Below are 56,862 nucleotides of genomic sequence, written 5' to 3'. Positions count from 1 at the left end.
TCAAGCGCGAAGTGGTGGGTTTCCGCGCCAACATCGCCGAGCCAAAAGGTGAGTTCGAAGAAGACGGCGAGAAGCGCTACCGCTACCGCGTCGAGCCCAATGAGATGCCGGCTGGCCTGCATCAACTGCGGCCGAATCATCCGTTGAACCGCAACCTGGACCATAACTGGCAGCAGGCTTTGCTGAAGACTTCCGCCGAGCGCCGTATCGGTGTGTCCTGGGCGGCTCGCCTGCAGGAAGACCGCCTGGAACTGACCGTCACCAGCGAAGAAGGCATCAGCGCCAGCGTCGCCCTGCCCGGCCCGTTTGGCGTGGCCAACAAGCCGGAACAGGCCCTGGAAACCCTGCGCGACCTGCTGGGCCAACTGGGCACCACCCAGTACCACGCCACCGCGATCGAACTGGATGCACCACAGGCGTTCTTCATCCCGAACTCGCAGCTCAAGGCCTTGCGCCGTGAAGTGATCGAGGCGCTGACCGAGGCGCGTATCCAGGCTCACCCACGGGGCGGCCGCAAGGCGGAAACCACGCCGCCGCCGGTGTACCCGGAATCGCACCTGTCGTTCCTGGCCAACGTCTACAACCAGAAGGCCCGCGACTTCTATCACCGCCATGGCGTGCAGTTGATCGACGCGGCGTACGAAGCCCACGAAGAAACCGGCGAAGTGCCGGTGATGATCACCAAGCACTGCCTGCGCTTCTCGTTCAACCTCTGCCCTAAACAGGCCAAGGGTGTGACGGGGGTGAAGACCAAAGTCGCGCCAATGCAGCTGATTCACGGCGATGAAGTGCTGACGCTGAAGTTCGACTGCAAGCCGTGCGAGATGCACGTGATCGGCAAGATCAAGGGCCACATCCTCGGCCTGCCGCAGCCGGGCAGCGTGGTGGGTTATATCAGCCCGGACGACCTGCTCAAGACCATCCCGCGCGGCGCACACTGAGTCGCGGGTGAGCGTCATGCTACGGCGTGACGCTCACCACTGTTTTCGAACGCCACCACCAACCCCGCTGCAACCCTGCCGCCGCCAGCAGAATCGCCGCCACGCCCAGCCATTGCAGCCAGCCCAGGCGATGCCCAAAGGCAATCCAGTCGACGAAGATTGCCGCGATCGGGTAGATAAACGACAGCGCGCCGGTGATTGCCGTCGGTAACTTCTGGATCGCGCCATACAGCAATACGTACATCAAGCCGGTATGCACCACGCCCAGCGTCAACAGTGCCGCCCAAGCATCCATCGAGGCAGACAGGCTGTGCCACTGCATCAGCGGTGCCAGCAGCAAGGCGCCCGTGCTCACCTGGATCAACGCCATTAAATGGGGCGGCACTTCCTTCAGGCGCTTGATGATCAGCGCCGCAATCGCATACAGAAACGCCGCGCCCAGGGCCAATGCCACACCCGCCAGGTAGTCATCCCCAGTGTTTTGCTGACTGCCATGGGCGGTGACAATCGCCAGCATCCCGACGAAAGCCACGCTCAACCAGGCGAGCTTCTGCACGGTGATTTTCTCGCCCAGGAACACCGCCGCCAGCAGCACCAGCATGAACGGCTGGACGTTATACACCGCCGTGCTGATAGAGATTGAAGAACGGGCGTAAGACTCGAACAGCAGCAACCAATTGCCCACAATCGCCACGCCGCTGAGCATCGCCAGCCCGAGCTTGGTGTAGCTCAGCAAGTCCAGGCGCAGATAACCCAGCAACCCGCACACCACCAGCAACGTCAGCGCGCCGATCACACAGCGCCAGAACACCACTTCGACCACCGGCACGCCCGACACCAGCACGAACCAGCCGATGGTGCCGGAGATGAGCATGGCGGCGACCATTTCCCATGAACCGCGACGTATGGATTTGTCCATGATTGAGCTCCTCAAGTGAGGCTCAATTATGGCAATCTGGCCGATAGCGACTCCAGATTCTAAATAAGGCGAACTTTGCATTTCGCCTATTCTTATTAGGCAAACCTGAGCAATCGCTTTCGGAGCGACCATGATTGACAGCATTGACCAGCAACTGATCGCCGCGCTGATGGATGATTCGCGTCTGTCCCTCAAGGCATTGGCGGGCATCACCGGTCTCTCCTCCCCCAGCGTCGGCGAGCGGCTGCGGCGCCTGGAAGAGCGCGGCGTCCTGAAGAACTACACCGTGGACATCGACCCCAAGCATTTTGGCTATCTACTGCAAGCCATCGTGCGCATTCGCCCGCTGCCCGGAAAACTGCAGGAAGTGGAGCGCCAGATCCAGGCAATCCCGGAGTTCACCGAATGCGACAAGGTGACCGGTGATGATTGCTTCATCGCACGTCTGCACGTGCGCACCATGGACCAACTGGACACCCTGCTTGACCGACTCAATGCGTATGCGGAAACCAACACCGCCATCGTCAAGAAAACCCCGGTCAAACGCCGGTTGCCGCCATTGGGGGATTCGTGATTTTGAGTCACTGATGCAGTGACGGGATCGCTATTCTGTCCATACAGTGCGGTGTTTATGCTTGATCCACCCATTGGAACAACAGGCGTAAACACCATGTATGTCATCACCGGAATCACAGGCAAAGTCGGCGGCGCCCTGGCGCGCTTTCTCCTCAACGATCATCAACCCGTACGCGCAGTCATTCGCGATGCCCGCAAAGGCGCCGAATGGGCCGCCCTCGGTTGCGAGGTCGCCATCGCCAATATGGACGATGCCACCGCCCTCACCGAAGCGTTCAAGGGCGCTACCGGCGTGTTCATCCTGCCGCCTTCGGATTTCGACCCGGAGCCCGACTTCCCCGAGGCGCGCAAGGTGATTGACGCCGTTGCCCAAGCCATCGAGGCGGCGGCACCGCTAAAAGTGGTGTGCCTGTCGACCATAGGCGCCCAGGCCGAACACCTTAACCTGCTGACCCAACGCACGCTGATGGAACAGGCGTTAAGCGCGCTGAACGTGCCGGTGACCTTCCTGCGCCCGGGCTGGTTTATGGAAAACGCCGCCTATGACATCGCCACGGCCCGTCAACACGGGGTGATCCACAGCTTCCTGCAACCGCTGGACAAAGCCGTACCGATGATCGCCACCGCCGACGTCGGCCGCCTCGCCGCGCAACTGCTGCTGCAACACTGGACTGGCCGCCGTGTGGTTGAGCTGGAAGGTCAGAGGGTCAGCCCGAACGACATCGCCCGCACCTTGACCGAAGTGCTTGGTCGCGGTGTGACTGCACAGGTGGTGCCTCGCGATGCGTGGGAGCCGATGTTTCGTGAGCAAGGCGCACAGAATCCAATGCCGCGCATGCGCATGATTGATGGGTTTAACGAAGGTTGGATCTGCTTTGAGCAGGCGGACGTGGTCAAGGGTGAGACCACGTTGCTCAAGGTGCTGCGCGAACTGGCTGCCAACGTCTAAACCTGGGCTGGAGGGCTTTTTGTGGCGAGGGAGCTTGCTCCCGCTGGAGTGCGAAGCGCTCCCACGATTTTTGGGGCCGCTGCGCAGCCCAGCGGGAGCAAGCTCCCTCGCCACACGCTGAGTTTTCGATCAGTTACGCCCGGCAGTCACGCCGCGATCGAAGGACAAGGCATCGCGCTGGGCCGCAGCGTCATGGTGCGCGACGACCTGGCATCCGGGCGTCTGATCCGCCCGTTTGGCGAGGTCAAAAGCGCCGTGGCCCTGGCCTACGATATTGTGTTCCGGCCAGAGTCTAGCGGGCTGGCAAAAGTACAGGTGTTCCGCAACTGGTTATTGACCCAGGCTGCTACATAGATCGCAGCGATGCGGCGACCCGACACGCCAGCTCCCACATTTGGACCGTGTCCGCTTCAGCTTTTGATTTTGCTCTTTAACACTCAAGCCGGCCGGTAGGCCGCTGTGCTCTTGCTTTTGATCTTGATCTTAGGCGCCCCGTTAAACCACGCTGGCCGAACGCAGGCTTTGGAGCGTGGGTAACCCGGCAGGACGCCGGGTTAGCCGCGCTGGGCCAAGGATGGCCCATCGCGGCGGCCCACGGTCCAAAGCCGGAGTAAGGGCACACCGAGCCTAGGCGAGGTGCCGAGTGGTGGGGCAAGAGCGTTTTGCTTACTTTTGCGCTCTTCAAAAGTGAGCCGCCGTAAGGGCGGAACCAATAGCAGCCGTTACCCACATAACGGATATACACCCAAAACTTAGCTAATCGTGCAAAGCCTTAGCCGCCCCCAACAACCCCCGAAACTTCAAATAACGCGCCTGCAAAACAGCCTGTTGAGCGCCGTCCGGGAAAAACCGTTGCTTCACCGGCATCCCCGCCTGCAACAACTCCATACCCCGCCCACTCGCCACAAACCCCAACTTCGCCGCACCAATACACGCCCCCAACTCACTGCCCTGCAACGTATAGATCTCCCGCCCAAGAATATTGGCCAGCAACTGCGCCCAATACTCACTGCGCGCCCCACCCCCCACCAACGCACAAGCCCCGACCGAGGCGCCGGCCGAATGCACCGCACTCAGCGCATCCAACAGCCCGAACCCAACCCCTTCCATCACCGCATAACCCAACATGGCCGGCGTGCAGTCATGCCCCAGGTTCATAAACCCACCCCGCAACAACGGGTCGTTATGGGGCGTACGCTCCCCCGCCAAATACGGCAAAAACAGCGGATTGGAAACCGGCACGCCCTGCCCGATCGGCACCTCGGCCTGCACCCGATCCAGCAGCGCCTGCTCATCAACCGACCCCGTCAACCGCGTCACCCAACGCAAGCAACTGGCCCCGGCCAGCATCGCCCCCATGGTGTACCAACGCCCAGGCAACGCATGACAAAAACTATGCACCGCACTCGCCGAATTCCCCGCCGAGTGATCAGTAATCGCAACAATGGCCGCACTCGTCCCCAACGTGATAAACGCGTCACCCGCATTCACCGCCCCAATGCCCACCGCCGCCACCGGGTTGTCCCCGCCACCGCCAGCAATCACCAGCCCCTCAGCCAAGCCCAGTCGCCCCGCCGCCGCCGCATTCAAACAAGCACTGGCCGCGCCGCCTTCCACCAGCCGTGGCATCTGCGCCAATCGCAAACCCGTGGCCTGCAGCATCGGTTCAAACCATTCACGGTTGGCCACATCCAGCCACAACGTCCCCGCACCATCGGACACATCACTCACGCGCTCACCACTCAAGCGCAAGCGCAGATAGTCCTTGGGCGACAGCACGCAATCAATGGCGCTGAACACCGCCGGCTCATGTTCCTGCAACCACAGCAGCTTGGGCGCCGTGAGACCGGCCATCGGCAAGCTGCCGGTGACGTCGGCAAACTCACTGCCCAACGCTTCAGCCTGGGCCATGGCACGGGAGTCATCCCAGAGAATCGCCGGGTACAACACCCGGTCGTCTTGCCCCAGCAATACCGCCCCGTGCATCTGTCCGGACAAACCGATGCAGCCGACACGGTCATAGGCATCCGGCTGATCAATGCGCAGTTGGTCCAGGGCCTTCAGGCAGGCTTGCCACCAATCCTCAGGCGCCTGCTCGGACCAGCCTGGGTGCGGGCGCGAGACCGTCAGCCGTGCCCCCGCATGAGCGAGGACGCGGCCTTGCTCGTCCATCAGGATCGCCTTGAGTTCCGAAGTGCCGAGATCAATGCCAAGGGAAACCGGGTTGTTCATATCAGGGGCAGCCGCATGAATTACGAATCTTCAGGGTGGGCGCGAGCCGCACGCTGTGTGTTTTACGCTTGGGCGACGCCATGCGCTCAAGCAGCAGGTTGACCGCACGGGCGCCCAGTTCCTGGACAGGCTGCGCGATCAGGGTCAGGCGCGGCACGAAGAAGTCCGCCCATTCAAAATCATCGAAACCCACCAGGGCCATTTGCCCGGGCACGTCGATATGGGCATCACGCAAGGCGTGCATCGCCCCCAGGGTCATCAGGTTATTACCCGCCATGATTGCCGTGGGCGGCGTCTCCAGGGCCAATAACTGGGCCGTGGCTTGCCGCGCCGGTTCGCTGCTGGAACCTCCATTGACCAGCAGCTGCGGCTCAAAGGGCAGCCCCGCGGCCTGCAACGCGGCTTGGTAGCCGGCCACGCGCTCATCGGAAGTACCCAGCCCCACACGCCCGGAAATAAAGCCGATGCGCCGGTGGCCATGCTCGATCAAGTGCGCCACCAACGCCTGGGTCGACAAGGTGTTTTCCACCCCGACCTGATCAAAGCGATCGCTCATCATCCGGTCCACCAGCACTGCCGGCACTTCATTGGCCTGCAAGTATTCCAGGGCCAGGGAACCGGTAGACGGCGCCAGCAGAATGCCGTCCACCCGTCGATGGTGCAGCGTCGTGACCACCCGCAACTCCTGCTCGGGATCGTCGTGGGTATCGACAAACAGCATCATGTAGCCGTGTTTGGCGCACTCGGTTTCAATCGCGTGCACCGTTTCACTGAAGTAGTGGTTGGACAGCGCCGAGATCGCCACGCCAATGGTATTGGTGGTGGATCGAGCCAGGGAGCGCGCCAGCGTGTTGGGGATGTAGCCCAACTGCCGGATCGCGCTCTGCACCGCTTGCACCGTGTCCGGGCTGACCTTGCGGGTGCCGTTCAAGACGTGAGAAACCGTCGACGTCGACACCCCTGCAATTCTTGCCACATCCTCCATGGTTGCCACGGTGTTCACTCCTGCGCGTTTTTAATGTTTGCTGGACCAACCGCTGTAGGAACCGACGTTGTCGCGGGTGATCAATTTTGGCGCCAGCAGGGTAACCGCTTTGGCGGGTTGTTTGTCATTGAGAATGTCATTGCCGACGTTAACCGCCGTCTGGGCCATGGCCCATGGGTCCTGGCTGGCAGAGGCCTGGATCAGGGTGTCGGTCTTCAGGGCATTCTCGATGTCCGGCGCGCCGTCCACGGAGGTGATGATGATGCCGCTGCGTTTCAGTTGCTTGGCCGCCAGGTCGCTGCCGATGGCTTGCGGGTCGTTGATCGCGAACAGGCCGTCAATTTTCTGGAAGCGTGTGAGGTAGCCCTGCATCACGTTCAAGCCGCCCTCGCGGGAGCCTTTGCCGTCCTGGTCATCTGACAGCACCTTGATATCCGGCGCACTGGCCAGCGCGGCTTTACAGCCTTTGACACGATCGGTCACGGCGGTGACTTGCGGGCCATTCTGGATAATCACGTTGCCCTTGCCCGACAGCTTGTCGACGATGAACTGGCAGGCGAGCTTGCCGGCTTCGACGTTGTCGGTCTGCACCGTGGCATTCACGCCCTTGGCGTCCACGTCCACCGCCACCACCACGATCCCGGCGTCGCGGGCTTTCTTGATGGCCGAGGCCATGGCCGACGGGTCCACGGCGTTGAGCAAAATCAGGTCGACCTTGGACGAGATGAAGTTGTCGATCTGCGAGAACTGCTTGCTCAGGTCATAGTCAGCCGACACCGAGGTGACCTTGACCGCTGGATTCAGCTCCTTGGCCCGGGCCGTGGCACCGTCGGCCAGGGTCACGAAATACGGGTTGCCCAGGGAACCCATGCTGATGCCAATGGCTTTCAGTTCACGGGCTTCTACGGCTTGGGACATCAACACGGCAACGCCCAGGGAGGCGACAACAGGAAACATGCGTTTGAAGTTCATGATGACTCTCTTGTGATTGTTGTTTGAGTGAAATCAGGTCCGCGCACCGGACTGGCGATAGCGATCCAGCGCCACGGCGCCAATGATCACGATGCCCTTGATGATGTACTGCCAGATATCCGACACCCCCAGCAGCACCAGGCCGTTGGTCAATACCGCGATGATCAGCGCACCAATCAGCGTGCCGCCGATGGTGCCGACGCCGCCGGTAAAACTGGTGCCGCCGAGGATCACCGCGGCAATCGCATCCAGCTCATAGGATTGCCCCAGTTGCAGGCCATTGGCGGCGAACAGGCGTGACGCGCTCATCACCGCGCCCAGCCCGGCCAACGCGCCGGACATGGCATAGACGAACAGCAGGACTTTCCACACCTTGATCCCCGACAGCCGCGCCGCTTCCGGGTTGCCGCCCACGGAGTAGATCTGCACCCCCATCACCGTGCGCCGCAGGATGAACCACGACAATGCGATGACGGCCACGGCGATAATCACCAGCCAGGGCACGCCCAGCACTGAGTCGTTGCCGATAAAGGCGAATGGCAGGTCAGGGTTGAACACGGTTTTGTCGTCGGCCAACAGGCGTGCCAAACCGCGCATGGCCGTCAGCGCACCGAGGGTGACGATAAACGGCGGCAGGCGCATGAAGGCGATCAGGCCGCCGTTGACCAGGCCCAGCAACAGGCCGAAGCCAACCCCGGCGGCAATCCCGAACATGCCGAATTGCGGTGACATCGAGGCTTGCAGCGCGACCACGGCCGAGGCCGCAAGAATCGCCCCCACCGACAGGTCGATGCCCGCCGTGAGGATCACAAAGGTCATGCCCGCCGCCAGCACCACGTTGACCGACGCCTGCTGGGTGATGATCGACAGGTTCTGCACCGTCATGAAGTTTTCGCTGGCCAGGGCAAAGCCCACCAGCAGTAGCACCAGCACCGGCAACATGCCCACCGTGCGCATCAGTTCGCGAATACGCTCAGCCTTGCCGATCGTTGCCACAGTCATGGTGTTGCTCCCGCTTGTTGTTGAATTAGCCATGGGCGGCCACCTGCTCGCTGCCGGTGGCGAGGTCGATGATCGCCTCCTGGGAAATATCCAGCCCTGAGGCCCCGCCCACTTCGGCGACCAATTGCCCTTCGCGCATGATCAGCACGCGGTCGCAGGTGCCGATGATTTCCGGCAGCTCGCTGGAGATCACCACGATGCCTACGCCGGCCTTGGCCAGTTGGTTGATGATGCGGTAGATCTCGGATTTGGAGCCGATGTCCACGCCACGGGTGGGTTCGTCGAGGATCAGTACGTGGGGCTTGACCTCCAGCAGTCGGGCCAGCAGCACCTTCTGCTGATTGCCGCCGGACAAGCTGCCGACATTGACCTTGCCCGAGGCCACGCGGATCGACAGGGACTTGATCGCATCGCGTGAGCGTTGTGCCGCGTGGCCACGGTCGAGCACCCCACCGGCGTGGGCGTCCGGCACACAGGCACAAACGTTGATGTTGTCGGCCACGCTCATGTCGAGAAACAGGCCCTGGGCCTTGCGGTCTTCGGTGAGGTACACCACGCCGGCACGAATCGCATCCGCCGGGTTGCGCAGTTGGGTCACGGTCTTGCCGACCACTTCCAGGGTGCCGGAAGTCCGCGGGTCGGCCGCAAAGATCAGCCGCGCCAGTTCGGTACGGCCAGCGCCCACCAGCCCGGCAATGCCCAGCACTTCACCGGCGTGCAGGTCGAAACTGCAATGGCGCACGCGCTTGCCGTCGGCCATGTCACGCACGCGCATCACCACCTGGCCGGGGTCGTAGGCGGCATGTTCTTTCTTGTAGAAACCGGAAAGGTCGCGGCCCACCATCATCTTCACCAGCACCTCGGCCGACAGCACGTCCCGCGCCAGTTCGCCGACGTACTCGCCGTCCCGCAGCACCGAGACCCGGTCTGACAGTTCGTAGATTTCCGCCATGCGGTGGCTGATGTAAATGATCGCCAGGCCCTGGCTGCGCAGCTGTTTGATCAGCGCAAACAGGCGGTCGGTTTCCCGGGAAGACAGCGGCGTGGTGGGTTCGTCCATCACCAGGATTTTCGCGTGGGCATGCAGCGCCCGGGCGATTTCTACCAGTTGGCGCTCGGCGATGGACAGGCTGGCGACGCGGGTGGTGGGCAGGAACTCCGCGCCGAGCCTTGCCAGCACTTCAGCCACCCCGGCTTCCATGCCCTTGCGGTCGATGGTCCAGCCACGGCGCAGTTCACGGCCCAGGTAGATGTTCTCGGCCACCGTCAGGTTCGGGCACAGGCTGAGTTCCTGGTAGATCACGGCAATGCCGAGGGCTTTGGCGGAGGCTGGGTTGTAGCTGGCGACGGGCTGGCCATCGATGCGGATAGTGCCGCCGTCATCGGCCTGGTAGGCACCGGAGAGGATCTTCATCAAGGTCGATTTGCCGGCGCCGTTCTCACCCATCAGGGCGTGGATTTCACCGGGGTAGACCTTCAGGCTGACGTTTTTGAGCACCCGCAGGCCGTTGAAGGTCTTGCTGATGCCGTGCATTTCGAGGAGGGGCAATGGCTGCGGTACGAGGCTCATGGCTGAGGCCTCACCGATGATGTGACGCCCACGGCGATGCGGACTGACTGGCAAGACAAAGTGTGCATGTGCAACCCCGGCTTTTTTATTTTTTTTACCTGGGTCAACGCCGAAAATGTTTCAGCTGGTGACCTGATTGAAAATGACTCTAATCAGATAAAAAACTTTAAGCAAGCGCTTGCGTAGCGTTTTTTAGGGTTGGTTAAACGTTTCATCAACTCATGTTCCGTCGATTGTGATGATTGAGTGTTGAAACCATGGATGAATGCCAGGGCGGAACCCACCTGGCATTCCGATCACTTCTTCAAGGTTCGAAGCGCTTGGGCAACATGCGTACCAAGGTGTTATCCCGGACCCAGTAATGGTGAAACAGCCCTGCCGCCGCGTGCAGTCCGATCAGCCAGTAACCGGCACTGCCCAGCCATTCGTGCCAGTGTTTGAATTGCCGTGCGAGGTCCGGGTCCGGGTTTACCAGCGGCGGCAAAGGAATCGCAAAATACGGCAGCGGTTTGTCCTGTGCGTTGAGCATCAACCACGCCAGCAGCGGCGTGACGATCATCAACCCGTACAGCGCCAGGTGCATCAGGTGCGACAGCGCCGTTTGCCAGGTCGGTGGGCGTGGCAGGATCGCCGGGCGCGGAGCCAGTCGGCCGAGCAAGCGCAGCCACACCAGCACAAAAATCCCCACGCCGAATAGCGCATGCCCGCCCAGGAGCAGGCCTCTCAGCGCGCTCCCTCGGGGTAGCAGGCCTTTGATTTCGATACAGGCATAGACGCCGACAAACAGCGCAAGCATCAGCCAGTGCAGGGTCATCGACAGTGTTGTGTAGCGCTGGGTGGTTGAGTTTTGGGTCATGGGTGAGGAGCCTCGTGCAAGGGAGTGGCCGGCGGACGATTCATTCATCCCGCCGTGAACAGACAGCGCCACCCTGCCCTTCGTGTCTTAAGGCAATCTGAAGATGGGCAAATCGATCATTTTCAGCACCTTCAGACTCCGTTAAGAATCGCCTCGGATACTCCTCCCAACTCAACGAGGGAGGCGAATTGCCAATGCCCGATATCGACTGGAACATTCCCTTGCCACTGAGGTTCGGCCAAGCCGACACCCCACACATGTCACTGGATCGTGCCTTGGTGCACGACGCGCAACGCCCTTCTTTCGAAGCCTTCATCCAGCAGCGTTTTCGAATTGCCCATGGCGCTGATATCCGGCATTTCATGCCGCAACTGTTTGGCGTCAGCAAGGCTGGCGGCGAGCTGTGCGCGGTGGCCGGCGTGCGGTTGGCCAGCGCCGAGGCGCTGTTTCTGGAGCGCTACCTGGATCACCCGATAGACCCGCTGATCAGCGCTGCCGCCGAGCAAACGGTGGACCGTGGCGCCATCGCTGAAGTCGGCAACCTGGCTGCCAGCGACACCGGCAGTGCGCGGCTGAGCATCATCGCTATTACCTACTTACTGGCCATGGGTGGCCTGGAGTGGGTGGCATTTACCGGCAATACCGGACTGGTCAACAGCTTTCACCGCCTGGGATTGAAGCCCGTCACCCTGTGTGCGGCCGACCCGCAGCGCCTTGGCGACGACCAGCATCACTGGGGCAGTTATTACGAAAGCCAGCCTTGGGTGCATGTCGGGAATATCCGCGCCGGGTTCATTCATTTACGCAACATGGGCCTGTTCACGCGCCTGGGGTTGCCAACGTCTATCGAGGAAGCCAGCCATGTCGCCTGAAACCCGGCGTTTCCAGGAAGCCCTGCGCAGCCATGCCGAGCGCCACGACGGCAGCATCGCCCTGTGGGGCGATCACCTGAAACTGGATTACCCCACCCTGTGTGCCGAGGTGGCGTATCGACAACAACGCCTGCGTGATGAGGGCGCCAAGGTAGTCGCCGTGGCGCTGGACAACGGGGTAGACGCGATGCTCTGGGACTTGGCGTTGCTGTTCGAGGGGTTGACCTGTGTCACCCTGCCGCCGTTTTTCAGCCCGGCCCAGCGCGCTCATTGCCTGGAGCAAAGCCAGGCCGAACGGGTGATCTGCGAGCCGCACCTGGCGCCTGAACTGCACGCCCTTGGCTATCGGAACAACGGCGAGTTCTGGCATCGCGCCTTCAGTGGTGCGAACTCAATGCCAGAAGGTACTGCCAAGCTCACCTTCACCTCGGGCACCACCGGAACGCCCAAGGGCGTATGCCTGAGCGCCGATAGCCTGCTGCGGGTGGCGCGGGAGCTGGAGCACGCCAGCCGACCGGCAGCCCCTCGCCATCATATGGCGCTGTTGCCGCTGGCGATTCTGTTGGAAAACCTGGGCTGCTACGCCGCGCTGTACGCAGGGGCAACCTTGAGCCTGCCGAGTCAGGGCAGCCTCGGTATGCAGGGCGCCAGTGGCGTAAATGCGCCGCAACTGTTGGGCAGCCTGGCGGCGCGTGCGCCACACAGCCTGATCCTGGTGCCGCAGTTGTTGCAGGTGTTGGTCAGTGCCGCCGAGCAACACGTGTTCAACCCTCGGCTCCTGCGCTTTGCGGCAGTGGGCGGTGCCCGGGTATCCGAAGCATTGCTGGCGCGCGCGCAGCAGGTCGGGATGCCGGTCTATGAGGGGTATGGACTGTCGGAATGCGCCTCGGTGGTTTGCCTGAACCGGCCTGGGGCCCATCGCCCCGGCAGTGTTGGCCGGCCATTGCCCCATGTGGAGATTCGCCTGGACGATGACGGCGAGGTACTGATCAAGGGCTCCACCTTGCTCGGTTATCTGGGCCACGACGAGGCGCTGGATGCGTGGTGGCCCAGCGGCGACCTTGGGGTCTTCGATGCTGACGGTTTTCTGTTCCTCAAGGGCCGCAAGAAGCACCAATTCGTCACCAGCTTTGGCCGCAACGTCAACCCGGAATGGGTCGAGGCGGAGATGACCCAGGGCGGTGAAATCGCCCAGGCCTTTGTCTATGGCGAGGCACTGCCGCATAACCATGCGCTGCTGTGGCCCCGTCGCCCGGACTGCACCGACCAACAACTGGCGACCGCCGTGGCCCAGGCCAACGCTGCCCTGCCCGATTACGCCCAGGTGCATTACTGGACGCGCCTGCCTCAACCCTTTACAGCCGCCAACGGATTGCTGACCGCCAATGGCAGGCCACGCCGTGACGCCATCGTCGCGCATTATCAATCCCGCCTGGAAACCCTGTTCCCTGAGGAAACACCGTCATGAATTTCTTCGACACCCTGCAAGAAGCCACCCAGAAGGAACGCCAGGAACTGTTCAGCCTGCCGATCATCCGAGACGCGCTGGAAGGCACTGTCAGCCTGGACAGTTACCGCGCGTTCCTGGCACAGGCCTATTACCACGTTCGCCACACAGTGCCCTTGATGATGGCATGTGGCGCACGCCTGCCTTCGCGCCTGGAATGGCTGCGCAAGGCCGTGTGCGAATACATCGAGGACGAATACGGCCATGAGCAGTGGGTGCTCAACGACATTGCTGCCTGCGGCGGCGACAAAGACGCCGTACGCGATGGACAGCCTTCGTTGCCCATCGAGCTCATGGTGGGTTTTCTCTATGACCTGATTGCCCGGGGCAATCCGGTGGGCCTGTTTGGCATGGTCAATGTGCTGGAAGGCACCAGCATCGCACTGGCCACCCATGCCGCCGGCAATATCCGTGAGCGCCTGGGGCTGCCCGAAACGGCGTTCAGCTACCTCAGTTCCCATGGTTCACTGGACATCGGCCATATGGAGACCTACCGCCGGTTGATGAATAGCCTTGAGGATGCTGATGACCAAGCGGCCGTGATTCACGCCTCAAAAGTGGTGTACACCCTGTACACCGCGATGTTCCGGGGTTTGCCACGCAGTGCGGAGAATACCCATGCGCCTGTCTGACGCGCGGGTGGTGTTGACGGGTGCCAGCGGCGGCATTGGCCTGGCGATTGCCACCGCGCTGTGTGCCGCCGGCGCCAGAGTGCTGGCCGTGGCCCGGCACCGCGAGCCGCTGGACGCGTTGATCGAGCGCTACCCGCAACACCTGTGCTGGGTAGGCGCCGACCTGACCTTCGTCAGCGACCGGCGCAAAGTCCTGGCGGCGGCCGAAGCCATCGGCGGCATCAACCTGCTGATCAATGCGGCCGGTATCAATCACTTCGCGATGCTCGAACAACTGGACGACAGTGAAATCAGCGCCATGCTGGCACTGAACATTGGTGCGCCCATCAGCCTGACGAAAATCCTGCTGCCGGTGCTCAAGCAAGCCGAGAGCGCCATGGTGGTGAATGTGGGTTCCACCTACGGCTCCATCGGTTATCCAGGGTATGCCAGCTATTGCGCCAGCAAGTTTGCCCTGCGGGGATTTTCCGAAGCCTTGCGCCGGGAGCTGGCTGACACCCGGGTGAGTGTCTTGTACGTAGCTCCCCGGGCCACCAGCACCCGCATGAACAGCCCGGCGGCGCAGGCTTTGAACGACGCGCTCAAGGCCAATGTCGACGACCCGCAAACCGTCGCATCGGCGGTGATCCAGGCCATCGCCACCGATCGGCGCGACCTTTACCTGGGTTGGCCAGAGCGCTTCTTCGTACGCCTCAACGGCCTGCTGCCGCACTTGGTAGACCGAGGGCTGCGCAAGCATTTGCCACTGATACGCCGCTTGAGCCACAAGCCTGACCACAAGGACCTTACGCCATGAAAAAAATCTTCGCGGTCTTGCTGCTGATGGGCCTGAGCCAGGGTTCCTGGGCCCTGGACAATGCCGACCAGCAACGTCTGAGCGACATCCAACTGCGCTGGGCGCACATTCAATACAACCTGCCCGCCGAACAACGCACCCATGCCTTTGAAGAGCTGGCCACCCAGGCCACGGGCTTTACCCAGGCGCGGCCTCGGGTCGCCGAAGCCTGGATCTGGTCCGGCATCGTGACCAGCAGTTGGGCCGGTGCCCAGGGCGGGCTGGGCGCGTTGAGCAAAGTCAAGGAGGCGAAAGCCGACTTCGAAAAGGCATTGGCGCTGGACCCTGGCGCCTTGCAAGGTTCGGCCTATACGAGCCTGGCTGCGCTATATGATCGCGTCCCCGGCTGGCCCATCGGCTTTGGTGATGCCGACAAAGCCGAGAAACTGCTCAAGCAGGCCTTGCAACTGAACCCGACCGGCATTGATAGTCTGTATTTCTGGGGCGACCATCTGTACCGGCAAAAACGCTACGCCGACGCCAAGGTCGCCTTGCAGCAAGCCTTGCAGGCCGCCCCCCGCCCTGGCCGCGAAACCGCCGATGCCGGGCGCCGCCAGGAGATCGAAAGCTTGTTGGTGGACGTCAACAAAAAACTGACCTGACAGGAGTCTCTGTGCGCTTATTACTGATCGAAGATGACGTGGCCCTGGGCGAAGGTATCCACCAGGCCCTGGCGCGCGAGGGGTACACCGTTGATTGGTTGCAGGACGGCAGCAGCGCCTTGCATGCGTTGCTCAGCGAAACCTTTGATGTCGTGGTGCTAGACCTGGGCCTGCCGCGCATGGACGGGTTGGAGGTGTTGCGCCGCTTGCGCGACAGCGGCTCCCAGGTGCCTGTGCTGATTCTCACGGCCCGAGATGCCACCGAAGACCGTATCGCCGGGCTGGATGCCGGTGCCGACGATTACTTGATCAAGCCCTTTGATCTGGCCGAGCTCAAGGCCCGTCTGCGCGCATTGCTGCGCCGCAGTGCAGGGCGCGCGCGGGCGCTGATCGAGCACGCGGGCATCGCCCTTGACCCGGGCACCCAACAAGTCAGCTATAACGGCGCACCGGTACTGCTGACGCCCAAGGAGTATCAGTTACTGCACGAACTGCTCTCCCCACCGGGGCGGGTCATGACCCGTGACCAACTGATGCAACTGCTTTATGGCTGGAACGAAGAAGCCGAGAGCAACACCCTGGAAGTGCACATTCATCACCTGCGCAAGAAGTTTTCCAGCGACTTGATCCGGACCATTCGCGGGATAGGCTACCTGGTCGAGGAACGGCGATGACCTCAATCCGGCGGCGCACCCTGACACTGATCATTGGCCTGCTGCTCGCTGGATTGTTGGTGATCAGCATTTTCAACCTGCACGACAGCAATCACGAAATCGCTGAGGTTTATGATGCTCAGCTGGCCCAGAATGCGCGGTTGCTGCAGGGTGTCATGAGCATGCCGCTGGCCAGCAGAGACCAGGCAGACCTGTATCGCGCCTTCAATAAGGCTTTGGGAGAAGCGGTGCCCAAGGTCAATGGCCACCCGTATGAAAGCAAGATTGCCTTTCAGGTCTGGAGCCCTCAAGGCGAGCTTCTGGTGTTCACCAGCAGTGCGCCCGCCTTCGCCAAGCCGCCTGCGCAACCGGGCTTCGGCAATGTCACCGACTTGGCCGGACGTGATTGGCGCGGCTTCGTGCTGAAAGACAAGGACAATGGCCTGCGGATCTGGGTCGGTGAGCGGGACGATGTGCGCTCCGACCTGGTCGACCGCATTGTGCGCCATACACTGTGGCCCAATATCCTGGGCAGCCTGATCCTGGCCGGCATGGTCTGGCTGGCCATCGGCTGGGGGCTCAAACCGCTGGTCAACATGGCCGCTACCTTGCGCGCCCGGCACTCCGGGTCATTGGAACCGATGCAACTGAGTCCCCTGCCCATGGAACTGGAGCCCATGCAGGCCGCACTCAATCGCATGCTGGCGCAGATCCAGGAAGTCCTGGGGCGTGAGCGACGTTTTATTGCCGACGCCGCCCATGAACTGCGTACACCGCTGGCGGTGCTGCGGGTGCATGCACAAAACCTGCTGGAAGCCGGCACAGAACATGAGCGCCGCGAGTCCCTCACGTTCTTGATCGAGGGCGTGGACCGCGCCAGCCGGCTGGTCAACCAACTGCTGACCATGGCTCGGCTGGAGCCAACCTCTGCATGGCCACCGGTTCAGCCGGTGGACCTGGCGACAACCGTGCGTGACGGCCTGATTCAACTGACCCCCTGGCTGCTCAGCAAAGGCCTTGAGCTGGCCTTCGAGATCGACGATGACGACTGCCGCGCCAACGTTGATGCGGCATCCATCCACATTGCCTTGAACAATCTGGTGACCAACGCGGCCAACTTTTCCCCGGAACATGGGGTGATCACGGTGGGCCTGAACAAAACGCCCGGCTATTTCCAACTGACGGTGGAGGATGAGGGGCCCGGTATTGACGAAGCCGAGCATGAGCGGCTGTTCGAGCGGTTTTACAGCCGAGGCAACGCCCATGGCGCTGGCCTGGGGCTGACGATCGTGCAAACCATCGCCCAGCGCCTGGGCGGCCAGGTTCACCTGGAAAATCGCGCCACGGGCGGGCTCAGGGCCACCCTGGAAATCCGCCGCGACCCGGATTAATTGAAGATCGCATACCTGCCTTTGAGAAAAATCACTCCATTTGAGTGATTTTTGTTGAGAGTGCATGCTTTTGACCTTGTTATAGCGGTGTAAACCGTTGCTAATCTGCTATCGTCCAAAGACATCATCTCCTCCTCATCGCGCCTGCGCGATCTTCTGTGAGCATGCTCTGCGGCGCTGCGTTTGCGCAGCGTCTGGCCTCAAGTTCACGGAACACTTCACGATGGACAACTCTTCAGCCGACAGCCCCATCGAGCCGCAATCCCGGGCCGAGAAAATCGTCGAATTCAAACGCCAGAAAGCCCTGCTCAAGACCGGCGCGCTGCAAGACGCGATCTTCAACAGCGCCTACTTCTCCAGCATCGCCACCGACGAAAAAGGCGTGATCCAGATCTTCAACGTCGGCGCTGAACGCATGCTCGGCTATGCCGCCGCCGATGTGCTGAACCGCGTCACACCGGCCGACATTTCCGACCCCGCCGAGCTGATCACCCGCGCCGCCGCCCTCAGCCTGGAACTGGACACACCGATCACGCCCGGCTTCGAAGCCCTGGTGTTCAAGGCCTCCCGGGGCATCGAGGACATCTACGAGCTGACCTATATCCGCAAGGACAACAGTCGCCTGTCGGCGATGGTCTCGGTCACCGCCCTGCGCAACCGCAACGACGCGATCATCGGCTATCTGCTGATCGGCACCGACAACACCGCACGCAAGCAGGAAGAGGCACAACGCAAAGGCTTTGAGCGTGCCCTCGAAGAGAAGAACCTGGAGCTGGAACACGCCAGCCACATGAAGTCCGAATTCCTCGCCACCATGTCCCACGAACTGCGCACGCCGCTGAATGCGGTGATCGGTTTTTCCGAAGCCCTCAAGGATGGCCTGGTGGGCGACATGACCGATATCCAGCGCGAATACATCGGCGACATCTTCACCAGCGGCCAGCACTTGCTGTCGCTGATCAACGACATCCTCGACCTGTCCAAGGTCGAGGCCGGGATGATGGACCTGGAACTGGAAGCCGTGGAGCTGGCGGGGTTGTTGGCCAACAGCCTGCTGATCGTGCGGGAAAAGGCCGCGCTGCAACGCATCCAGTTGAAACTTGAATGCCAGGACGACTTCGGCATCCTGGAACTCGACCTGCGCAAGACCAAGCAGATCATCTACAACCTGCTGGCCAATGCGGTGAAGTTCAGCGAGCACGGCGGCTCCGTGACCCTGTCGGTGCGCGAGGTGAGTCGTGCACAAGTCGGGCAGGTTTCCGGCGACTGGCCCACCTACGGTTTTGCCCTGCAACCCAGCGAGCAGCAACAGTTCCTGGAATTCAGCGTCAGCGACACCGGCATCGGTATCGCCCGGCACGACATGAGCAAGCTGTTCAAGGCTTTCAGCCAGATCGACAGCAGCCTGGCGCGCAAATTCGAAGGCACGGGCCTGGGCCTGGCGATGGTCAAGCAACTGACCGACCTGCACGGCGGCAGTGTCGCCGTGGCCAGCCGCGAAGGTGCCGGCGCGCGATTTGTGGTGTGGCTGCCGCTGCACCGCGCCGCGGAGGCGGAGGCCCCATGGCCGAAATCCTGATCGTCGAAGACAACGAGGCCAACATGCGCCTTGCCCGCTTGCTGCTGGTAAACGCCGGCCACAGCGTGTTGTGGGCGGCTGACGCCGAGACCGGGTTGACCCTGGCCCGGGAAAAACAACCGGCGCTGATCCTCATGGACATCCAGTTGCCCGGCATGGACGGCCTGGCGGCCACGTCACTGCTCAAGCAGGACCCTCACACCGCCCACATCCCGGTGATCGCCCTGACCGCCATGGCCATGAAGGAAGACCGCGACAAAACCCTGCGGGCCGGTTGCGATGCCTACATCATCAAGCCCCTGCGCTACAAAGAGCTGTACCAGGTAATCGATACGCTGCTGCAAAAGAACATTACACCTCCAACTTGAGTCCTCTCCATGGCCAGCCAACCCGCAACGCTCTTGATCGTCGATGATGAAATCCAGGTGCGCAAGCTGCTGGAAACCCTGCTGCGCCACGAGGGTTACCAGACCATGAGTGCCGCCAGTGGTGAAGAAGCCTTGCAGTTGGTGGCGCAAAGGCCGCCGGACTTGATCCTGCTGGACATCATGATGCCGGGCATGGACGGTTACGAAGTGGCCAACCAGCTCAAGGGCAACCAGGCCACGGCGAACATTCCGATCATCATGCTCTCGGCCCTGAGCGAGTCCAGCGCGCGACTCAGTGGCCTGGAAACCGGTGCTGAAGAATTCATCAGCAAGCCGGTGGAGCGGGTCGAGTTGTGGCTGCGGGTACGCAACCTGCTGCGGCTCAAGGCCCACGGCGATCAGTTGAAAAACCATAGCCTGTTGTTGGAGCAGCAACTGCAGCATCACCAGCATGCAACTGCCCGGTTGAATGTGCATGACCTGGCGCGCCAGGAGCTGGAAAAAGCCTTGCACCTGGCCGTCGAACGCGAAGAGTTCGTGCTGCATTACCAACCCAAGGTCGAACTGGACAGCGGTCAGGTGTGCGGGCTTGAAGCCTTGTTGCGTTGGGACCGGCCCGAGTACGGTGCGGTGTCTCCGGCGGTGTTTATCCCGATCCTCGAGAGCCTGGGGTTGATCGTGACACTCGGTCGTTGGGTGATCGATAACGTGTGCAGCCAGATGGCCACCTGGCAATCCACTGCGGTGGGCGCCGTCGAAGTGTCGGTCAATGTGTCGGGTCACCAATTGATCGAGGGTGACTTGATTGCCGATATCTCCCATTCCCTCACCAGGGCTGGGGTGGAGCCGCATTGGCTGGAGGTTGAGTTGACCGAAGGCTCGCTGATGGAAAACACCCAACACACCATCGCCAGCTTGCAACGCCTGCGGGCCATGGGGGTGAAGATCTCCATCGACGACTTCGGCACCGGCTATTCCAGCCTGGCTTACCTGCGGCGGTTCCCGATTGATACGCTGAAAATCGACATCGCGTTTATCCGCGAAGTCACCAGCAACCCCCAGGACGCGGCGATCACCCGCACCATCATCGAACTGGCCCACAGCCTCAAGCTGCGAGTGGTGGCCGAAGGTGTGGAAACCCAGGCACAGCTGGAGTTTCTGCGGGAGGCCGGCTGCGATCAGATCCAGGGGTACCTGTTCAGCCGGCCGCTGCCGATGATGGAACTGGAGCGCCTGTTGCTGGAAAAACGCGGCCTGGTGAGGCCGCAGCCCCACTGACTGCGAACAGCCCCACCCGCTTCTGCAACTTGTTGGCTCTGCTTTTCTGTGGGAGCGGGCTTGCTCGCGAAAAACCTGAGAGCGCCGCGTTCATCCAGAATGCCAGCGTCATCGTTAACGACCTTCGCGAGCAAGCCCGCTCCCACATTTGGACCATGCCCGCTTTAGGTTTTGGTCTTGCTCTTCAACACTCAGCCGGCCGGTAGGCCGCTGTGCTCTTGATCTGGCTTTTGATCTTAGGTTACCCAAATAACGGATATGTACTCCCGCCTAAGGATCCAACACCCCCCCGCTGTAACCGTCAGACAACCGCGTCCCGGTAAACTTGGCCACCACCGAACCCTGTGACACCAACCGCTCCCGATGCCTCGTCACCATCCGCCCGGTTTGCGCCGCATGCAGCACCACTTCAGAATCCGGATCCCCAGGCCGCCGGATAATCCGTGCAAACCGCTCACCCTCTTCCACCTGTTCGCCCAGACCTTTTTCAAACACCAACACCCCGGCACACGGCGCCAGAATGGTCTCCATACAGCCCATGTCCACCACCTGCCCGTGCCATTGCGCAATCACCGGCGCCTCATCGATCACCCCGCTGGCGCAGAGCCAAGCCCAGATCCCATCGCCATCCCGCCCGGCCAAGGCATCACTCACATCCGCCTGCCCACGCAATTCAATCGTCGCCGCCAACCGCGGCTTCCCCTGATCAATGATGGTCTCCTCAAACGACCCATCACCGCCCTCGTCCCAGACAATCACCACATCCACCTGCAACGCCGCCGCCAGTACCTGGCCCTCTGGCCAAAAGCTGCGATGGATATACAGATACGGCAGCGCCTCATCATCGGTGTGCAGGTCCAGCACCAACTCCGCATCAGCCGCCAGTTGCACCAGACTTTTCTGCCATTGCGCCAGGTTGCTCGCCGGCCGCTCCATCGCCAACGAATGATCAAACGCCCGATTAAAGTTCTGCCCGGTGGCCTCGTGAAACCGCCCCAACAACCGCCCCTGGCGAAACTGCCCAATGCCAAACGGATTGGCCTGGGGCACCACCGTCACCGAGCCCTTGAGCCGCCCCCGGTCCTGACACGCCTGCAAACGCGGCAGCAGTTGATGCAACACCAGCATCCCGGCGATTTCATCGGCATGCACCCCGGCTTGCAGGTGCACCCGAGGCCCGCTGCCGTCACCCTCGAAGCGCCAGGCGCCGATGTGCAGGGTGTTCCCGGAATCGCCGGGAACTTGCCACGAAAGGTCTTTTGCCATGCCGTTGCCCTCCTCTTGTTGGTTCTGCAGGTATATATTGAACACACGTTCAACCATACGGGATGTGCCTGTGACCGAAGACCGTCGCGACCTGCTGATTGCCGCCACCCTCACCAGCCTCGCCCGGGACGGGCATGCCGGCATTTCCGTGCGGCGCATCGCCGCTGAAGCCGGGGTTTCGGTGGGGTTGCTCAACCACCATTTCGGCAGCATCGACGCACTGATCGCCGAGACCTATCACAAGCTGGCCAGCGAATTGACCACCGCCCTCTGGCAGGAAGTCGACCAGGCCGTGGGCCCAGCAGCGCGGCTGGATGCATTCCTCGCCGGCTCGTTTTCCTCGCGGGTGATGGACCCGAAACTGTTGGGCGTCTGGGTGGTGTTCTGGAGCCTGATCCGCCACTCGGAACACGTGAATGACTCCCATGAAAAAAGCTACCGCGCCTACCTCGAACTGATCCGCCAGTTGCTCGACGACCTGGCCGAGAGCGAAGGCTTCGTGATCCACGACACACGCCTGGCCGCCATCGGTTTATCGGCGATGCTCGACGGACTCTGGCTTGAGTGGTGCCTCAACCCCGGCACCTTCAGCCCCGGCAACGGGCTGCACATCTGCCGCTGCTGGATACAAGGGTTGCGTCACGGAGCATTCGGCGCCGACCACGTCTTGTGACACGTGATGCCGGGCGCTGAGCATGGCCAGCGTGCCGCTGACGGCGATCAGCGCGGCGCCGAAGATCAGCGACACGTCCATCACCGTGCCCCACACCAGGCTCGACAGCAGGAACGCCCAGATCAACCCGGTATATTCAAACGGTGCCAACAGCGTCGCTGTGGCCCGGCGAAAACTCGCAAACAACAGGAACTGGCCAATCCCGCCCACCAGCCCGGCACCGAGCATGCCCAGCCATGCCGGGGTCGGCGACGGTGTGTGGGTCCAGGGCAGCGCCACCGCCATGCACATCACAAACACCACATTGGTGATCAGCATCTGCTCCAGCACCGAAGTGTTGTCGTCCACCTGCCGCAACTGGATATAGGTAAATGCCCAGCACAGCGCGGCGGCCAATGTCAGGGCGATTGGCAGCGGGTCGAGCATGCTGCTGGGCCGACAGGCAATCACCACGCCGACAAAGCCGATGATCAGCGAAACCCATTGGCCGCGACTGGCGCGCTCCTTGAGGATCAGCGCCGCCAGCAATGTGACCATGATCGGCGCAGAAAAATACAGGGTGGTCATTTCCGCCAGGGTCAGGTCCTTGGCGGCGGTGTAGTACAGCAGCCAGGCCAGCAGCGACAGCAGGCCGCGGATGATCAGCAACTTGCGGCTGACTGAGTTCCAGGCACGCTTGAGCAAACCCAGGCGCCCGGCGATCACGCACGCGGCGACCACCACCAGGCTGCGCCAGAACAGGATGGTGAACACTGAATAGTCGGCCACCAGCCATTTGATCCCGGCGTCCTGCAACGCCAGGAATGCATAGGCCAGCGAGCACAGGGCAATCCCTTGCAACGAGCGATCGGTTTTCATCCGGCAGACCTGCGCAACGGTGTACCGCGCCGCTCGGCAACGGCATACAGGGCTTCAATCAAAAAGGTCAGGCACAGGTAGACCCCGGCCACCAACAGCAGCGGCTGGTAGATCTGCAACGTCTGGGCGCGCACCACGTTGGCGGCGCCGAGCAGGTCGACCACGGCGATGGTTGAAGCCAGTGCGGTGGACTTGAGCAACATCACCGTCTCCCCCGCCAGGGTCGGCAGCAGCAGGCGCATGGCCCGTGGCAGGCGCACCCGCAACAGAGCCTGGCGCGGCGTCATGCCAAACGCCGAGGCGGCTTCCATTTCACCCTTGGGCACCGCCAGCAGGCCGCCGCGAATCACTTCGCCGACGTACGCGCCCACCGACAACACCAGGGCAAACACGATGTACCAGTAGCCGTCCCGCAGGAACGGCCAGAGGAAACTCCCGCGAATCATCGGGAACTGGGCAAACAGGCTGCCCAGGCCGTAGTAGAAAATGTAGATCTGGATCAGCAACGGCGTGCCCCGCAGCACGCTGGTGTACCCCAGCGCACAGCGGGCCAGCCACTTGCGCCGAGACAGCCGCGCCAGGGCGACCAGCACCGCCAACGCGAAGCCGAGCACTGCCGAAATCACCAGCAATGACAGGGTCGTCTGCAAACCTTTGGCGATCAGTCCTGCGTAATAACTTATCCACTCAGGCATGTGCGGCTCACTCGACAACCGGCATCCAGCGACGAATACGTCGTTCCAGGCGCCCGGACAGGTAGTTGGAGGCCAATGTCACCAGGTAATACAAGGCGGCGGCCGTGAGGTAGAACAACAGGTAATGCCGGGTCGAGCCCGCCGCCTGTTTGGCGGTGTACAGCAGTTCGTTGGTGCCCACCACGCTGATCAGCGCACTGTCCTTGATCAGGTTGATCCACAGGTTGGACATGCCAGCCAGGGCGTACGGCGCCATGATCGGCAGGGTCACCCGACGGAACAGGCCAACGCCGCTCAAGCCAAAGGCCCGCGCCGCTTCGATCTGGCCGTGGGGGATCGCGAGGATCGCCGCGCGGAAAATCTCCGAGGCGTACGCGCCTTGCACCAGCCCCAGTACCAGGACGGCTACCAGCGGGCCGCTGATGTTGAACTGCGCAAACCCCAGCCACAGCATCAGCGCGTTGAGGCCCATGGAACCTGCGTAATACAGCAGCAGAATCAGCAGCAACTCGGGCACTGCGCGAAAGACTGTGGTGTAGCCGCGCATCAGCATCGCTATCGGGCGCGGTGCACTGAGCTTGGCGCAGGCCACCACCAGGCCGATCAGCAGCCCCACCGCAAACGAGCCGGCGGAGATCTGCAGGGTCATCCATAACCCTTTGAGCAATGCATTGCCCCAGCCTTGCTCGCTGAAGTTGAGTAGATCGAACATTGCGGCTCCCTATTTCGATGACACGCAGTGACCCTGTGGCGAGGGCGCTTGCTGTGGCAAGGGAGCTTGCTGTGGCGAGGGAGCTTGCTCCCGCTGGACTGCGCAGCAGGCCCATTTTTTGGGGGCGCTTCGCACCCCAGCGGGAGCAAGCTCCCTCGCCACAAGCACTCCCTTTCTACCGGGTTAGTTTGTGTAGGGGCTGTCGCAGACTTTGCTCACATAGGCCGGCGTGTCGGCCCTTTTGCACGGGCTGACCGATACCCCAAACACGCTCTGGGACAGGTCGGCGTAGTCCTTGCTCACCAGCAACTCACCGATGGCCTTGTCCAGGCGGGCCTTGAGTTCGGTGTCTTCCTTGCGCAGGCCGGCCCCCACGCCGCGGCCGATGATCGGGTCGTAAGGCACTTCGGCGATTTCCGCCAGGCCCTGGGCTTCGGGGGTCTTGACCATCATGGCGATGGCGACACCGTCGGCCATCATCAGGTCGGTGCGCCCGGCGATCAGGTCGGCGTTGGCCGATTCCTGGGTGTCGTAGTACTTCAGGTCAGCAATGTTCTCGTAGTACTTCTTCAGGTAGTTGGCGCTGACGGTGGAGATCTGCACGCCGATGATCTTGCCCTTCAACCCCGCCGGCGTGACCTCGACGGTGGTGCCCTTGGGGCCGGCAATGCCCAGCAGCGAATCGTAGTAGGCGCGACTGAAGGCGATCTGTTTTTCGCGCTCCTCGGTGACCGACATCGAAGAGAAAATCACGTCGATTTTCTTCGCCAGCAACGACGGTATAATCCCGTCCCACGCCACTTCCTTGATCTGACACTCGGCTTTCATCAAGCCGCAGAGCTTGTGGATCAGGTCCACCTCAAAGCCGGACCATTCACCGTTGCCGCCCTTCACCGTGAACGGCGGGTAGGGTTCCGCCGCTACGGCGAACACAATGGGTTTCTCCGCCGCCAACGCCGTACCTGCCGCCAGCATCAACACTGCACTGCTCAACCACTGTGCCAATCGTTTGGATTTCATGATCTTGCCCCGTCTTTTTTTGGAGTTAGCGAGTTTGATGCGCGTTGACGAACTGCCGGCAACGTTCACTGCGTGGGTCGATAAACACTGAGTCCGGCGAGCCGGTTTCCTCGATCAGGCCTTGGTGCAAAAACGCGACTTTGGATGACACGTCCCGGGCGAATGCCATTTCATGGGTCACCAGGATCATGGTGCGGCCCTCTTCCGCCAGGGAGCGAATCACCCGCAACACTTCGCCCACCAGTTCCGGGTCGAGGGCCGAAGTGGGTTCGTCGAACAGCATCACTTTGGGGCGCATGGCCAGGGCGCGGGCGATGGCCACCCGTTGCTGCTGGCCGCCGGAGAGGAACGCCGGGTATTCGTTGCGCTTGGCGGCCAGGCCAACCCGGTCGAGCAAGGCTTCGGCGCGTTCGATGGCTTCGGCCCGGCTTTCCCGCAGCACCTGGATCGGCGCTTCGATAAGGTTTTCCAGGACCGTGCGATGGGGCCACAGGTTGAAATTCTGGAACACCATGCCGAGTGTCGAGCGAATCCGCACCAGCTGCTTGGCGTCAGCCACCAGTGGTGCGCCGGGCCGGCCATAGTTGAGTTTGATGCTTTCGCCGTCGACATGAATGCTGCCCTGGTCCGGCACCTCGAGCATGTTGATGCAGCGCAGCAAGGTGCTTTTGCCCGAGCCGCTGGCGCCGATCAGCGAGATCACTTCGCCTTCGTGGGCGGTCAGGGAGATGCCCTTGAGCACTTCGATATTGCCGAAGCGTTTGTGCAGGTCGAGCACCTCGATCATCTTCTTCGCCGCGACCGGCTGCACGCTGATGATTTTCGCCGCAGGTTCTATTCGTGGTTCACGGGACAGCTTGGCGACGAAGCGGCTGATGCGTTCACAGGCTTCGGCCAGCCGCGCTTCACCCAAGGTGAACGACAGCCGCACAAAGCCCTGGGCCGGTTCGCCGAAGGCAGCGGCATCCAAGACGGACACCCCCGCTTCGCGAAACAGGCGCCAGGCGAAATCCAGGGAGCTGAGGCCTGTGTCCCGCACATCCACCAGCACAAACATGCCGGCCTGCGGAGCGCGTACGTGGATGCCCGGGCAACCGCTGAGGCCTGCCACCACCAGGTCGCGGCGGCGACGGTAGGTTTCACGCATGCCCTGGGTGACTTCATCGTGGGCCAGCACGGCGGTGGTCGCGGCCTCCATCACAAACCCTGGCAAGCCGTACAGCATGCTCAATACCAGCGTTTCCGCATGGGCCACCATGGCAGGTTCAGCCATGATCCAGCCGATGCGCCAGCCGGTCATGGCGTGGGATTTGGACAGGCTGCCAATCACGATGCACCGTTCGGCCATGCCCGGCAGCGCCGCCAGGCTGTGGTACTCGCCATCGAACACCAGGCTTTCATAGACCTCGTCCACCACCACCCACAGTTCATGCTCGATCGCCAGGTCGGCAATCGCTTGCAGCTCCTGGGGATTGAGCACCACGCCGGTGGGGTTGTTGGGGTTGGAGAAGAAGATCGCCCGAGTACGCGGCGTGATGGCAGCGGCCAGCAGTGCCGGGTCGAGGCGAAAGCCCGAGTCGGCCGAACACGGCACCCGCACCAGCGTCGCGCCGCTGGCCTTGAGGGTGGCTTCGTAGGTGACGTACATCGGGTCGAGGACAAGCACTTCATCACCGGCCTGTAACAGGCACAGTGAAGTGACGAATAAGGCGTTCTGTGCGCCGGCCACGGTGATGACGTTTTCAGCGTTCAGCGGGCGAACCAGGGACTGGCTATAGCGGGCGGCGATGGCCTCGCGCAGTGCCGGGCGGCCGGGGATTTCGGTGTAGTGGGTGTCGCCCTGGCGCAGGGCCTCGACGGCGGCGTCGGTGATGAACGAAGGTGTGGCGAAATCCGGGTCGCCGACACTCAGGATGATGATGTCTTCGCCTTTGCTGCTGGCCTGGAAGGCGGCGTGGTGAATGTCCCAGGCGGCTACGCCCTGCCCTGCAATTCGCTCAACAAAGGGTGAAAACCGCATGCCAGTGCCTCTCGTTCAATCAGAAAAAGCGCAAGCCCGCCTGTTACCAGGCAGGGGGTGCAGCCAACATAATTGAAACTGAACACTCGTTCAACGGCAAATTTCACGGGATGTCGTTAACAGCTAAAACAGGTCGTTGTGGTGGTTTGCCCATCAGGTTGCACTGGTGGTCCTGCAGTTCTTCGGCGGAGGCCAGGTTCCACTCCTTGAGGGTCAAGTGCGTGGTCAGCAGCACGAAGTTGCCGTTCGCACCCGGTGTCACCAGCAAGCTGTAGCTGGCCATGGCATCGCCCTGGGCCTGCACGTAGTCGTTCAGGATGGCCAACGGGTCACGCTGGTCGAAGTCCGCCGCCGACAAGGTGCGGGCACTGTAGGTGTGCCCCAGCAGTTTTACCGGCAGGGTTTGCCAGTGTTCGTCGAGGGTTGCGGCGCGTTCGTCGAGGGTGTTGAAAATGTCGGGGCGCAGGCAGGCGATGTGAATGTGCAGCTGGTTTTGCGTGCGGCCATACCGCGAGTTGATCGCCAGGGACACATAGCGGTCGGCAATCGGCGTTTGCAGGCCGGCGGAGAGCACGTCGTGGTGTTTCCAGGCCAGGGCAAAGTAATGGGGCAACAGGTCACGGGTCAGGGCGACGTCTTCGATGCCGGTGACTTTATCGGTGGGGATCAGCAAGTCCTGATACGGGCCGTTGAGGTCCTTGAGCAACGCGTAGCCCTTGTCCGGGTCGACCTTGAGGCAGGGGCTGGGGTTGTGGTGCTGGTTCTGATCAGGCACGCATTGGCGGCTGACGATCTGCCACAACACATCAGGATTGCCCCGCCATTTCCAGGCGCCCACCAACACCACTGCACACAGCAAACCACCGACGCTCTTGAATACGGTACTGCGCTTCATGCCAAAAACCTCAACGCCAAAGGGATGCCTTTTGTTGTTTTGCAGCCGCAGACATCCCTGTCGCAAAGGTTAACGCTGGGCAGGGGCCATGAATTCCGGCCCTACCGGATCTTTTATCGTGCTGGCGAGGATACGGTCGATATGTTGCAGGTCATCGGCACTCAGTTGCCAGCCGAATGCATCCTCGATGCCTTTCAGTTGGTCCGGACGACGGGCGCCCCACAGCGCAATCGTCGGGCCCTGGTCCAGCACCCAGCGTAATGCCAGGGCCAGCACTGACTTGCCGTGGCATTCGCGGGCATACACGTCCAATGCCGCCACCGCCGCCAGGTATTGCTCAAACCGTGGCGCCTTGAATTTCGGGTCGAGCTTGCGCACATCATCCCCGTTAAAGCGCGTGGCGGCGTGCATGCTGCCGGTCAACAGGCCCCGGCACAGGGAGCCGTAGGCCAATACCACCAGGGCGTTTTGCTTGGCATAAGGCAGGATATCGCTGTCGATCGCCCGTTCGAACAGGTTGTAGGGTGGCTGCACCGTGTCCAGGTGGGTGTACTGACGGAAGTCGTCCATTTGCGCAGGCGAATAATTGCTCACGCCCACGGCGAGGATCTTGCCTTCGCGGCGCAGTTTTTCCAGCTCGCAGGCGGTCTCCTCCTGGGTCACCAGCGGGTCGGGCCAGTGAATCTGGTAGAGGTCGATGTAGTCGGTTTCCAGGCGCACCAGCGAGTCTTCCACTTCCTTGCGAATGCGCTGGGCCGTGGCGTTGCGGCGCACGGTGCCGTCGTCCCATTGCAGCCCGGCCTTGGTGGCGATCACGGCGTTATGGCGCACACCCTGCAGCGCGCGGCCGATCAGTTCTTCAGACAGCCCGAGGCCGTAGACCGGCGCGCTGTCGATAAAGTTGATGCCGCTGTCCAGGGCATGGCGAATGGTCTTGATCGACACTTCATTGTCGGCGCCGCCCCACATCGAACCGCCCATGGACCAGGTACCCAGGGCAATCCGCGAGACGGCCTTGTCGATGCCCGGGATCTTGATGGTTTCGATACTCATGAAAAAGCCTCCGCCAGAAACAATCAGTAAAAAAACGATTACTCTAGATCATCCGTGGTTGAATCGGGCTCAACGGCGCGTGCAACCCAAACCCCACAAAAGGTGCTTGATATGGCTGCGTTCAACCGTTCCGAGTTGGCCGACCTGAATGTGTTCATGGCGATCATCCGTCGCCGCAGTTTCCGGCATGCCGCCCATGAGCTGGGCGTCACCACTTCGGCCCTGAGCCACACCATGCGCAACCTGGAAACCCGCCTGGGGGTCAAGTTGCTCTACCGCACCAGCCGCGCCGTGGAGCCTACCGATGCCGGGACGGTGCTGGCGGAAAAACTCAGTGCCGGTTTTGCGACGATTCAGGACGGCCTCGATACCCTTGGACTTTACCGCGAGGCACCGATTGGCCGGCTACGCCTGAATGTGCCACGGGATGCGGCGGTGTTGCTTGTCTCGCCCATCCTGGGTGAGTTCACCCGCGCTTACCCGCAATTGCGCCTGGATGTGATGATTGATGACCGCATGCTCGACATCGTCGCCGAAGGCTACGACGCGGGTATCCGCTATGGCGCTACGGTGCCCCAGGACATGGTGGCCGTGCCGCTGACCGGCGAGCTGCGCTGGATCATGGTCGCTTCCCCCGCGTATCTCAAGCAGGCCGGAACGCCTTCGGTACCCAAGGACTTGCTCGCGCACTCCTGCGTGCGCATGTACCTGGGGGACAAGACCACCTACAAGTGGGAACTGGGCAACGGCGCCCGCCAGCAGCGCCTCGACGTGCCCGGCCACTTCAGTGCGGCGGACACACAAACCATCGTCGACGCGGCGCTGCAAGGCGTGGGCATTGCCTATTGCCTGGAAAATCGCGTGCTGTCGGAGCTGGCCGACGGTCGTCTGGTGCAGGTGCTGCCTGACTGGACCTGTATCGGCGCGCCGTTGTGCATGTACTACCCGAGCCGCCGGCAGTCGCAGCCGGGGTTGCGGCAACTGATCGACATGATTCGCCTGAAAACCACTGGCTCGCCGTGGATGGAATCACATTGAACCTGCACCGGGCCGCGCTCCTCAAACCTGGATAGACCACGGCCCGGTGCACGCTTGATGACTTTTATTCTGTGGATGGCCGTACTCGGCGCAGTGTTGCTCATCCTCGCCCTAACCTCCTCCTACCTGCGCTGGATGCCCGTCACCACCTCGGCGGTCTGCCTGCTGCTGGGTGTCTGCATTGGCCCGTTGGGCATGGACCTGCTGCACCTGGACATCAAGGGCTCTGCCCGCTGGATGGAACACCTGACGGAAGTCGCGGTGCTGTTTTCGCTGTTTGTCAGCGGGCTGAAACTGCGCCTGCCCCTCAAGCACCGAACCTGGCGCATTGCCTTTGGCATGGCCGGTCCGGTGATGCTCTTGACCATCCTCGGCACGTGCCTGGTGTTGCATTGGCTGCTGGGGTTGTCGTGGGGGGTGTCGCTGTTGGTGGGGGCGATTCTGGCGCCCACCGACCCGGTGCTGGCGGGCCTGGTGCAGGTGAATAACGCTCAGGACTATGACTCGCTGCGTTTCGGCCTCTCAGGCGAGGCCGGACTGAACGACGGTACGGCCTTCCCTTTCGTGATCTTTGCGCTGATCTTCATGCAGCACGGCGGCTTCGACGGTGACTGGCTGGGCGGCTGGGTCCTGAAAAACCTGCTCTGGGCCGTGCCTGCCGGGCTGCTGGTTGGGTATTGGATGGGCCGGGGCATCGGTCGCCTCACCCTGAAGATGCGGATCACCAATGCCGACAGCACCCTGTCACCGAATGATTACCTGACGCTGGCCCTGATCGCCCTGGCCTACGTGGTGGCCGAAGCCATCGGCGGCTATGGGTTTCTGTCGGTATTCGCCGCCGGCCTCGGGCTGCGCCAGGCCGAGTTCAAGTCCACCGGCAATTCACAAACCCCCGCCGAGCACCTCGCCCAGCCCGTGGTTGGCCATATGGAAGTGGAACCGGAGCATGCGTTGCATGGAGACGTCGGGCAACTGCAGGACACGCAGATCGCCGCCGGGGTGATGATGGGCGACATGCTCGCCTTCGGCAGCCTGGTGGAGCGTTCCATGGAAGTGTTTCTGGTGACCCTGCTGGGGGTGGTACTGGTCAGCCATTGGGACTGGCGGGCACTGGCGGTGGGCGCGTTGCTGTTTGGCGTGATCCGCCCCCTCAGCGTGCTGTCGATGCCCTGGGGCCGCTTGCTGGATCGCCATCAGCGCGGGTTGATGGGCTGGTTCGGGATTCGCGGGATCGGCAGCATCTACTACCTGTTCTATGCCATCAACCACGGGCTGGTGGGCACCAGCAGCGCGGTGGCGGTGAACCTGACGCTGTCAGTCATTGCCCTGAGCATCGTCGTTCATGGTCTCAGCACGCAGCCGATGCTGGCGTGGTATGAACGACGTGCCCAGGCACAACAATGACGTCTACTCCTGGTTTTCGGTGTTGCCGACGTCGGCGGCATCATCCAGGTCGTTAAGGGGTACTTCGGCATCATCCATCAATGAACCCGGGTCTTCATTGCCCGGGTCATTGAGTTCATCGTCTTCGTCTAGTTCAACTGACATGACCGTCTCCTCTAACCGCCTTGGGTATCGATATCGGCATCGGTTTCAGGCTTGGGCTCGCGCTCGGGCTTGAAGTCAGGACTGTAGTCGTTTTCCTTGGCCTTTGGGTCACTGGCAGGCTTCGGGTCTTTCGGTGCGTCGGCCGCGGTGCCTGGCGCCGGTTCGCCGCGGTCGATGGCGGGATCGTTGCGGTTGCTGGTTTGCGGGTCGTTGTCTGTGCTCATGGCTCACCTCTGTTGGAAAACGCAGACTGCGTAAAGGTAAGGTCCTGTGGGGGTCGGTGAAGTTCCAATTGCTTACGAGCCAGGATTGTCCACCTGGATATAGAACGCATAGGCCCCCAGGATTACCCAGAACACCATGAACAGCCACGGCGCGCGCATCGAGAACAACAGCGATTTGCGATAGCCCTTGTGGGATGACTCCATCTCACTGAACAGCGGCGATTCATCGTAAGCCAGGCCCATTACCGGCTCGCTGCGCAGCAGTTCGCTCTGCTTGTAGTGCCAGTGATCAATGATGTCGTAGGCCGCCCGGATGCCCGGCCAGGCGTTGAGGGAGCTGAGGATGCCCAGCAGCGCGAGGAATACCGGCACCACCAGGGTGAACAGCTTGCCCCATTCCGGGTTGAGGTTGCCCATGCCGGAAACGAAGGCGATCACCAGGAACGACTGCGCCGTGAGGTAGGCGTCGGTACGGTTGGCCAGGATGCTGGTCTCGTACTGGATCTCCCGCCGGTAGAAATCGAGACGGTCCTTGGGCGAGCCGAAAATCTTCGCGTTGTGTTCGCTGTGGTCGGTCAGGCTCGATTCCGGCGTGTCGGGTGAAATGATTCTGGGCACATCCGTGCTCCGTGCTGGACTGAGACCCATTAGAAGAATCGGGCCGGCGCGAAGTTCAAGTTTGTTCATGCGCCAATTTGGGGCGCGCCCCGCCCCCTGTAGGAGCGAGCTTGCTCGCGAAGGGCGTCAACGAGAATGCTGGCATCCTGACTGAACGTGGCGTTCTCAGGTTTTTCGCGAGCAAGCTCGCTCCTACAGGGATTTCGGCACAGGCATTGCTTTATCCATTCATCTGCCCGGATACAGGAGCAATCGTTACCCCCCGACCCAGAGCCCACCCAAAAAGAAAGTAAGGACCAGGCCTGCTGGCACCATCAGCCACGGGCTCATAAAAAAATGCGTTTTCTAAAGCGGCAGTGCCAAAGCGCAGTTAGTCCCGGCACTGACAAGGTAATTGGAATGGCTCGATCTTTCTTTGATGAAATGAATGACGCACAAGGCGTTTGCCGTGCGCACTATCAGGAATTCTCCCGCTGGCTGGCCAATACGCCGCCAGAACTGCTGGCCCAGCGCCGCCGTGAAGCCGACCTGCTGTTTCACCGCGCCGGGATCACCTTCACCCTGTATGGCGACGAGCAGGACACCGAGCGCCTGATCCCCTTCGACATCATTCCCCGCAGCATCCCTGCCAGTGAGTGGAGCGTCATCGAACGCGGCTGTATCCAGCGGGTGAATGCGCTGAACATGTTCCTCGCCGACATCTACCACGACCAGCGCATCATCAAGGCCGGGATCATTCCCGCCGAGCAGGTCCTCGGTAACGAGGGTTACCAGAAAGCCATGGTTGGACTGGACCTGCACCGCGATATCTACTCGCACATCTCCGGGGTCGACCTGGTGCGCGATGGCGACGGCACCTACTACGTGCTCGAAGACAACCTGCGCACTCCCAGCGGCGTGAGCTACATGCTCGAAGACCGCAAGATGATGATGCGCCTGTTCCCGGAGGTGTTCGCCAAGCAACGCATCGCCCCGGTGGACCACTACCCCAACCTGCTGCTCAAGACCCTGAAAAGCGCCAGCCGCCTGGACAACCCCAACGTGGTGGTGCTGACGCCGGGCCGCTTTAACAGCGCGTTTTTTGAACATGCGTTCCTGGCCCGGGAAATGGGCGTGGAACTGGTGGAAGGCGCCGACCTGTTCGTGCACGACCTCAAGGTATTCATGCGCACCACCGATGGCCCGAAGGCCGTTGATGTGATCTACCGCCGTATTGACGACGCCTTCCTCGACCCGCAAGCCTTCAACCCCGACTCGATGCTCGGCGTGCCCGGCCTGGTCGCCGCCTACTGCGCCGGCAACGTAGTACTGGCGAATGCCATCGGCACCGGCGTGGCGGATGACAAGTCGATCTACCCCTATGTGCCGGAAATGATCCGCTTCTACCTGGATGAAGAGCCGATCCTGCAAAACGTGCCGACTTTCCAGTGCCGCAAGCCCGATGAGCTGTCCCACGTGCTGGCGCACCTGCCGGAACTGGTGGTCAAGGAAACCCAGGGCTCCGGCGGCTACGGCATGCTGGTGGGCCCTGCGTCCACTGCGGCCGAAATCGAGGACTTCCGGCAACGCATCAAGGCCCGCCCCCACGCCTACATCGCCCAACCGACCTTGAGCCTGTCCACCTGCCCGACCTTTGTTGAAAACGGCATCGCGCCGCGGCATATCGACCTGCGGCCCTTCGTGCTCTCGGGCAAGGAAACCCGCCTGGTGCCCGGAGGCTTGACCCGCGTGGCACTGCGCGAAGGCTCATTGATCGTCAACTCGTCGCAAGGCGGCGGAACCAAGGACACCTGGGTGGTGGAGGGCTGAATATGCTGAGTAGAACCGCCGCAGATCTGTATTGGATGTCCCGTTACCTGGAGCGGGCCGAGAACCTGGCCCGCATGCTCGAAGTCAGTTATTCGCTGTCGTTGATGCCCCAGGCCGGGCGCAGTGACGGGCTCGACGAGCTGGCCATGTCGCTGCTCAGCAGCGGCACCCTGGACAGTTACCTGGAACGCCACCAGCAACTGGACGCCGAGCGCATGTTGCATTTCTTCGCCCTCGACGAGGAAAACCCGGCGAGCATCTATAACTGCCTGCGGGCGGCGCGGGGTAATGCCCACGCGGTACGTGGGCGGATCACCGCCGATATGTGGGAAAACCTCAATGCCACCTGGCTGGAGATGCGCAGCATCGCGGCCGGCGGCCTGGCCCGCCATGGCATCAGCCACTTTTGTGACTGGGTGAAGCAGCGCTCGCACCTGTTCCGTGGGGCGACATCCGGGACAATCATGCGCAACGACGCCTATCGGTTTATTCGGCTCGGCACCTTTGTCGAGCGGGCGGATAACACCTTGCGCCTGCTGGATGCGCGGTACGAGATGTTTGGCGAAGAGTCCGAAGAAGTCAGCGATCTCTCGGCACGCGGGTATTACCAGTGGAGCGCGCTGTTACGGGCGCTGTCTTCCTTTGAGGCGTACACCGAGCTGTACCCGAACGCGTTGAATGCGCGGTCGGTGTCGGAGTTATTGCTGTTGCGCAGTGATGTGCCGCGCTCGTTGCATGCGTGTATCGAGGAGTTGAGCCATATCCTGGCGGACCTGCCGGGGAGTTATGGGCGTACGGCCCAGCGTTTGGCGGCGGAGTTTGAAGCGCGGCTGCGGTATACCGGGATTGATGAAATTCTGGAGGACGGACTCCACAGCCGGCTGACGGAATTTATCGACACCGTGCGGGAGTTGGCTCGGGCGATTCATAGCTCCTACCTGGAAGTGATCTGATGTGCGGCTGTGATCGTTCCCACGCTCCGCGTGGGAATGAATCCGGTGACGCTCCGCGTCACGCCTTCAAAAGCGGACGCAGAGCGCAGGAACGATCGTGACGGCTGTGATGTGCGGCTCAATCATGTAACTGTCATTTCGGATCATTGATCCGGCCCTGGTGCCGCTCTTATGTTGGTGGGGTGCAACGCCCCGCCCATCATAAGAACAGGTGCCCAACATGTCCGAACAACTGAACCTCTCTCCCCAGGCCGCCCACAGCCTCAAGCGCTGGCACGCCATGCTCGTTGCCGGTGACCTCAAGGCCCTGCCCGAATTGCTGGCCCCCGACGCAGTCTTCCGCTCGCCCATGGCCCACACGCCCTACCCCGGCGCGCCCGTGGTGTCGATGATCCTCAACACCGTGTTCAACGTCTTTGAAGACTTCACCTACCACCGTGAGCTGGCCACCGCCGACGGTCAAAGCGTGGTGCTGGAGTTCAGCGCGCGGGTGGGTGACAAGCAGCTCAAGGGCATCGACTTGATACGCTTTAACGAACAAGGGCAGATCATCGAGTTTGAAGTGATGATCCGCCCCTTGAGCGGGCTGCAAGCCCTCGGTGAGGAAATGGGCCGGCGCCTGGCGCCTTACCTGGCGAAAGCCAAGGGCTGAATGTCTACTGGTTTTTCACCAGCACCGGTTCTGCGCGGTACTGCTCAGGGAACAGTTTTTTCAGCTGGGCCACCTTGGGCAGGTCGTTGATCACAATGTAGGGGTACGACGGGTTTTCCGTCAGGAAGTCCTGATGGTAGGACTCCGCCGGGTAGAAGGCCTTGCCCATTTCGATGGTGGTCACGATCGGCTTGTCGAAGGCCTTGGCGGCGTCGAGTTGAGCGATGTAGGCCTGGGCGACTGTTTGCTGTTCGGCGTTCTGGACGAAGATCGCCGAGCGGTACTGGGTGCCGCTGTCCGGGCCCTGGCGGTTGAGTTCCGTAGGGTTGTGGGCCACCGAGAAGTAGATCTGCAGCAGCTTGCCGTAGCTGACCTTGCTCGGGTCGTAGGTCACCGAGACGGATTCGGCGTGGCCAGTATCGCCGCCGCTGACGCTTTCGTATTGGGCGGTGCTGGCCGCGCCGCCGTCATAGCCGGAGACCGCATTTTTCACCCCTTGCACATGCTGGAACACACCCTGCACGCCCCAGAAGCAGCCACCAGCGAACACGGCGGTTTGCAGGGTGCTGCCGTTTGCCGGCAGGTCTATGGCCGGCGGCGCAATCACCACCGCGTCGTCGGACGGGCCGAAAGAGAACGCCGAGCTGTGGCCGACAAAGGCAGCGAAGGCAAGGGCCGGTAAGTACTTAAGCAGTTTCATCTCAGTCACTCCGAAACATCAGAATAAACGCGGTCAACTGTGGGTGGCTTGCCTGCGATGGCGGCGGTGAATTCAACATCGCTATCCCAGGCAAGCCAGCTCCCACATTGATCGGATTAACCCTGCAGAATTTCGCTATGGGTTAGCCGAAGGTGAAGGCGTAGGCCGCCACTTGCGGGTCTAGAAACTCGATGGTGAAGGTCCGGTCCTTGACCGCCCCCGGCTGACGAACAAGCTGGTACAAGCGCTGCTCAGTCACCGTGCCACTGCCATCCGGAGCAACGTCGGTGCCATGGGCATCCCCCGGCGCCTGCCCGTCTATGCTGACCTTGAAGCGCACCGGCTTGCCGTCGGCGCCTGGGCCCAGCACCAGGTGCAGGTCACGGGCGTGGAAGCGGTAGACGATCTTGCCGTGGGCCGCCGCGAGGGTGGCTTGCTGGCCGCCGACGTTCCATTGGCCTTCCAGGGTCCAGTTATTCAGCGCGAGATTGCCGGCTGACGGGTAGTTCACGACTTTGTCGGTACCCAGGGTGCCGGTGGTCACGAAGTTCTCGGCGCGCTGGAAGCCCAGGTAGGTTTCCGGCGACTGCACTTCGTTCATGTCCGGTGCGGCCTGGATGCCCTTGGCGTCGGCTTCGATCAAGCCGCCCGCCACCTTGGTAGCGCCCGCCTCACGCAGCAGTTGCTGGATCACCCGTTCGGACTCGGCGTAGTCACCCTCGCCAAAATGGTGGTAGCGGATCTGGCCCTTGGCATCGGCAAAGTAGTGCGCCGGCCAGTACTGGTTATTGAACGCGCGCCAGATCTTGTAGTTGTTATCGATGGCCACCGGGTAGGTGATGCCCAGGTCCTTCATGGCCTTGGTGACGTTGTTCACGTCGCGCTCGAAAGCGAATTCCGGAGCGTGCACACCGATCACCACCAGGCCCTGGTCGCGGTACTTCTCGGCCCAGGCCTTGACGTACGGCAAGGTGCGCAGGCAGTTGATGCAGGAGTAGGTCCAGAAATCCACCAGCACCACCTTGCCCTTCAACGCCTCGGCGGTCAGTGGCTCGGAGTTGAGCCATTGCACTGCACCGTCCAGCGCTGGCAACTGGCCTTCCACCGGCAGCGTGTCGCTGTGGTTGGCGGCCATCATCGCGCCACCGGCCATCATCGCCCCGCTCTTCTGTTCAGGCTTGGCGCTGAGTTTTTCCACCAGGCTTTGTTCCAGGCCACCGGTCGACGCCGTCGACAAGCGGGCCAGGATGCCGGTGTCCAGGCCCAGGGCAATCGCCGCCACACCCGCCAGCATCAGCGCACCCAGGCCACGGCGCAGCCATTCACCCGCGCCCAGGGAGCGCTTCATGAAGCCAAAGACTTTACCGCCGACCAGCAACGCCAAGGCCAGGGAGGTGGCAGCACCTGCGGCGTAGGCCAGCAAGAGCAAGGTAGTGCCGATACTGGCGCCTTGCAGCGCGGCGCCCGTCAGCACCAACCCCAGGATGGGCCCCGCGCACGGTGCCCACAGCAGCCCGGTGGCCACGCCGATCAGGAACGATGCGCCCGGACGCGGCCGCGAATCGGCCCCGGCGGCTTCCGAGAGGCGACTGCCCGCGGCCACCAGGGGCCGGGTCAGGCGTTCCGACAGACTGGGCAGCAGCAAGGTCAGCCCGAATAGCGCAACAAACAGCAACGCGAGCCAGCGACCGTACTGATTGACTTGCACCACCCAACCGCCGCCCACCGCCGCGAGCGAGGCGACCAGGGCGAAGGTCATCGCCATCCCCAGCAGCAGCGGCAAGCCACTGCGCAAAAACGGCTGCCCGGTGCGAGCGAAGACAAAAGGCAGAACCGGCAGGATGCACGGGCTGACAATCGTCAACACGCCGCCCAGATACGCGAGAACCAAAAGCCACATGGGGTATTCCCTTATAAGTCGACATTGAATTAAGCCGCGGTGAACGTCATGGCTGCGCCGTTCATGCAATAGCGCAGGCCGGTGGGTGCCGGGCCGTCATCGAACACGTGGCCCTGATGACCGCCGCAGCGCCGACAGTGGATTTCCTTGCGTACCACCCCGAAGGAGGTATCGACGTGGCTGGCCACGGCGTTTTCCAGGGGTTGCCAGAAACTGGGCCAGCCGGTGTGGCTTTCGAATTTGGTGGCTGAGGCATACAGGGGCAATGCGCAACCGGCGCAGGCGAAAATGCCGTTGCGGTGCTCGCTGTTGAGGGCGCTGCTGTAGGGGCGCTCGGTGCCCTCCTCCCGCAGGATCGCGTATTGCTCGGCGGTCAGCAGGGTGCGCCATTCGGCGTCGGTGTGGCTGACTTCGAAATGTTCGGCGGCTTCGGCTTCGGCGATCAGGGCGGGGCCGGCGTTGATTTTCTGCAGCAGGCCACCGGCGATAACCGCAAGCCCAAGGCCGCCGCCGGCCAGCAGCATTTGTCGACGCGTATACATGACTTTCTCCTCACACAAGTGCTGATGGCTGGCCAACCCCCTATGGCTGACAAACAAACGGTGGCGAGGGAGCTTGCTCCCGCTGGAGTGCGTAGCGCTCCCGGCTTTTTTGGGGCCGCTGCGCGACCCAGCGGGAGCAAGCTCCCTCGCCACAATGGGGGGGCGTACTGTTGCCATTGCGATGAGTAAGGTTAGGCCCGGGGTGGTCGCGGAATCCTCACGCAGAGTTAAACAATTCGTGATAACTACACTGTTGCAAAAGCCGCACAATGCGCGAATCAAGAAGACAGGTTTTTATCAATGGATCAGCCCAAACGTGTCCTGGTGGTCGAGGACGATGCGCATATTGCCGATTTGATCTGCCTGCACCTGCGGGACGAGCAGTTCGAGGTGGTTCACAGTGCCGATGGTGACGAAGGCCTGCGCCTGCTGGAGCAAGGCGGCTGGGATGCGTTGATCCTGGACCTGATGCTGCCCGGCGTCGACGGCCTGGAGATCTGCCGGCGGGCCCGGGCGATGACGCGCTACACGCCGATTATCATCACCAGTGCCCGCTCCAGCGAGTTGCATCGCATCCTTGGCCTGGAACTGGGGGCGGATGACTACCTGGCCAAGCCGTTTTCCATGCCGGAGCTGGTGGCGCGGGTCAAGGCGCTGCTGCGCCGGGTCGACGCCATGGCGCGCAACTTGAAGATGGACGCCGGCAGCCTCGACCTCGGCCAGTTGTTCATCAATCCGCTGACCCGTGACGCCACCCTGCAAGGCCAGAGGCTGGACCTCACGCCCCGGGAATTCGACCTGCTGTACTTTTTCGCCCGCCAACCGGGCAAGGTATTCTCGCGCATGGACCTGCTCAACGCCGTGTGGGGCTACAGCCACGAAGGTTACGAACACACCGTCAACACCCATATCAACCGCCTGCGGGCCAAGGTCGAGGCCGATCCGGCCAACCCGGCGCGCATCCTCACGGTGTGGGGCCGTGGCTACAAATTTGCCGAGCAATCGGCATGAGGCTGACCCTTACCCAGCGCCTGTCCCTGGTGTTCGCGCTGTTGCTGCTGATTTGCAGCGGCACGTCGGCCTGGCTGCAAGTGCGCTCCAACCACATGCACGAACTGGAAGTGGTGCAAGGCCTGTCCCGCGACCTCGCCGCGCACATCGCCCGGGATACGCAATTGATGGACGCCGACGGCCTCAAGCCGGACGCGGTGCGCAACCTGTTCAGCCAGTTGATGCTGGTCAACCCGAGTGTCGAGGTGTACCTGCTGGACATTAACGGGCGCGTGGTCGGCAACGCTGCGCCCAGCGGCCACCTGCGCCGCGACCAGGTCAACCTGGAACCAGTGCGTCGCTTCCTCAGCGGCGCGATGCTGCCGATCCTCGGCGACGACCCCCGCAGCGTCGACGGCCTCAAGGTGTTCAGCGCCGCGCCGCTGCGGGTCAACGGCCAGCAGGCCGGCTACCTGTATGTGGTGCTGCTGGGCGAAGCCCATGATGTGTTCGACGCCCGGGATGCCACCGGCATGGCACTGAACATCGCCCTGTGGTCCATCGCCCTGGTGGCGTTGCTGTGCCTGTTGGCCGGCTTGACCGCATTTGCCTGGATCACCCGGCCCTTGCGACAACTGACCGAGAAGGTCGGCCAGTTCGATATCAACGGCGCACCGAAAGTCCCGCAGGCCGTGGCGCCCGAGGTTGCCAGCCAGGATGAAATCGCCGTGCTCGACCACGCCTTCGTGCAGATGGAGAACCGCCTGGGTGAACAGTGGCGCGCCATCACCCACCAAGAGCAGGAACGCCGGGAGATGGTCGCCAATATTTCCCACGACCTGCGCACACCGCTGGCCTCCTTGCATGGCTACCTGGAAACCCTGTCCCTGAAGGACGCCAGCCTGACCCCGCAGGAACGCCGGCGCTACCTGGGCATCGCCCTCGACCAGAGCCGCAAGGTGGGCGGGCTGGCCCAGTCGCTGCTGGAACTGGTACGCCTGGAACACGGGTTTGTGCAGCCAGTTATCGAGGGCTTTTCGCTACCCGACCTGGTGCAGGACATCTTCCAGAAGTTCGAACTCACCGCGGAAGCCCGGGCGATCACCCTCACCGCCAGCCTGCCGCCGGTGGTGCCCACCGTATTGGCCGACCTGGGCCTGATCGAACGAGTACTCACCAACCTGCTGGATAACGCCCTGCGCCATACGCCGCCCAATGGCGAAGTTGAAGTGACCCTGGCCCCCAAGTCCGGTTTTGTTGAAGTCACGGTGAGCGACAGCGGCCCCGGGATTTCGCCGGATCTGCGCGAAGGCCTGTTCCTGCGCGCCTTCACCATTGGGGGGGCTCGACGCGATGGCGGCCTGGGCTTGCGCATCGTGCACCGGATCCTGCAACTGCACGGTCAGGAAATCCGCCTGATCGATGTGCCAGGGCGCGGCGCGACGTTCACGTTCGCCCTAGAAACCCGAGCAGCCGTTCGTTGACCTTGGGCCCCTGTTCGTTCTGAATCCAGTGACCGCAGTTGGCCAGGACGCTTTGTTGCAGGTTCGGCACGACCTCGGGCATGCGCTTGAGGGTGTGGGCTTCGAACACGCCGACCGGGTCGCGGTCACCGATCAGGAACAGCGTCGGCTGCAGCACCTGCCTGCCGGCGAGGAACTCAGTGCGCTGCCAGTTGCGTTCGAAGTTGCGGTACCAGTTCAAAGGGCCGCGAAAGCCGTCATTGGCGAAGGTCCGAACATACACGTCGAGGTCCTGCTGGCTGCACCAGGCCGGGAGCTTGGCCGGCAGCGGCACACCTTCCAGCAGCTTCGCGCTGGCGGGTTTCTTCTGCAGGAAAACGTCCTGGTCCTGCATGAACAGCCGTAATGTCCGCTCGATATCGGCATCCAGTTCCTTTTCGGCCACGCCCGGTGCCTGGAAGTACAGGATGTAATTGAAGCGATCGGCGTACAGCTCGCGCATGATCTCGATCACCGGCCTGCGGGAGCGTCCGGCGAACGGTACCGACATCGTCACCAGCTGGCTGACGCGCTCTGGCTCCAGCAACGCCAGGTGCCAGGCCACCACGGCGCCCCAGTCATGGCCCATCATGACGACCCGACGATGCCCGAACAGGTCCATGGCGCCCTGGATATCGGCGCACAGGGTCAGCAGGTCATAGTCGGCCACTTCCGGCGGCGCGCTGGATTGTCCATAGCCGCGCATTTCCGGGACAAACACCCGATAACCCTGGGCCACCAGCGCCGGGATCTGCTCGCGCCAGGAGTGCCAGCACTCGGGAAACCCATGCAGCAACCACACCGGCGGGCCGCTCTCGGGGCCGGCGACGTGTACATTCAACTCAATGCCGTTGACCTTGACCTTCTGCTGCTGGATTTCGCTCATCACTGGGTTCCTTGTGTGCAGACGCTTTCGTTGAGGCTGCTACAGCATCGATGATTGCACCAGCATCATTTGGGCCATCAATAACCCCATCACGGCCTTTTTGAATGGGGCGGCGCCTACGGTCACAGCTGGTTTGTCGACCCGCAGCAGAAGCTCACGGTGGTGGCACTGACCAATACGGCCTACGAAGGCATGTCCGGCCTGTTCACCCACCAGTTGCGGGATGCGGTGTATCCGTCGCAGTGATCGACCACCAGCGCGGCAATAACTGCCGTACCCGCGCTTCGCCAAACCGGTCATCAATCAGCATTACCACGCCGCGGTCCTGCTGGCTGCGGATTACCCTGCCCGCCGCCTGCACCACTTTCTGAATGCCTGGGTACAAATAGGTGTAGTCGTAGCCGGCACCGAAAATCGCACCCATCCGCAGCTTGAGCTGCTCATTCACCGGGTTGAGTTGCGCCAGGCCCAGGGTGGCGATAAATGCGCCGATCAGCCGGGTTCCCGGCAGGTCGATGCCTTCGCCGAATGCGCCGCCGAGCACGGCAAAACCGATGCCCTGGCTGTGCTGGGTGAACTGGTCGAGAAACCCCTGGCGTTCGGCTTCGGCCATGCCCCGTGACTGCTGCCACAAGGGGATGTGCGGGTGTCGCTCGGCGAGCAATTGCGCCACTTGCTGCAGATAATCGAAGCTGCTGAAGAACGCCAGGTAGTTGCCCGGCTGCTGCGCAAACTGCGCGGCGATCAGCTCGACGATGGGCTCCAGGGACGCCTGTCGATGCACAAACCGGGTGGAGATCCGGTCGACGATATGCACCTGCAACTGCTCGGCCTTGAACGGCGATTCCACATCGACCCAGGCCGTGTCCGGCGGCATTCCCAGCAAATCCGCGTAGTAATGCCGAGGGCTCAAGGTCGCGGAAAACAGCACGCTGCTGCGGGCCGCCGTCAGCCGGGGCCGAATGAATTCGGCAGGCACCACGTTGCGCAGGCACAGGTTCGAGGAGCTGCGTTTGCCGCTGAGTTCGCGCTTGCTGATGTCGAAGATGAAGTGTTCGTTGAACAGTTCGGCGACCTTGGCAAACTGCAAGGCCTCGAAGTAGAAGGCTTGCAGCTCGCCATTGAGTGCTTCGGGATGGTCGTTGAAATACTCGCCCATGGCGCTGGTGCACAGGCTCAGGGCGTGCAGCAGTTTGTCGGGTTTCTGGGCATAGGCCTGGTAAGGCGCCACTTGCTCCTTGTGCAGGGCGTTCCACTCACGGTTCAGGCGCTGGAGGGGCTTTTTCAGCGGCTCGGGCGCGATCTCCCGCAGGGTCTTGAGGGTGTATGGGTCGAGGGCTGCGCTGTACATCGAACGACCTCGGTCCACCAGGTTGTGGGCTTCGTCCACCAGCACCGCGACCCGCCACTGGTTGAGCTGCGCCAGGCCGAACAGCATGGCGCCGAAGTCGAAGTAGTAGTTGTAGTCGGCGACCACCACATCGCTCCAGCGCGCCATTTCCTGGCTCAGGTAATAGGGGCAGACGTCATGGGCCAGGGCGACTTCCCGCAGGTTGCGCTGGTCCAGCAGCCGCACGCGGGATGCGGCTTCACGGGCAGCCGGCAAGCGGTCGTAAAAGCCCTTGGCCAGTGGGCACGAGTCGCCGTGGCAGGCTTTGTCCAGGTGTTCGCAGGCCTTGTCCCGCGCCACCAGTTCCAGCACCCGCAGCGGCAAATCCGGGCTGCTGTCGTACAGCACTTGCGCGGCATCCAGCGCCAATTTGCGGCCCGGGGTCTTGGCCGTAAGGAAGAACACCTTGTCCAGTTGCTGGGGCGCCAGGGCCTTGAGCATCGGGAAGAGAGTGCCGACGGTCTTGCCAATCCCGGTAGGCGCCTGGGCCATCAGGCAGCGGCCGGTGCTGACCGCCTTGTAGACCGTTTCCGCGAGTGACCGCTGGCCGGGACGAAACGCTGCATGGGGAAAACCCAGGGCCGTTGCTGCGGCGTTGCGGGCTTCGCGCTGGTGCATTTCCTGTTCGGCCCAGCCGAGGAACAGCGCGCATTGCTGATGGAAGAATGCCTGCAGGTCGTCCGCCTGAAAGCGTTGGCTGAGCAGCGTTTCGTGCTCACCCACAATGTCGAAGTACACCAGCGCCAGGACAATCTCCGACAACCCGAGCTTCTGGCACATCAACCAGCCGTAGACCTTGACCTGGGCCCAGTGCAGTTGCCGGTGGTTGGCCGGCTGCTTGTCGAGGTCGCCGCGATAGGTTTTCACCTCTTCCAACTGGTTGCGGTCCGGGTCGTAGCCATCCGCCCTGCCCCGGACTTTCAACTGCTGGTATTCACCCTCCAGCGCAACCTCATTCTGGTAGTGCGCACTGCGCCGCGAAGCCACCGTGCGGTGGCCGACAATCCCTTCCTGGGCACTGGGAGACGGGGTAAAACGCAGGTCGAGGTCGCCGACCTTGGCGGTGAATTCACACAACGCACGCACCGCGACGCTGTAGCTCAAGCGGCCTGCTCCGCCCAGCGCACATAACACACGGTCACCGGCATCTGGTGTTCGCCGCAGAATTCCAGCCAGCGCAGTTGGTTGTCTTGCAGGCGATCGCCGGGGCCTTTGACTTCGATCATGCGGTAGGTTTTTTCCTCAGGCCAGAACTGGATCAGGTCGGGCATGCCGGCGCGGTTGGCGCGGATATCCAGCAGCAGGCGCTCGAACCAGTGACGCAGGTGCGCGGCGGGCAGGCAGTCGAGGGCCTGGTCGAGCAACTCTTCGCTGAGTACGTTCCAGAACACGAAGGGTGACTGAATGCCCCATTTGTCGGCGTAACGCTGGCGAATGGTGTGTTTGTAGCGCTCATCGTCCAGTTGGCCCAGGCACTCGGCGAACAGCTCGGCACGCCGCTGGCGAAAGTCTTCGCTGTGCAGGTCCACGGGGCCGCGCTGGAACGGGTGGAAAAACGACCCCGGCAACGGCGCGAAAATCGCCGGCCAGCACAGCAGGCCAAACAACGAATTGATCAGCGTGTTCTCGACGTAATGCACCGGCGCGCCGTGGTCGCTCAAGTGGGCCTGCACGCAATACTCCACCGACATCAACGGGTCCGGTGCCGGCAGCTCGAGGTCCAGGCGCACGATAGCCCGGGGTTTTACCTTGGGCATCGCCGGCTCGCCGAGTTTACGCCGCAGCCTGGGGATCACACGCAACAGGTGCTGCTGCTCGGCAGCGCTTTCCGGGGCCTGCTGCGCCTCACGGGCCAGCCGCATCGCCTGGGCAAAGTCCGCCTGGCGCTCCAGCACCCGGATCAGCCGAGCCCGTGCGCCGGGGTAGGTGCAACTGCGGTAGATCGCCTCCGCCAGGGCCAACTCGGCGCTGCGTTCGCAGTACTGGCCCACTTGAAATAACAGCTTGGCCCGACGCTTTTCCAGCCAGGGGTTGTCGGTGTGCAGGGTGGCGATTTGTTCCAGCACCTTATCCAGTGCCTCACCCGCTTCAAACGCCTGTTGGCACTGGTGCAGGAACAGAAAGCCGTGCACGTCGTCACGGCTGCGCAAGCCACGGGATTCGGCGCAGAACTCGACCTTTTCGTAAGTAAAAATCCCCAGGTCCGCCAGCACAAACTCCGACCAGTCCTGATAGAGATTGCCGAAGAACATCAGCCGCAAACGGTCGCACAGGTCCATCACCGTCAGGCTGTAGAGCTGATCGGCCAGGTCCGGACACCAGTGCTGAAAGCAGCGCGACTCGCAGAACTGCGTCGACAGGCCCTCCAGCCAGTCTGCCTTTTTGGCCTTGGGTTGCTCAATCCAGGGTTTGAACGCCGCCAGGATTTCCGCCTTCTGCAACAGCCCGAACAGTTCGTCAAATGACAACAGGCACTGATCCGTCACCCAGCCCTGTTCCAGCAAAGGCACGACCGCCGCGTGCACGGCGCCGATCTCGACATAGTTGAGCTTGCCCGCCCGGAAATGCGCGCCCTTGCGCATCACCATGCGCACCAGTAACGCCTGGGAAGCCTGGGGCAAGCTGTCAAATTGCTGAATGAAATGCTCTTCGTCCGGGGCCAGTAAATCGGCATAGCGCCGCCCCAGCCAATCGAGCACCTGGCGGAAGTTATGCAGGTAATAGAGCGGGTCTTCAAGGGGATTGGACATATCAGGCACGGGATCAAACACTGGTTATGCATACAGAGTGCCGTCCCTGAGTGGCTGTTGCAATCGGTAATAGATCAAAGGCACACGCAACTTTTTGCGTAATAATGATCAGATGGCTGTCAGTCACGTAAAATTTGTTCCCCCCGACCGCTCAGGCGCGGGGTTTTCGAAGGATCAGGGTAAGGGTTATGAGCATGAAGAATTTGGGTCTGGCGGTGAGTATGGTCACGTTGCTGGTATTGGCCGGTTGCTCCACGCAAACCGTGGTGACGTTGCAGAACGGCACCCAGTATTTGACCAAAGACGTGCCGAACGCGAAGACCGCTGATGGTTTCTACGAATTCACCGACATCGCCGGCAAGCATATTCGCGTCAAGGCCTCCGACGTCGCGACCGTGATGAAGGAGAAATAAAAAGGGGGAGCCCGTTGGCTCCCACTTTTCTTTGCAAGGCACGCACCTGTGGGAGCCGGGCTTGCCCGCGATGCAGACAACTCGGTTTGCCAGGTGCACCTTAGCGACCCCATCGCAGCCTCGCCAAGGCTCGACAGCTCCCACCGTTTTGTGATCGCTGTGGCCCGCGAGGCTATTGGCCACGGGGTCATTATTACGACTACGGTTACGGCCAACCCCACCGTCCGTACTGGAACCACGGTCACTGCTGGAGATAACCCAACCTGCGATACTGATTAACCCTGTGGCGAGGGAGCTTGCTCCCGCTGGGACGCGAAGCGGCCCCCCAAAATGGGCCTGCTGCGCAGTCCAGCGGGAGCAAGCTCCCTCGCCACAACAGCGGCCCGCTACTTAGCTGATGGAAATTCCATCGCCCCAAACCCCGGCGAGTCCAACGCCAACCAGCGTCACCGAATCCGCGCCAAAACTCAGCACCGTATCGCCCCCCACCACTTTGGCGTGGTCACGCCAGTCCGCACTGCCCTCCACGTCCCGGAACACCAGCTTGTCAGTCGGCTGATAACCCACCACCCGGTCCTGCCCAAACTGCCCGCCGAACAGAAAGGTGTTATGCCCACTGTTGTCACGGATCGTGTCATTGCCCTTGCCGCCTTCAATAAAGTCCACGCCCTTGCCACCCTGAATCAGGTCATCACCCTCACTGCCGATAATGAACGTGTTGCCCTTGTGGGGCTCGGCATTGCGGTTGAGGTCCTGTACCCAGGTATTGGCCCGGGCCGGGTCCGACAGGTTGGCCACGATAATGGTCGAGTCCCGGCTGGTCAGGTCGTAGAACGTCGAGTCCAGGACACGGGTCAAGCCATCGCCATAGGCCGTGGGCAAGTGAGAAAGCCAGGTGGGGACATTGACGATGGAAAACGGCAGGACATTCCACAGCGTCGACGCGTAGTGATCGTTGAAGTTGACGATATTGTCCGTCGTCGACTCATGGGGCTTGTCGTGCACACCCAGGGACGAGAAGTTGAACGACGACCCGTCCAGCGCGCGAAACACCGGGTCGTTTTCATAACCGATGTTCAGCACCTTGTCGCCGCTGCTCTGGGTGGGCGAGGCATAGGCCACATAGTTGGAGTCCTTGTAGAAACCCGACCATTTATTGCCGCTCAAGTCGGCCATGCTGTTGACCGCCAGGCCGCCCAGGCTATGGCCGCTGACCACCACATCCTTGCCCGTGAGGCCATGACTGCCGGCATACGCCGCGACATCCTTGAGCAAGGTGCCAAAGGCCTCGCCGGCGTAGTTTTTCGCGTAATCCTTGGGCCCCAGCGCCGCCAGCAAATCACTGACCAGATCGCCAATGGAATCGCTGATCAGGGTTTCCCTGGGCCCGGAAGTCCCGCGAAAACCAATGCCGATTTCCAGCAGCTTGCCGGCGCCATCGTACTTGCCCAGCACTTCCACCTGCGCGGTGGTGTAGCCGGCCTTTTCACCGAAGAACGTGCCCCGGGCATCCACCTTGCCGCCATAGCCCAAGGTACTGGCGCTGATGGGCGTCCAGCCGGCCTTGTTGACCGCCTCAAGGGCGGCCTTTTCCGAGTCGGGGTTCCAGGGAATCCCCGGAATCACCCCCTGCGAATCGGTGCTGCCCAGCAGCGCACCCACCAGCGTGGCCGGCAGCCCCAGGCCAAAACCGTTGTGCTGATACCCCACGGCAAAGCCGTTGTCCAGGTTGTGGTAGGAGTACAGCGAGATCGCCATGGCATCGGCGAACAACGCTTTGGAGCCCTCGGTCCCGAGGTTTTTATAGTCGAAAACACCCATGGTATTGCCTCTCTTTTGTTGGAATTGTCGAGAAAGCCAAATTTGCCCAAATGGACGATTGGAACCGGATCAATGTGGGAGCTGCCTTGCTCCCACATTTCGAACTGCGGTGTTTAGAAAGCCCAGTCCAGGCTCAGCCCGACACCATGGACTTTCTCTTTGCTGGCCAGCAGGCCGTTGTAATCCAGGTTCACTTTCGCATCCTTGCTCAGCGCCAGGCTGACCCGCGCGCCCACCAAGGCCGCATCACGCACCATCGACGAACTCTCCACCGAGAACGACGGGCCGCCCGAGGCAAACGCCAAGTGACGCTCGGAATCGACGCTGCTCAGGTTGTGCTGCCAGCCCAGGGTGCCGGAAAGCTCCAGTTGCTGATGGTCGTTGATATTCAAGGTTTTCAGCGCTCGAGCCCCCAGGGTACTCAGCACCACATCGCGGCTGTCATCCCGGCCCTTCAAGGCCGCTGCATCACCCTTCTCGGTAAACCCGTCGGCATCCAGATGCACATACGCCAGGTTGGCAAACGGTTCCAGGGCCAGGGGTTGCAGGTTCAAGCGATAGGCCGCTTCGGTAAACACCTGGGTGCTGCGGGCATCCACCTTGGCTTTCTGCTTGCCGGCGACTTCACCGTATTGCAGCTCGCGCTTCACATCGGCGCGGTGCCAGCTGTAGGTCGCGCCACCGCTCAAACGCAAGGCACCGATTTCATGCCCGGCGTACGCGCCCAAGTGATAGCTGTCTACCGACGCCCGGGAATGGGTGTCGCTGCCCATGTTCAGCGACGTGTCGCTGTACCCCGCCACCAGGCCCACACGGGTGTCTTCATCCAGCGCGCCGTCCACACCCGCCAGCATGCCACCGATGGAGGTGGTGTAGCCCGCCGTATCGCTGCCGCTGTTGGTCTTGCCCCAGGCGCCCAGCGCCTTGACCCAGACGTTGCCACGGCTGTCGACGGTCTGGCTCGATGCGCCCATTTCCCCTTGCTGCAAACGTTCGCCGACGGCTTCGCGCAGGTAGCGGTTGTCATTGATCAATGCGGTTTCCAGCGCCGGGTAGATTTCCCCGGACAGCTGCTGGAATGCACCTTGGGCCGAGGCCGCATTCGGCGCCAGCAACAGGCTTTCATACACGGCGTTGCCCGCGCCCAATTGCTCGGCAGCGGCGGCCACCGAACGTTGGTTTGGCGTGGCCGCCACACTGGCAAAGGTGTTGGCATTGCGCCCCACATCCAGTTGCACGCCGTTGGCGGCGTAGTTCAAGGTGCCGCCGAGAAACAGGTAGTTGGGCAGCACCGAACCGAAGCTGCCGGTAATGCCGCCTGCGGCCTGCAGGATATTGTATTGGCGACCGATGAGGCTTTCGGCCTGGGTCTGGGTCAACAGCGTCGGGCTGTTTTCCAGGGCGAGGGTCACTGTGCCGCCGCTGAGGGTGGCCTTGCCGCCGGCGACGATGCGGTCACTGCTGGTTTGCGACAGCTCCACCGCGTAGGTGGAGCCTGCTGCGAAACTCACATCCCCCGCCACGTTCAGCGTGCCGATGGAGTTACCCGGTGCCACGGTACCGCCGCTGTTTGCCGTCAGCGAACCAATGCGCCCGGAACCGCCCACTACGCCGCTGTTGCTGACGGTGACGTCGGAGGTGATCGAACCATTGATCGCCAGCAACCCCTGGTTGACCAGGGTCGGGCCGCTGTAGGTGTTGGTGCCGGTCAATACCAGCGCACCAATGCCCTGCTTGGTCAGGCCGCCATGCCCGGCGATGTTGTTGCTCCACACATCCAGCCCACAATGCACGTCGGTGCACAGGCGCTGGGTCGGTTTGCCGGCATCCACCACGGCGCCAATCCCTGGCAGGTCCGCGACGAACTGACCGGAGCCGTAGGCACCGTCGATACGAAATTCGGCCGGAATATCCTCAGCCGTCACAAACATCCCCGGGCCGTTGATGGCCTTGCCCAGGTTGATCATGCCCCAGCCGTACAGCGAGTCGATGCCCGGTGCGCCGAGGTCGGTCGCGGTGGTTTTCAGCAGCGTGGAAATCTGCTCGCCACTCATGTACGGGAAGCGCTCCATCAGCACCGCCGCACTGCCGGCCACATGGGGCGCGGCCATGGAGGTGCCGTTGAAGTTGGCGTAGTCGGTGGTCAGGTTTTCCAGGGTGGTGCCGTTGATCACCGAGCTGTAGATCTTGGTCCCGGGGGCCGCCACGCAAAAGCTCGCCGCATAACCGCAGCGTGAAGAGAAGGTGCTGATCACGTACGGGTCGGAACTGGCGGTGTCGGGGTTCTGTTGCAGCGCCGCTACCGACAGCCAGTTGGGCGCGATCTCCGGCACGAAGTACGCGAGGCCCGAGATCGCGTCCGGGTTGTTGCGGTTGTAGTCGTTGCCGGCGGCAAAGATCGTCAGCACGCCGCTGCGGGCCGCATCGATGGCCCCTTGATAAGCGCCACCGGCGATGGTGCCAAGGATCGGCCGGATGTTATTGAACTGTGCCTGGGCTTCATTGAGCGTGAAGTTGGGGAACGCCGGATCCCGCCCGCCCTTGGCGTACTGGTCACCAATGCCGATGCCCCAGCTGTTGTTGATGATGCGTGCGCCGCTGGCCACCAGGGCATCCCAACCGGCTTTGTAGACCGCGCCGTCGTTGCCCAGGATGATCCCGTCTTCGGGGCCCGGGTCACCGTTTTCGGCACTGATGATCTGCGCATCGAACGCCACGCCATGCATCGGCCCGCCGTCACGGTTACCTGCGGCAATCCCGCCCACGTGGGTCCCGTGATTGCCGAGTTTGCCGTTGGAGCCCAGGGAGGGTGTGCCGTCGTAGCGGAACGCGTCCCCGGCCTTCACCGGGATGTAAGGGTCGGTGTATTGGCGAATGCCTTCGGTCACGATCGTGACCACTTTGCCGGGGCTGGCGAATTCCGGGTGCTGGGCATACACCGGCTGGTCGAAGATCCCCAGCTTTACGCCCTTGCCGGTGTAGCCGGCGGCGTAAGCAGCGTCTGCATGCACAGCGCCGAGCCCCCAATCGGCCTTGAATTCATTGCTGCGCCAGCTGGCAGCATCCCCCAGTTTTCCGCTTTCCACGTAGGGTGCGGCCTGGGCGGTACCCAGGCTGGCCAGGCAACACAGCAACGCGCCGTATGGCACGCAGCTCAAGGCCTTGAGCGGGTAGCCCGGGCCTGTTGGGATGGCGGATTGAAACCCTCGTTTTGTTTTTTTCACGGTGACCTTCCTTAGTTTTTATTGCACTTGTATAAATCACGTTTCTCCCAGGCGCCGCCGACCCAATGTGGGAGCGGGCTTGCTCGCGAATGCAGTGGCTCAGTTACAGGGTGCGTCGACTGACACACCGCATTCGCGAGCAAGCCCGCTCCCACAGTTGACCGCGTTGGGCCTCAGGATCTTGCTCAGAACTGCCAGTTCAGGCTCAACCCCACGCCCTGGATTTTTTCCCGGCCAGCCAGTTGGCCCGTGTAGTCGAGGTTGACCCGTGTGCTTTTGCTCAACGCCAGGCTGGCCTGTACACCCACCAGTGCCGCATCGCGCAGCAACGGCGAGCTTTGCACCGCAAACGACGGCCCACCGGCGACAAACGCCAGGTGCTCTTCGGATTCAACGGCACTCAGGCTGTGCTGCCAGCCCAACGAGCCGGAAACGTCCAGTTGCTGCCGATCATTGAGGGGGAAGGTTTTCGATGCCCGCAGGCCCAGGGTGCTCAGCACTGCATCGCGGCTGTCACTGCCACGCTCCAGCGCGGCGGCGTCGCCTTTTTCGTGAAAGCGTTCGTTGTCCAGGTGCACGTAAGCCAGGTTGGCGAACGGCTCCAGCGCCATCGATTGCAGGCTCAAACGGTAGGCCGCTTCGGTAAAGACCTGGGCGCTGCGGGCATCCAGTTTGGTCTTCTGCTTGCCGCTGGTTTCGCCGTACTGCAAGTCACGTTTCACGTCGCCGCGATGCCAGCTGTAGGCGCCGCCGACGCTCAAGCGCCAGTTGCCCAGCTCATGCCCGGCATAGGCGCCGAGGTGGTAGCTGTCGATGGACGCCGATGAATGCGTGCCGCTGCCCATGTTCAGCGAGCTGTCGCTGTAACCGGCCACGAGACCGGCGCGGGTCTGCTCGTCCAGAGCGCCGTCGACACCCGCCAGCATGCCGCCCAGCGAGGTGGTGTAGCCCGCCGTGTCGCTGCGGCTGTCGGTCTTGCCCCAACTGCCGAGCGCCTTGACCCACACATTGCTTTCACCCGCGACCGGCGTATGACGCAGGCGCTCGCCCACGGCGTCGCGCACCTGACGACTGTCGTTGATCAGCATCGTGCCGATGGCCGGATAGATTTCTCCCGACAGTTGCTGGAAGCCCGACTGCGCCGTGGCCGCCGAGTCTGACCGCAGGATGCTTTCGTACACCGGATTGCCCGCGCCCAACTGCTCGGCAGCCGCCGCCACCGAGCGCTGGTTGCGGGTGGCGCCGACACTGGCAAAGCTCGCATCACTGCGGGCAATGTCCAGTTGCACGCCGTTGGCGGCATAGTCGAGGGTGCCGCCGAGGAACAGGTAGTTGGGCAAGACCGCACCGAACTGCCCCTGGATCCCGCCCGCCGCCTGGAGAATGTTGTACTGGCGCCCCAGCAGGCTTTCGGCCTGTTGCAGGCTGAGCAAAGTCGGGCTGTTTTCCAGGGCCAGGGTCACCGTGCCGCCGCCGAGGATTGCCTTGCCGGTGGCGACAATCTGGTCGCTGCTGGTGGGGGTGAGTTCGACTGCATAGGTGGAACCGGCGGCGAGGTTCACGTCCCCGGCCACCTGCAAGGTACCCACGGAATTGCCCGGCGCCACAGTGCCGCCGTTGTTCACCTGCAACGCCGCGATACGGCCGGAGCCGCCCAGTGTGCCGCTGTCATTGACCGTCACTGCCGACGTCAGTGAGCCATTCACCGCCAACCGGCCGCCATTCACGGTGGTAGGGCCACGGTAGGTGTTATCCCCGCTCAGCACCAGGCTGCCCGCGCCGGACTTGATCAGGCTGCCTTCGTAGAGACGCTGGGCCGCCGCTGCTGCCCGGGCGGTGCCAACGGCATAGTCCGTCTGGTCCTGCTGACTCGCGCCAGCGCCCACGCCGTTCTCCCAGCCCTTGTCGCGCAGGGTTTGTTGCCAGGCCAGGGTTTCGGCGCTGTCTTCGGCCTGGCGCTGGATCAGGGCCTTGTCGGAGATCGCATTGCTCCACACATCGCCCTGCCCGGCCGCCAGTGTGACATTCATCGGTCCGAGCAATTGCCCAGGCCCGTGCATCGCCCGGCCAAGGTCCGGCACGCCCCAGCCGACCTGAGTGGTCGGTGCATCGGTGACCGCGCCATTGAGCTGAGTGGCCGTGGTCAACAGCACCTGCAAGGCCTGTTCGTTGTTCAGGTACGGGTAGCGTTCCATCACCAGTGCCAGTGCGCCCGTGGCATGGGGCGCCGACATCGAGGTGCCGGATTTCACCCCATAACCGCCATCGGGAATGGTGCTGTTGATCAACGCCCCGGGGGTGGAAATGCACCAGTACTTGGCGATGCCGCACTGGTTGTATTTCTGGTTATTCGCCTTGTCCAGGCCCGACACCGCCAGCCAGTGGCCCTCCAGTTCCGGCTGGAAATACGGCAAGGCTGAACGCACGCTGGCGTTGGCATAGCCGCTGTTCCCGGCGCTGAACACGTTGATCACCCCGGCCTTGGCTACATCGGCGGCGGCATCCAGCCAGGTGTTCCGGTTGTAGTGCTGGGCGTAGGCCGCGTGCAGGTCGCCCAGGGTCTGGTAGCTGACATCCTTGGGCTGGCTGCCCCAGCTGTTGTTGATCGCGCGCACGCCGGAATCCACCAGGGCGCTGTACACCGCCTTGAAGTACTTGGGATCCGGCGTGGGGCCGAACAGGAAGCTGTCATTGGCGTTGGTGTTGCCGACGTAGATCTGCGCGTTGTACGCCACACCGTGCATGCCCACGCCATCACGGGCCGCGCCCATGGTGCCGGTGACGTGGGTGCCATGGGAGTCGTTGTTGGGGTTGAGCGCGCCGGTGGTGCTGAACGGGCTGCCATCGACGTAGGCGCCGTTGGCGGTGACCGCGTGATAGCGGTCCTTGGAGGCTTCGGGATGGTTGGGGTCGAAACCCGAGTCGAGGGCGCCGATCTTCACCCCACTGCCCGTGATGCCGCTCGCGTAGGCCTCGTTGGCTTTCATCCGGTCCAGGCCCCAGTCACTCAGGAACTCGGCGGAGCGCCAACTGGCGGGGTCGCCGACTTTGCCGGTCTCGAGGTACTGCCCGTGGGCCGCCACTGACAGCAGCAGCAAGGAGCCTGCGGTGAAGGGTTTGAAGCGAGGTGAATCAGTGATCATGAAGAGTCCTTTTTCTTATTGTTGAAATACCAGTGGCGAGGGAGCTTGCTCCCGCTGGAGTGCGCAGCGCTCCCAAGATTTTGGGGCCGCTACGCAGCCCAGCGGGAGCAAGCTCCCTCGCCACAACAAGCTCCCTTGCCACAGCAAGCTCCCTCGCCACAACAAGCTCCCTTGCCACAGCAAGCTCCCTCGCCACAACAAGCTCCCTTGCCAAAACAAGCTCCCTCCCCACGAAAGCCCCCTTGCACCCGGTCATACTCGTCCAGGCATCAGCGGCTCTCAGGACCAAACGCCTCATCCACCTTGGCCAGGTCGGTGTCGCGCAAGTTGCCCGCGTAGTAATGCAATTTGGTCCAGGCCATCAGGTAGTCGTACCGCGCCTGGGCCAGGTCGCGGCGGGTGCTGTACAGCTGCTGCTCGGCGTTCAGCGCATCGAGGTTGACCCGCTCGCCGCCGAGGATGCTTTGCTTGGTGGAGACCACCAGTGCTTCAGCCGAGGTCAGCGCCTTTTGATACGCCCGCAACTTGCTGACCCCCGACAGGCAAGCGCTGAACTGGCGCCGCAGTTCGATCAGGGTTTCGCGGGTCTTGCCTTCCAGTTCGTATTCGGCCTGTTCCATGGCACGGCTGGCCTGGCGGGTGGAGGCCGAGACGCCGCCACCGGCGTACAGCGGCATGCTGACTTCGATGCCGATGGTGTTGGTGTCGTAGCGCTGGTTGTAGGTGTTGCCGCTGTCGGATTCCTGCTGGCGCGAGCTGGCATAGGCCGTGATCCGTGGCAGGTGCCCCGAGCGGTTGCGCTCTACCTCATAACGCGCCACTTCCACGGACTGGCGTTGCGAAGCCAG

Annotated in this window: 50 protein-coding genes and 2 pseudogenes (2 of these 52 cut by a window edge); 24 read left to right on the top strand and 28 right to left on the bottom strand. The window is 62.2% G+C overall.

Features of this window, described 5'->3' with window-relative positions; all coding sequences use genetic code 11:
• A protein-coding gene (locus tag LIY45_RS08950) for a U32 family peptidase (protein WP_003217801.1) crosses the window boundary here: on the top strand, positions 1-941 show its end. Its footprint begins 1,048 nt before the window's first position; only the last 941 of its 1,989 coding nucleotides appear in the window; its start codon lies beyond the left edge, outside the window; it ends in the stop codon at positions 939-941.
• Positions 942-960: 19 nt separating this feature from the next.
• On the opposite strand, the gene LIY45_RS08945 is transcribed toward LIY45_RS08950, so the two are convergent.
• On the bottom strand, positions 961-1,860 hold the full coding sequence (locus tag LIY45_RS08945) for a DMT family transporter (RefSeq protein WP_226476040.1): 900 nt from the start codon (positions 1,858-1,860) through the stop codon (positions 961-963).
• Positions 1,861-1,990: 130 nt separating this feature from the next.
• Here LIY45_RS08945 and LIY45_RS08940 point away from each other — a divergent pair, with 130 nt between their 5' ends.
• The 3 genes from LIY45_RS08940 (at position 1,991) to LIY45_RS08930 (ending at position 3,739) form a co-directional block, all read left to right on the top strand.
• Entirely contained in the window at positions 1,991-2,434 is a 444-nt protein-coding gene (locus tag LIY45_RS08940) for an Lrp/AsnC family transcriptional regulator (protein WP_008433323.1), read from the top strand.
• Positions 2,435-2,530: 96 nt separating this feature from the next.
• On the top strand, positions 2,531-3,385 hold the full coding sequence (locus LIY45_RS08935) for an NmrA family NAD(P)-binding protein (protein WP_226476039.1): 855 nt from the start codon (positions 2,531-2,533) through the stop codon (positions 3,383-3,385).
• A 21-nt stretch (positions 3,386-3,406) separates the two neighbouring features.
• A complete protein-coding gene (locus LIY45_RS08930; RefSeq protein ID WP_346269010.1) occupies positions 3,407-3,739 on the top strand; it encodes a LysR substrate-binding domain-containing protein in 333 nt (110 codons plus the stop codon).
• A 402-nt stretch (positions 3,740-4,141) separates the two neighbouring features.
• On the opposite strand, the gene xylB is transcribed toward LIY45_RS08930, so the two are convergent.
• The 6 genes from xylB to LIY45_RS08900 form a co-directional block, all read right to left on the bottom strand.
• Positions 4,142-5,617, bottom strand: coding sequence for a xylulokinase (gene xylB, locus LIY45_RS08925; protein ID WP_226476038.1), 1,476 nt, complete (start codon positions 5,615-5,617; stop codon positions 4,142-4,144).
• 1 nt (position 5,618) lies between these two features.
• A complete protein-coding gene (locus LIY45_RS08920) occupies positions 5,619-6,611 on the bottom strand; it encodes a LacI family DNA-binding transcriptional regulator (RefSeq protein WP_226476037.1) in 993 nt (330 codons plus the stop codon).
• A 21-nt stretch (positions 6,612-6,632) separates the two neighbouring features.
• Positions 6,633-7,574: an ABC transporter substrate-binding protein gene (locus LIY45_RS08915; RefSeq protein WP_226476036.1), complete on the bottom strand. Its 942-nt coding sequence runs from the start codon at positions 7,572-7,574 to the stop codon at positions 6,633-6,635.
• A 33-nt stretch (positions 7,575-7,607) separates the two neighbouring features.
• Entirely contained in the window at positions 7,608-8,576 is a 969-nt protein-coding gene (locus tag LIY45_RS08910) for a hypothetical protein (RefSeq protein WP_003209708.1), read from the bottom strand.
• A gap of 25 nt (positions 8,577-8,601) precedes the next feature.
• Positions 8,602-10,146 (bottom strand): sugar ABC transporter ATP-binding protein, encoded by a 1,545-nt coding sequence (locus LIY45_RS08905; protein WP_226476035.1) that lies wholly within the window; start codon positions 10,144-10,146, stop codon positions 8,602-8,604.
• Positions 10,147-10,450: 304 nt separating this feature from the next.
• Positions 10,451-11,002 carry a cytochrome b gene (locus LIY45_RS08900; RefSeq protein ID WP_226476034.1) on the bottom strand — a complete coding sequence of 184 codons (552 nt, stop codon included), beginning with the start codon at positions 11,000-11,002 and terminating at the stop codon, positions 10,451-10,453.
• Between the two features lie 194 nt (positions 11,003-11,196).
• Here LIY45_RS08900 and LIY45_RS08895 point away from each other — a divergent pair, with 194 nt between their 5' ends.
• The 10 genes from LIY45_RS08895 (at position 11,197) to LIY45_RS08850 (ending at position 20,719) form a co-directional block, all read left to right on the top strand.
• Positions 11,197-11,874 carry a thermostable hemolysin gene (locus tag LIY45_RS08895; protein WP_226476033.1) on the top strand — a complete coding sequence of 226 codons (678 nt, stop codon included), beginning with the start codon at positions 11,197-11,199 and terminating at the stop codon, positions 11,872-11,874.
• Positions 11,864-13,342 carry an AMP-binding protein gene (locus tag LIY45_RS08890; RefSeq protein WP_226476032.1) on the top strand — a complete coding sequence of 493 codons (1,479 nt, stop codon included), beginning with the start codon at positions 11,864-11,866 and terminating at the stop codon, positions 13,340-13,342. The genes LIY45_RS08895 and LIY45_RS08890 overlap by 11 nt, the downstream gene beginning before the upstream one ends.
• Positions 13,339-14,013: an iron-containing redox enzyme family protein gene (locus LIY45_RS08885; RefSeq protein WP_017479761.1), complete on the top strand. Its 675-nt coding sequence runs from the start codon at positions 13,339-13,341 to the stop codon at positions 14,011-14,013. Before LIY45_RS08890 ends, LIY45_RS08885 begins: the two co-directional genes overlap by 4 nt.
• On the top strand, positions 14,000-14,809 hold the full coding sequence (locus LIY45_RS08880) for an SDR family oxidoreductase (protein WP_017479760.1): 810 nt from the start codon (positions 14,000-14,002) through the stop codon (positions 14,807-14,809). The genes LIY45_RS08885 and LIY45_RS08880 overlap by 14 nt, the downstream gene beginning before the upstream one ends.
• Complete coding sequence (locus LIY45_RS08875; RefSeq protein ID WP_226476031.1) at positions 14,806-15,450, top strand: tetratricopeptide repeat protein; 645 nt, start codon at positions 14,806-14,808, stop codon at positions 15,448-15,450. The genes LIY45_RS08880 and LIY45_RS08875 overlap by 4 nt, the downstream gene beginning before the upstream one ends.
• Positions 15,451-15,461: 11 nt before the next feature.
• Positions 15,462-16,124, top strand: coding sequence for a response regulator (locus LIY45_RS08870; RefSeq protein ID WP_017479758.1), 663 nt, complete (start codon positions 15,462-15,464; stop codon positions 16,122-16,124).
• On the top strand, positions 16,121-17,494 hold the full coding sequence (locus LIY45_RS08865; RefSeq protein WP_226476030.1) for an ATP-binding protein: 1,374 nt from the start codon (positions 16,121-16,123) through the stop codon (positions 17,492-17,494). The genes LIY45_RS08870 and LIY45_RS08865 overlap by 4 nt, the downstream gene beginning before the upstream one ends.
• A gap of 223 nt (positions 17,495-17,717) precedes the next feature.
• Positions 17,718-19,073 carry a PAS domain-containing sensor histidine kinase gene (locus tag LIY45_RS08860; protein ID WP_226476029.1) on the top strand — a complete coding sequence of 452 codons (1,356 nt, stop codon included), beginning with the start codon at positions 17,718-17,720 and terminating at the stop codon, positions 19,071-19,073.
• On the top strand, positions 19,058-19,441 hold the full coding sequence (locus tag LIY45_RS08855; protein ID WP_003209702.1) for a response regulator: 384 nt from the start codon (positions 19,058-19,060) through the stop codon (positions 19,439-19,441). Before LIY45_RS08860 ends, LIY45_RS08855 begins: the two co-directional genes overlap by 16 nt.
• A gap of 9 nt (positions 19,442-19,450) precedes the next feature.
• Positions 19,451-20,719: an EAL domain-containing response regulator gene (locus LIY45_RS08850; protein WP_226476028.1), complete on the top strand. Its 1,269-nt coding sequence runs from the start codon at positions 19,451-19,453 to the stop codon at positions 20,717-20,719.
• A gap of 270 nt (positions 20,720-20,989) precedes the next feature.
• Here the strand turns inward: LIY45_RS08850 and LIY45_RS08845 are convergent, their stop codons facing one another.
• Complete coding sequence (locus LIY45_RS08845; protein ID WP_226476027.1) at positions 20,990-21,985, bottom strand: succinylglutamate desuccinylase/aspartoacylase family protein; 996 nt, start codon at positions 21,983-21,985, stop codon at positions 20,990-20,992.
• Between LIY45_RS08845 and LIY45_RS08840 the strand changes: the two are divergent.
• Positions 21,930-22,562, top strand: a pseudogene (locus tag LIY45_RS08840) (TetR family transcriptional regulator C-terminal domain-containing protein); the annotation flags it as partial. The gene LIY45_RS08845 and the pseudogene LIY45_RS08840 overlap by 56 nt on opposite strands.
• Here LIY45_RS08840 and LIY45_RS08835 read toward each other — a convergent pair.
• From LIY45_RS08835 to LIY45_RS08800, 7 genes are all read right to left on the bottom strand, one after another.
• Positions 22,518-23,516, bottom strand: coding sequence for a DMT family transporter (locus LIY45_RS08835; protein ID WP_226476026.1), 999 nt, complete (start codon positions 23,514-23,516; stop codon positions 22,518-22,520). The pseudogene LIY45_RS08840 and the gene LIY45_RS08835 sit on opposite strands and share 45 nt — an antisense overlap.
• The gene (locus LIY45_RS08830) at positions 23,513-24,211 is read right to left on the bottom strand and encodes an ABC transporter permease subunit (protein ID WP_063030284.1); all 699 of its coding nucleotides are present in this window, start codon (positions 24,209-24,211) and stop codon (positions 23,513-23,515) included. The genes LIY45_RS08835 and LIY45_RS08830 overlap by 4 nt, the downstream gene beginning before the upstream one ends.
• A gap of 7 nt (positions 24,212-24,218) precedes the next feature.
• Positions 24,219-24,923, bottom strand: coding sequence for an ABC transporter permease subunit (locus LIY45_RS08825; protein ID WP_017479750.1), 705 nt, complete (start codon positions 24,921-24,923; stop codon positions 24,219-24,221).
• 183 nt (positions 24,924-25,106) lie between these two features.
• On the bottom strand, positions 25,107-25,943 hold the full coding sequence (locus tag LIY45_RS08820; RefSeq protein ID WP_026078261.1) for a transporter substrate-binding domain-containing protein: 837 nt from the start codon (positions 25,941-25,943) through the stop codon (positions 25,107-25,109).
• Between the two features lie 25 nt (positions 25,944-25,968).
• Positions 25,969-27,963, bottom strand: coding sequence for an aminotransferase class I/II-fold pyridoxal phosphate-dependent enzyme (locus LIY45_RS30770; protein WP_275948700.1), 1,995 nt, complete (start codon positions 27,961-27,963; stop codon positions 25,969-25,971).
• Between the two features lie 103 nt (positions 27,964-28,066).
• Entirely contained in the window at positions 28,067-28,858 is a 792-nt protein-coding gene (locus tag LIY45_RS08805) for a CDP-diacylglycerol diphosphatase (RefSeq protein WP_226476025.1), read from the bottom strand.
• 69 nt (positions 28,859-28,927) lie between these two features.
• Positions 28,928-29,911 carry an aldo/keto reductase gene (locus LIY45_RS08800; RefSeq protein ID WP_226476024.1) on the bottom strand — a complete coding sequence of 328 codons (984 nt, stop codon included), beginning with the start codon at positions 29,909-29,911 and terminating at the stop codon, positions 28,928-28,930.
• Positions 29,912-30,022: 111 nt separating this feature from the next.
• Between LIY45_RS08800 and LIY45_RS08795 the strand changes: the two genes are divergently transcribed.
• Both LIY45_RS08795 and LIY45_RS08790 read left to right on the top strand, forming a co-directional pair.
• Positions 30,023-30,949, top strand: a complete 927-nt coding sequence (locus LIY45_RS08795; RefSeq protein WP_226476023.1) for a LysR family transcriptional regulator — start codon at positions 30,023-30,025, stop codon at positions 30,947-30,949.
• Between the two features lie 57 nt (positions 30,950-31,006).
• The gene (locus tag LIY45_RS08790) at positions 31,007-32,353 is read left to right on the top strand and encodes a sodium:proton antiporter (protein ID WP_226476022.1); all 1,347 of its coding nucleotides are present in this window, start codon (positions 31,007-31,009) and stop codon (positions 32,351-32,353) included.
• Between the two features lie 3 nt (positions 32,354-32,356).
• On the opposite strand, the gene LIY45_RS08785 is transcribed toward LIY45_RS08790, so the two are convergent.
• From LIY45_RS08785 to LIY45_RS08775, 3 genes are all read right to left on the bottom strand, one after another.
• Positions 32,357-32,497 (bottom strand): hypothetical protein, encoded by a 141-nt coding sequence (locus tag LIY45_RS08785; protein ID WP_017479743.1) that lies wholly within the window; start codon positions 32,495-32,497, stop codon positions 32,357-32,359.
• Between the two features lie 11 nt (positions 32,498-32,508).
• Positions 32,509-32,721: a hypothetical protein gene (locus LIY45_RS08780; protein ID WP_003217072.1), complete on the bottom strand. Its 213-nt coding sequence runs from the start codon at positions 32,719-32,721 to the stop codon at positions 32,509-32,511.
• A gap of 72 nt (positions 32,722-32,793) precedes the next feature.
• Complete coding sequence (locus tag LIY45_RS08775; RefSeq protein WP_017479742.1) at positions 32,794-33,339, bottom strand: hypothetical protein; 546 nt, start codon at positions 33,337-33,339, stop codon at positions 32,794-32,796.
• A gap of 399 nt (positions 33,340-33,738) precedes the next feature.
• On the opposite strand from LIY45_RS08775, the gene LIY45_RS08770 reads away from it, so the two are divergent.
• The 3 genes from LIY45_RS08770 (at position 33,739) to LIY45_RS08760 (ending at position 36,753) form a co-directional block, all read left to right on the top strand.
• Entirely contained in the window at positions 33,739-35,148 is a 1,410-nt protein-coding gene (locus tag LIY45_RS08770) for a circularly permuted type 2 ATP-grasp protein (RefSeq protein WP_026078259.1), read from the top strand.
• A gap of 2 nt (positions 35,149-35,150) precedes the next feature.
• Positions 35,151-36,101 carry an alpha-E domain-containing protein gene (locus tag LIY45_RS08765; protein ID WP_226476021.1) on the top strand — a complete coding sequence of 317 codons (951 nt, stop codon included), beginning with the start codon at positions 35,151-35,153 and terminating at the stop codon, positions 36,099-36,101.
• Between the two features lie 220 nt (positions 36,102-36,321).
• The gene (locus LIY45_RS08760) at positions 36,322-36,753 is read left to right on the top strand and encodes a nuclear transport factor 2 family protein (protein ID WP_010169367.1); all 432 of its coding nucleotides are present in this window, start codon (positions 36,322-36,324) and stop codon (positions 36,751-36,753) included.
• Between the two features lie 4 nt (positions 36,754-36,757).
• On the opposite strand, the gene msrA is transcribed toward LIY45_RS08760, so the two are convergent.
• The 3 genes from msrA to msrB all read right to left on the bottom strand — a co-directional run bounded on the left by msrA (position 36,758) and on the right by msrB (position 39,895).
• Positions 36,758-37,453 (bottom strand): peptide-methionine (S)-S-oxide reductase MsrA, encoded by a 696-nt coding sequence (gene msrA / locus LIY45_RS08755; RefSeq protein WP_226476020.1) that lies wholly within the window; start codon positions 37,451-37,453, stop codon positions 36,758-36,760.
• Positions 37,454-37,595: 142 nt separating this feature from the next.
• A complete protein-coding gene (locus tag LIY45_RS08750; RefSeq protein ID WP_226476019.1) occupies positions 37,596-39,353 on the bottom strand; it encodes a cytochrome c biogenesis protein DipZ in 1,758 nt (585 codons plus the stop codon).
• Positions 39,354-39,382: 29 nt separating this feature from the next.
• Complete coding sequence (msrB, locus tag LIY45_RS08745; RefSeq protein ID WP_226476018.1) at positions 39,383-39,895, bottom strand: peptide-methionine (R)-S-oxide reductase MsrB; 513 nt, start codon at positions 39,893-39,895, stop codon at positions 39,383-39,385.
• A 300-nt stretch (positions 39,896-40,195) separates the two neighbouring features.
• On the opposite strand from msrB, the gene LIY45_RS08740 reads away from it, so the two are divergent.
• On the top strand, positions 40,196-40,906 hold the full coding sequence (locus LIY45_RS08740) for a response regulator transcription factor (protein WP_003217086.1): 711 nt from the start codon (positions 40,196-40,198) through the stop codon (positions 40,904-40,906).
• A complete protein-coding gene (locus LIY45_RS08735; protein WP_226476017.1) occupies positions 40,903-42,369 on the top strand; it encodes a HAMP domain-containing sensor histidine kinase in 1,467 nt (488 codons plus the stop codon). The genes LIY45_RS08740 and LIY45_RS08735 overlap by 4 nt, the downstream gene beginning before the upstream one ends.
• Here LIY45_RS08735 and LIY45_RS08730 read toward each other — a convergent pair.
• On the bottom strand, positions 42,332-43,273 hold the full coding sequence (locus tag LIY45_RS08730; RefSeq protein WP_226476016.1) for an alpha/beta hydrolase: 942 nt from the start codon (positions 43,271-43,273) through the stop codon (positions 42,332-42,334). The genes LIY45_RS08735 and LIY45_RS08730 overlap by 38 nt on opposite strands.
• A gap of 93 nt (positions 43,274-43,366) precedes the next feature.
• Between LIY45_RS08730 and LIY45_RS08725 the strand changes: the two are divergent.
• Positions 43,367-43,519, top strand: a pseudogene (locus LIY45_RS08725) (serine hydrolase); the annotation flags it as partial.
• Here the strand turns inward: LIY45_RS08725 and LIY45_RS08720 are convergent.
• Positions 43,479-45,767 carry an ATP-dependent DNA helicase gene (locus tag LIY45_RS08720; RefSeq protein WP_226476015.1) on the bottom strand — a complete coding sequence of 763 codons (2,289 nt, stop codon included), beginning with the start codon at positions 45,765-45,767 and terminating at the stop codon, positions 43,479-43,481. The pseudogene LIY45_RS08725 and the gene LIY45_RS08720 sit on opposite strands and share 41 nt — an antisense overlap.
• A complete protein-coding gene (locus LIY45_RS08715) occupies positions 45,764-47,413 on the bottom strand; it encodes a VRR-NUC domain-containing protein (protein ID WP_226476014.1) in 1,650 nt (549 codons plus the stop codon). Before LIY45_RS08715 ends, LIY45_RS08720 begins: the two co-directional genes overlap by 4 nt.
• Positions 47,414-47,601: 188 nt before the next feature.
• Between LIY45_RS08715 and LIY45_RS08710 the strand changes: the two genes are divergently transcribed.
• A complete protein-coding gene (locus tag LIY45_RS08710) occupies positions 47,602-47,826 on the top strand; it encodes a YgdI/YgdR family lipoprotein (RefSeq protein ID WP_226476013.1) in 225 nt (74 codons plus the stop codon).
• Between the two features lie 390 nt (positions 47,827-48,216).
• Here the strand turns inward: LIY45_RS08710 and LIY45_RS08705 are convergent, their stop codons facing one another.
• From LIY45_RS08705 to LIY45_RS08690, 4 genes are all read right to left on the bottom strand, one after another.
• Positions 48,217-49,647, bottom strand: a complete 1,431-nt coding sequence (locus LIY45_RS08705; RefSeq protein ID WP_226476012.1) for a lipase — start codon at positions 49,645-49,647, stop codon at positions 48,217-48,219.
• A 113-nt stretch (positions 49,648-49,760) separates the two neighbouring features.
• Positions 49,761-52,871 carry an autotransporter serine protease gene (locus LIY45_RS08700; RefSeq protein WP_226476011.1) on the bottom strand — a complete coding sequence of 1,037 codons (3,111 nt, stop codon included), beginning with the start codon at positions 52,869-52,871 and terminating at the stop codon, positions 49,761-49,763.
• 185 nt (positions 52,872-53,056) lie between these two features.
• Positions 53,057-56,014, bottom strand: coding sequence for an autotransporter serine protease (locus LIY45_RS08695; protein WP_226476010.1), 2,958 nt, complete (start codon positions 56,012-56,014; stop codon positions 53,057-53,059).
• A gap of 269 nt (positions 56,015-56,283) precedes the next feature.
• On the bottom strand, positions 56,284-56,862 hold the 3' portion of the coding sequence (locus tag LIY45_RS08690) for a TolC family outer membrane protein (protein WP_226476009.1). 759 nt of this gene lie beyond the right edge of the window; 579 of the gene's 1,338 nt are visible here — the last part of the coding sequence; its start codon lies off the right edge, out of view; the stop codon is at positions 56,284-56,286.

The sequence above is a fragment of the Pseudomonas sp. MWU16-30323 genome, from assembly GCF_020515595.1.
GTDB classification, from domain to species: Bacteria; Pseudomonadota; Gammaproteobacteria; order Pseudomonadales; family Pseudomonadaceae; genus Aquipseudomonas; species Aquipseudomonas yamanorum.
Note: the sequence above shows the minus strand (reverse complement) of the source record. Positions and strands in the feature narration are given on the sequence as shown.

Excerpts from the sequence above, each read along its gene's own strand:
- LIY45_RS08945 (WP_226476040.1), bottom strand. The coding sequence starts at position 1,860 with ATGGACAAATCCATACGTCGCGGTTCATGGGAAATGGTCGCCGCCATG.
- LIY45_RS08940 (WP_008433323.1), top strand. The coding sequence starts at position 1,991 with ATGATTGACAGCATTGACCAGCAACTGATCGCCGCGCTGATGGATGAT.
- LIY45_RS08935 (WP_226476039.1), top strand. The coding sequence starts at position 2,531 with ATGTATGTCATCACCGGAATCACAGGCAAAGTCGGCGGCGCCCTGGCG.
- xylB (WP_226476038.1), bottom strand. The coding sequence starts at position 5,617 with ATGAACAACCCGGTTTCCCTTGGCATTGATCTCGGCACTTCGGAACTC.
- LIY45_RS08915 (WP_226476036.1), bottom strand. The coding sequence starts at position 7,574 with ATGAACTTCAAACGCATGTTTCCTGTTGTCGCCTCCCTGGGCGTTGCC.
- LIY45_RS08910 (WP_003209708.1), bottom strand. The coding sequence starts at position 8,576 with ATGACTGTGGCAACGATCGGCAAGGCTGAGCGTATTCGCGAACTGATG.
- LIY45_RS08905 (WP_226476035.1), bottom strand. The coding sequence starts at position 10,146 with ATGAGCCTCGTACCGCAGCCATTGCCCCTCCTCGAAATGCACGGCATC.
- LIY45_RS08900 (WP_226476034.1), bottom strand. The coding sequence starts at position 11,002 with ATGACCCAAAACTCAACCACCCAGCGCTACACAACACTGTCGATGACC.
- LIY45_RS08895 (WP_226476033.1), top strand. The coding sequence starts at position 11,197 with ATGCCCGATATCGACTGGAACATTCCCTTGCCACTGAGGTTCGGCCAA.
- LIY45_RS08890 (WP_226476032.1), top strand. The coding sequence starts at position 11,864 with ATGTCGCCTGAAACCCGGCGTTTCCAGGAAGCCCTGCGCAGCCATGCC.
- LIY45_RS08885 (WP_017479761.1), top strand. The coding sequence starts at position 13,339 with ATGAATTTCTTCGACACCCTGCAAGAAGCCACCCAGAAGGAACGCCAG.
- LIY45_RS08880 (WP_017479760.1), top strand. The coding sequence starts at position 14,000 with ATGCGCCTGTCTGACGCGCGGGTGGTGTTGACGGGTGCCAGCGGCGGC.
- LIY45_RS08875 (WP_226476031.1), top strand. The coding sequence starts at position 14,806 with ATGAAAAAAATCTTCGCGGTCTTGCTGCTGATGGGCCTGAGCCAGGGT.
- LIY45_RS08865 (WP_226476030.1), top strand. The coding sequence starts at position 16,121 with ATGACCTCAATCCGGCGGCGCACCCTGACACTGATCATTGGCCTGCTG.
- LIY45_RS08860 (WP_226476029.1), top strand. The coding sequence starts at position 17,718 with ATGGACAACTCTTCAGCCGACAGCCCCATCGAGCCGCAATCCCGGGCC.
- LIY45_RS08855 (WP_003209702.1), top strand. The coding sequence starts at position 19,058 with ATGGCCGAAATCCTGATCGTCGAAGACAACGAGGCCAACATGCGCCTT.
- LIY45_RS08850 (WP_226476028.1), top strand. The coding sequence starts at position 19,451 with ATGGCCAGCCAACCCGCAACGCTCTTGATCGTCGATGATGAAATCCAG.
- LIY45_RS08845 (WP_226476027.1), bottom strand. The coding sequence starts at position 21,985 with ATGGCAAAAGACCTTTCGTGGCAAGTTCCCGGCGATTCCGGGAACACC.
- LIY45_RS08835 (WP_226476026.1), bottom strand. The coding sequence starts at position 23,516 with ATGAAAACCGATCGCTCGTTGCAAGGGATTGCCCTGTGCTCGCTGGCC.
- LIY45_RS08830 (WP_063030284.1), bottom strand. The coding sequence starts at position 24,211 with ATGCCTGAGTGGATAAGTTATTACGCAGGACTGATCGCCAAAGGTTTG.
- LIY45_RS08825 (WP_017479750.1), bottom strand. The coding sequence starts at position 24,923 with ATGTTCGATCTACTCAACTTCAGCGAGCAAGGCTGGGGCAATGCATTG.
- LIY45_RS08820 (WP_026078261.1), bottom strand. The coding sequence starts at position 25,943 with ATGAAATCCAAACGATTGGCACAGTGGTTGAGCAGTGCAGTGTTGATG.
- LIY45_RS30770 (WP_275948700.1), bottom strand. The coding sequence starts at position 27,963 with ATGCGGTTTTCACCCTTTGTTGAGCGAATTGCAGGGCAGGGCGTAGCC.
- LIY45_RS08805 (WP_226476025.1), bottom strand. The coding sequence starts at position 28,858 with ATGAAGCGCAGTACCGTATTCAAGAGCGTCGGTGGTTTGCTGTGTGCA.
- LIY45_RS08800 (WP_226476024.1), bottom strand. The coding sequence starts at position 29,911 with ATGAGTATCGAAACCATCAAGATCCCGGGCATCGACAAGGCCGTCTCG.
- LIY45_RS08795 (WP_226476023.1), top strand. The coding sequence starts at position 30,023 with ATGGCTGCGTTCAACCGTTCCGAGTTGGCCGACCTGAATGTGTTCATG.
- LIY45_RS08790 (WP_226476022.1), top strand. The coding sequence starts at position 31,007 with ATGACTTTTATTCTGTGGATGGCCGTACTCGGCGCAGTGTTGCTCATC.
- LIY45_RS08785 (WP_017479743.1), bottom strand. The coding sequence starts at position 32,497 with ATGTCAGTTGAACTAGACGAAGACGATGAACTCAATGACCCGGGCAAT.
- LIY45_RS08780 (WP_003217072.1), bottom strand. The coding sequence starts at position 32,721 with ATGAGCACAGACAACGACCCGCAAACCAGCAACCGCAACGATCCCGCC.
- LIY45_RS08770 (WP_026078259.1), top strand. The coding sequence starts at position 33,739 with ATGGCTCGATCTTTCTTTGATGAAATGAATGACGCACAAGGCGTTTGC.
- LIY45_RS08765 (WP_226476021.1), top strand. The coding sequence starts at position 35,151 with ATGCTGAGTAGAACCGCCGCAGATCTGTATTGGATGTCCCGTTACCTG.
- LIY45_RS08760 (WP_010169367.1), top strand. The coding sequence starts at position 36,322 with ATGTCCGAACAACTGAACCTCTCTCCCCAGGCCGCCCACAGCCTCAAG.
- msrA (WP_226476020.1), bottom strand. The coding sequence starts at position 37,453 with ATGAAACTGCTTAAGTACTTACCGGCCCTTGCCTTCGCTGCCTTTGTC.
- LIY45_RS08750 (WP_226476019.1), bottom strand. The coding sequence starts at position 39,353 with ATGTGGCTTTTGGTTCTCGCGTATCTGGGCGGCGTGTTGACGATTGTC.
- msrB (WP_226476018.1), bottom strand. The coding sequence starts at position 39,895 with ATGTATACGCGTCGACAAATGCTGCTGGCCGGCGGCGGCCTTGGGCTT.
- LIY45_RS08740 (WP_003217086.1), top strand. The coding sequence starts at position 40,196 with ATGGATCAGCCCAAACGTGTCCTGGTGGTCGAGGACGATGCGCATATT.
- LIY45_RS08735 (WP_226476017.1), top strand. The coding sequence starts at position 40,903 with ATGAGGCTGACCCTTACCCAGCGCCTGTCCCTGGTGTTCGCGCTGTTG.
- LIY45_RS08730 (WP_226476016.1), bottom strand. The coding sequence starts at position 43,273 with ATGAGCGAAATCCAGCAGCAGAAGGTCAAGGTCAACGGCATTGAGTTG.
- LIY45_RS08715 (WP_226476014.1), bottom strand. The coding sequence starts at position 47,413 with ATGTCCAATCCCCTTGAAGACCCGCTCTATTACCTGCATAACTTCCGC.
- LIY45_RS08710 (WP_226476013.1), top strand. The coding sequence starts at position 47,602 with ATGAGCATGAAGAATTTGGGTCTGGCGGTGAGTATGGTCACGTTGCTG.
- LIY45_RS08705 (WP_226476012.1), bottom strand. The coding sequence starts at position 49,647 with ATGGGTGTTTTCGACTATAAAAACCTCGGGACCGAGGGCTCCAAAGCG.
- LIY45_RS08695 (WP_226476010.1), bottom strand. The coding sequence starts at position 56,014 with ATGATCACTGATTCACCTCGCTTCAAACCCTTCACCGCAGGCTCCTTG.